This is a genomic window from Corynebacterium sp. 22-2729 (assembly GCF_053479475.1).
Genome location: NZ_JBRBCA010000001.1, coordinates 287,955 through 330,463 on the forward strand (window position 1 = coordinate 287,955; position 42,509 = coordinate 330,463).

At 58.8% G+C, this 42,509-nt stretch carries 39 protein-coding genes and 5 tRNA genes (1 of these 44 only partly in view); 33 read left to right on the forward strand and 11 right to left on the reverse strand.

The features are described 5' to 3' along the window. A protein-coding gene (locus ACUY2T_RS01260) for a sensor histidine kinase (protein ID WP_448307096.1) crosses the window boundary here: on the forward strand, positions 1–492 show its final stretch. 1,137 nt of this gene lie to the left of the window's left edge; only the last 492 of its 1,629 coding nucleotides appear in the window; its start codon lies beyond the left edge, outside the window; it ends in the stop codon at positions 490–492. A 21-nt stretch (positions 493–513) separates the two neighbouring features. Here the strand turns inward: ACUY2T_RS01260 and ACUY2T_RS01265 are convergent, their stop codons facing one another. Both ACUY2T_RS01265 and ACUY2T_RS01270 read right to left on the reverse strand, forming a co-directional pair. Beyond that, entirely contained in the window at positions 514–1,761 is a 1,248-nt protein-coding gene (locus tag ACUY2T_RS01265; protein WP_448307098.1) for an esterase/lipase family protein, read from the reverse strand. A gap of 73 nt (positions 1,762–1,834) precedes the next feature. Further along, a complete protein-coding gene (locus tag ACUY2T_RS01270; protein ID WP_293791107.1) occupies positions 1,835–2,272 on the reverse strand; it encodes an HIT family protein in 438 nt (145 codons plus the stop codon). Positions 2,273–2,336: 64 nt separating this feature from the next. Here ACUY2T_RS01270 and purD point away from each other — a divergent pair, with 64 nt between their 5' ends. The 10 genes from purD to purL all read left to right on the forward strand — a co-directional run bounded on the left by purD (position 2,337) and on the right by purL (position 14,790). Beyond that, positions 2,337–3,593 carry a phosphoribosylamine--glycine ligase gene (purD, locus tag ACUY2T_RS01275; protein WP_448307101.1) on the forward strand — a complete coding sequence of 419 codons (1,257 nt, stop codon included), beginning with the start codon at positions 2,337–2,339 and terminating at the stop codon, positions 3,591–3,593. Positions 3,594–3,706: 113 nt separating this feature from the next. After that, positions 3,707–5,062: a TrkH family potassium uptake protein gene (locus ACUY2T_RS01280; RefSeq protein ID WP_448307103.1), complete on the forward strand. Its 1,356-nt coding sequence runs from the start codon at positions 3,707–3,709 to the stop codon at positions 5,060–5,062. Continuing rightward, a complete protein-coding gene (locus ACUY2T_RS01285) occupies positions 5,055–5,714 on the forward strand; it encodes a potassium channel family protein (protein WP_034973876.1) in 660 nt (219 codons plus the stop codon). The genes ACUY2T_RS01280 and ACUY2T_RS01285 overlap by 8 nt, the downstream gene beginning before the upstream one ends. Before the next feature lie 82 nt (positions 5,715–5,796). Further along, positions 5,797–7,227, forward strand: coding sequence for an adenylosuccinate lyase (gene purB / locus ACUY2T_RS01290; protein ID WP_034973877.1), 1,431 nt, complete (start codon positions 5,797–5,799; stop codon positions 7,225–7,227). Positions 7,228–7,325: 98 nt separating this feature from the next. Further along, the gene (locus ACUY2T_RS01295) at positions 7,326–8,219 is read left to right on the forward strand and encodes a phosphoribosylaminoimidazolesuccinocarboxamide synthase (RefSeq protein ID WP_448307106.1); all 894 of its coding nucleotides are present in this window, start codon (positions 7,326–7,328) and stop codon (positions 8,217–8,219) included. A gap of 57 nt (positions 8,220–8,276) precedes the next feature. Further along, complete coding sequence (locus tag ACUY2T_RS01300; protein WP_448307108.1) at positions 8,277–10,517, forward strand: S9 family peptidase; 2,241 nt, start codon at positions 8,277–8,279, stop codon at positions 10,515–10,517. 75 nt (positions 10,518–10,592) lie between these two features. Next, positions 10,593–11,327, forward strand: coding sequence for a DUF2334 domain-containing protein (locus ACUY2T_RS01305; RefSeq protein WP_448307110.1), 735 nt, complete (start codon positions 10,593–10,595; stop codon positions 11,325–11,327). Between the two features lie 78 nt (positions 11,328–11,405). After that, positions 11,406–11,660, forward strand: coding sequence for a phosphoribosylformylglycinamidine synthase subunit PurS (purS, locus tag ACUY2T_RS01310; protein WP_293791118.1), 255 nt, complete (start codon positions 11,406–11,408; stop codon positions 11,658–11,660). A gap of 1 nt (position 11,661) precedes the next feature. Then, entirely contained in the window at positions 11,662–12,333 is a 672-nt protein-coding gene (purQ, locus tag ACUY2T_RS01315) for a phosphoribosylformylglycinamidine synthase subunit PurQ (protein ID WP_293791119.1), read from the forward strand. A gap of 30 nt (positions 12,334–12,363) precedes the next feature. Then, complete coding sequence (gene purL / locus ACUY2T_RS01320) at positions 12,364–14,790, forward strand: phosphoribosylformylglycinamidine synthase subunit PurL (protein WP_448307113.1); 2,427 nt, start codon at positions 12,364–12,366, stop codon at positions 14,788–14,790. Between the two features lie 81 nt (positions 14,791–14,871). Here purL and ACUY2T_RS01325 read toward each other — a convergent pair whose 3' ends face one another. Continuing rightward, complete coding sequence (locus ACUY2T_RS01325) at positions 14,872–15,939, reverse strand: acyl-CoA thioesterase (protein WP_448307115.1); 1,068 nt, start codon at positions 15,937–15,939, stop codon at positions 14,872–14,874. A gap of 143 nt (positions 15,940–16,082) precedes the next feature. Here ACUY2T_RS01325 and ACUY2T_RS01330 point away from each other — a divergent pair, with 143 nt between their 5' ends. The 3 genes from ACUY2T_RS01330 (at position 16,083) to purM (ending at position 19,190) form a co-directional block, all read left to right on the forward strand. Further along, a complete protein-coding gene (locus ACUY2T_RS01330; RefSeq protein WP_448307117.1) occupies positions 16,083–16,463 on the forward strand; it encodes a sterol carrier family protein in 381 nt (126 codons plus the stop codon). A 111-nt stretch (positions 16,464–16,574) separates the two neighbouring features. Further along, positions 16,575–18,059 (forward strand): amidophosphoribosyltransferase, encoded by a 1,485-nt coding sequence (gene purF / locus ACUY2T_RS01335; protein WP_448307165.1) that lies wholly within the window; start codon positions 16,575–16,577, stop codon positions 18,057–18,059. 36 nt (positions 18,060–18,095) lie between these two features. After that, a complete protein-coding gene (gene purM, locus ACUY2T_RS01340; protein ID WP_448307119.1) occupies positions 18,096–19,190 on the forward strand; it encodes a phosphoribosylformylglycinamidine cyclo-ligase in 1,095 nt (364 codons plus the stop codon). 96 nt (positions 19,191–19,286) lie between these two features. On the opposite strand, the gene ACUY2T_RS01345 is transcribed toward purM, so the two are convergent. Then, on the reverse strand, positions 19,287–19,532 hold the full coding sequence (locus ACUY2T_RS01345; RefSeq protein ID WP_293791124.1) for a DUF3073 domain-containing protein: 246 nt from the start codon (positions 19,530–19,532) through the stop codon (positions 19,287–19,289). A 223-nt stretch (positions 19,533–19,755) separates the two neighbouring features. Then, the gene (ygfZ, locus tag ACUY2T_RS01350) at positions 19,756–21,027 is read right to left on the reverse strand and encodes a CAF17-like 4Fe-4S cluster assembly/insertion protein YgfZ (protein ID WP_448307166.1); all 1,272 of its coding nucleotides are present in this window, start codon (positions 21,025–21,027) and stop codon (positions 19,756–19,758) included. A gap of 78 nt (positions 21,028–21,105) precedes the next feature. Here ygfZ and ACUY2T_RS01355 point away from each other — a divergent pair, with 78 nt between their 5' ends. Next, positions 21,106–22,044 carry an aminodeoxychorismate lyase gene (locus tag ACUY2T_RS01355; RefSeq protein WP_448307121.1) on the forward strand — a complete coding sequence of 313 codons (939 nt, stop codon included), beginning with the start codon at positions 21,106–21,108 and terminating at the stop codon, positions 22,042–22,044. Between the two features lie 6 nt (positions 22,045–22,050). Here the strand turns inward: ACUY2T_RS01355 and ACUY2T_RS01360 are convergent, their stop codons facing one another. Both ACUY2T_RS01360 and ACUY2T_RS01365 read right to left on the reverse strand, forming a co-directional pair. Next, a complete protein-coding gene (locus ACUY2T_RS01360) occupies positions 22,051–22,692 on the reverse strand; it encodes an FABP family protein (protein ID WP_293791127.1) in 642 nt (213 codons plus the stop codon). Positions 22,693–22,702: 10 nt separating this feature from the next. Next, complete coding sequence (locus ACUY2T_RS01365) at positions 22,703–23,521, reverse strand: LmeA family phospholipid-binding protein (RefSeq protein WP_448307123.1); 819 nt, start codon at positions 23,519–23,521, stop codon at positions 22,703–22,705. 205 nt (positions 23,522–23,726) lie between these two features. On the opposite strand from ACUY2T_RS01365, the gene mshD reads away from it, so the two are divergent. From mshD to ACUY2T_RS01395, 6 genes are all read left to right on the forward strand, one after another. Beyond that, the gene (gene mshD / locus ACUY2T_RS01370) at positions 23,727–24,791 is read left to right on the forward strand and encodes a mycothiol synthase (RefSeq protein ID WP_293791129.1); all 1,065 of its coding nucleotides are present in this window, start codon (positions 23,727–23,729) and stop codon (positions 24,789–24,791) included. A gap of 361 nt (positions 24,792–25,152) precedes the next feature. Beyond that, the gene (pstS, locus tag ACUY2T_RS01375) at positions 25,153–26,250 is read left to right on the forward strand and encodes a phosphate ABC transporter substrate-binding protein PstS (RefSeq protein ID WP_448307126.1); all 1,098 of its coding nucleotides are present in this window, start codon (positions 25,153–25,155) and stop codon (positions 26,248–26,250) included. 174 nt (positions 26,251–26,424) lie between these two features. Further along, complete coding sequence (pstC, locus tag ACUY2T_RS01380) at positions 26,425–27,486, forward strand: phosphate ABC transporter permease subunit PstC (RefSeq protein ID WP_448307128.1); 1,062 nt, start codon at positions 26,425–26,427, stop codon at positions 27,484–27,486. Between the two features lie 12 nt (positions 27,487–27,498). Then, entirely contained in the window at positions 27,499–28,419 is a 921-nt protein-coding gene (gene pstA, locus ACUY2T_RS01385; protein WP_448307130.1) for a phosphate ABC transporter permease PstA, read from the forward strand. Between the two features lie 119 nt (positions 28,420–28,538). Beyond that, on the forward strand, positions 28,539–29,315 hold the full coding sequence (pstB, locus tag ACUY2T_RS01390; RefSeq protein ID WP_293791132.1) for a phosphate ABC transporter ATP-binding protein PstB: 777 nt from the start codon (positions 28,539–28,541) through the stop codon (positions 29,313–29,315). 195 nt (positions 29,316–29,510) lie between these two features. After that, positions 29,511–30,074 carry a gluconokinase gene (locus ACUY2T_RS01395; protein WP_293791133.1) on the forward strand — a complete coding sequence of 188 codons (564 nt, stop codon included), beginning with the start codon at positions 29,511–29,513 and terminating at the stop codon, positions 30,072–30,074. A 9-nt stretch (positions 30,075–30,083) separates the two neighbouring features. Here the strand turns inward: ACUY2T_RS01395 and phoU are convergent, their stop codons facing one another. Further along, positions 30,084–30,824 (reverse strand): phosphate signaling complex protein PhoU, encoded by a 741-nt coding sequence (phoU, locus tag ACUY2T_RS01400; RefSeq protein WP_448307133.1) that lies wholly within the window; start codon positions 30,822–30,824, stop codon positions 30,084–30,086. An 80-nt stretch (positions 30,825–30,904) separates the two neighbouring features. Next, positions 30,905–32,029: a tRNA dihydrouridine synthase DusB gene (dusB, locus tag ACUY2T_RS01405; RefSeq protein ID WP_293791150.1), complete on the reverse strand. Its 1,125-nt coding sequence runs from the start codon at positions 32,027–32,029 to the stop codon at positions 30,905–30,907. A gap of 342 nt (positions 32,030–32,371) precedes the next feature. Here dusB and ACUY2T_RS01410 point away from each other — a divergent pair, with 342 nt between their 5' ends. From ACUY2T_RS01410 to ACUY2T_RS01445, 8 genes are all read left to right on the forward strand, one after another. Continuing rightward, entirely contained in the window at positions 32,372–33,877 is a 1,506-nt protein-coding gene (locus tag ACUY2T_RS01410; protein ID WP_448307135.1) for an acetyl-CoA hydrolase/transferase family protein, read from the forward strand. A gap of 97 nt (positions 33,878–33,974) precedes the next feature. Next, a tRNA-Lys gene (locus ACUY2T_RS01415) sits at positions 33,975–34,047 on the forward strand. Between the two features lie 132 nt (positions 34,048–34,179). Beyond that, positions 34,180–35,268 (forward strand): alkene reductase, encoded by a 1,089-nt coding sequence (locus ACUY2T_RS01420; RefSeq protein ID WP_448307137.1) that lies wholly within the window; start codon positions 34,180–34,182, stop codon positions 35,266–35,268. 131 nt (positions 35,269–35,399) lie between these two features. Further along, positions 35,400–35,472 (forward strand) — tRNA-Glu (locus ACUY2T_RS01425). Between the two features lies 1 nt (position 35,473). Further along, a tRNA-Asp gene (locus ACUY2T_RS01430) sits at positions 35,474–35,547 on the forward strand. A 252-nt stretch (positions 35,548–35,799) separates the two neighbouring features. Then, positions 35,800–35,873 (forward strand) — tRNA-Asp (locus ACUY2T_RS01435). Positions 35,874–35,908: 35 nt separating this feature from the next. Continuing rightward, positions 35,909–35,981: transfer RNA gene (locus ACUY2T_RS01440), tRNA-Phe, on the forward strand. A gap of 196 nt (positions 35,982–36,177) precedes the next feature. Beyond that, positions 36,178–36,465, forward strand: coding sequence for a GNAT family N-acetyltransferase (locus ACUY2T_RS01445; RefSeq protein WP_366789375.1), 288 nt, complete (start codon positions 36,178–36,180; stop codon positions 36,463–36,465). 57 nt (positions 36,466–36,522) lie between these two features. On the opposite strand, the gene epsC is transcribed toward ACUY2T_RS01445, so the two are convergent. Continuing rightward, a complete protein-coding gene (gene epsC, locus ACUY2T_RS01450; RefSeq protein ID WP_293791138.1) occupies positions 36,523–37,107 on the reverse strand; it encodes a serine O-acetyltransferase EpsC in 585 nt (194 codons plus the stop codon). A gap of 159 nt (positions 37,108–37,266) precedes the next feature. Further along, positions 37,267–38,202: a cysteine synthase A gene (gene cysK / locus ACUY2T_RS01455; RefSeq protein WP_448307140.1), complete on the reverse strand. Its 936-nt coding sequence runs from the start codon at positions 38,200–38,202 to the stop codon at positions 37,267–37,269. Positions 38,203–38,362: 160 nt separating this feature from the next. Between cysK and ACUY2T_RS01460 the strand changes: the two genes are divergently transcribed. The 4 genes from ACUY2T_RS01460 to murA all read left to right on the forward strand — a co-directional run bounded on the left by ACUY2T_RS01460 (position 38,363) and on the right by murA (position 42,098). Then, on the forward strand, positions 38,363–39,190 hold the full coding sequence (locus tag ACUY2T_RS01460) for an enoyl-CoA hydratase-related protein (protein WP_448307142.1): 828 nt from the start codon (positions 38,363–38,365) through the stop codon (positions 39,188–39,190). Positions 39,191–39,249: 59 nt separating this feature from the next. Continuing rightward, on the forward strand, positions 39,250–39,765 hold the full coding sequence (locus tag ACUY2T_RS01465; protein WP_448307144.1) for a DUF2505 family protein: 516 nt from the start codon (positions 39,250–39,252) through the stop codon (positions 39,763–39,765). A 158-nt stretch (positions 39,766–39,923) separates the two neighbouring features. Continuing rightward, on the forward strand, positions 39,924–40,784 hold the full coding sequence (gene ramA, locus ACUY2T_RS01470; protein WP_293791142.1) for an acetate metabolism transcriptional regulator RamA: 861 nt from the start codon (positions 39,924–39,926) through the stop codon (positions 40,782–40,784). A 57-nt stretch (positions 40,785–40,841) separates the two neighbouring features. Then, positions 40,842–42,098 carry a UDP-N-acetylglucosamine 1-carboxyvinyltransferase gene (murA, locus tag ACUY2T_RS01475; RefSeq protein ID WP_448307146.1) on the forward strand — a complete coding sequence of 419 codons (1,257 nt, stop codon included), beginning with the start codon at positions 40,842–40,844 and terminating at the stop codon, positions 42,096–42,098. Positions 42,099–42,509: the final 411 nt, after the last annotated feature.

Below are 42,509 nucleotides of genomic sequence, written 5' to 3' on the forward strand. Positions count from 1 at the left end.
ATGGACGAGGGACGCCCAATGGACAAAGCGCGGGTGGACATGCTGGAACTGGTACTGGAAACGGCAGAGTCAGCGCGTGCAGGTTTCCCGAACCGCACGGTACATGTGGTCAATGAAACGGGAGAGGTACCTCTGGTTATTGGCGACGTGAACCGGTTGCACCAGGTATTCGGCAATTTGGTTACCAATGCTCTGCGGCATGCCGGAGAGGATGCGGAAGTGACTCTGCGTCTGGATCAACGCGATGGCCATGTGATCGTAGACGTGGAGGATAACGGGCAAGGCATCCCGGAGGAGGATCTGCCGCACCTATTTGAACGGTTCTACCGCCCGGACGTGTCACGCTCCCGTGCTTCGGGTGGTTCGGGTCTGGGGCTGTCGATCGTTAAGGGGCTGGTGGCTGCACATGGTGGAACAGTCTCCGTGGATAGCACAGTAGGCGAGGGCACACGGTTCCGCATCGAACTGCCGGAAGCTCCCGAGGCGGAATAGCGTTCGGGGAGAGTACGGGGGCTAAGCCTCCGTATCGTGTTCTTCTAGGCCGTCGAGTAATGCCAGGTGGACGATGTCCTGCACATCCGGATTAGTCGGTAATTCCTCATGCTTACATTTGGATACGCCGAGATCCTGTAAGAAGTAATTCGTGATGATGGCCTCGCCTGTATCGTTCGAATGGCCGTCTTCGAGGTGAAAATCTTCATGGTCGCTGGGGACCGTGGGCTGGCGGTCACCCAGGAAAGCATTTTCGTGGGGTACGACGGTCGCGTCGTTCCGCGTGGCGTAGCAGGTGTATCGAATGTAATTGCGGGTCTCAGGGGACGCAGCAAGCGTTTCCATCAATGGCGAACCAATGACCTGTTGCATACCCGCTGCGCCGAAAATCCGCCGAATAGTGGCGGCTGCCACGCGCTGGCTCATGTCGGTTGTGAACATATTGCCGAGCATGCCCATGAGTGTGGTGCCCTGGTGTGGGGCGCCGAGAGTGATGAGGTGGTGGACATAGTCCTCACCACCGAGCTCATTGATCCAATAGCGTGCCAGCAATCCGCCTTGGGAATGCCCCACAATGTCCACAGCCTCCGCCCCCGTGGCGGCCAAAACCTGTTCAATATAGGCGCCAATGTCCTGGGCGGAAGTGGGAATGTCCTGGGTGCCATGCACACCGTAGTCCGGACTGAACACCACGAAGTCGTCCTCACGTAGGCGCAGAACCAGGTTCTGCCAGACATTTTTCGAACTGATGGTTCCGTGGATAAGGATCACAGGATAAGGGCGATCAATGGTGGGGCGTGCTTGCCAAAGGTCGTCGGCATAGCCGGGGGAGACCTGGCGGGCGCCAAGCGGCGGATCGGGGATGGCGCCGCGTAGCTGCGGTAGTTGAGGGCGGCTCATCCGTCCGGGAATATCCCAGAGGAAGCGGCCGGTACTGGAGATACCGCTGGCCATCCCGCTACCGAGACGGCTCAACCAGCTGCGATTGTCCGGCCCCTCACCAATGACATCACCGGCGTTGACAGGATCGTAGTCGTCGTCACCGTCACCGTTGTTGTAACCGTCGTAACTGTCGAAACTGCCGGGGCTGGCGGCGGAACCACCATCCGCAGTTTCTTTCATTTCGGCTTCCACGGCTGCGCCCGCTGGGGGATCGACCTCGGCTAATTCCTCAAGGTCGAGTTCCGGGTCAACTTCCGAGCTAAATTCCGGGCCAACCTCCGGGGTCGCGATGTCGTGAGCATCGTCGGCTTTGCTGTCGTTTTCCACTGGTTATCCACCGCGATAAATCGTCGAGGGTGCTGGGGCGTGTAGCTGATGTATAGCTAGAGCTGGATTGGGTCTAAGCGGAAGGAACCTTCGCCTCGTCTACTCCCTGGGCAAGCAGCCCCTTGCGGATCTTGTCGGCGGACTCATCCATCTTTTCCGGATCAGTCTCATCCATCCGCATCACATTTTGCAGGCTATAGCCGGACATGTCAGAGGCCGGGAAAATGTGGATATGGGCATGTGGCACCTCGAAACCGGCAATGAGGTAGCCGGCCCGCGGGGCGTCAAAACCATCCACCACGGCCTTGCCCACCAGCTGGGCAACTTCGTTACAGTGCGCCCAGGTAGCCGCGTCCAAATCGGTCCATCGGTCGACCTCCTTAACCGGTACGACCAGCGTGTGGCCATAGGCCGCGGGCTCGATGGTCAAAAACGCTGCTGCTGTTTCGTCGCGGTAAACGATGCGACCGGGGATCTCACCGTTCAGGATTTTCGTGAATACCGTAGCCATGCTGCCGATGTTAGCGCGTTAAACCTTTCTGGTGGTGGGGGTCAGCTTCGCTAGACTGGGAACCATGCGCATTCTTGTAATCGGCAGCGGTGCCCGCGAGCACGCGCTGGCTTATTCCCTGTCCCAGGATCCATCCGTCGAGCAGGTACACGTGAGCCCGGGTAACGCCGGCATGACAGCAGTAGCCACTGTGCATGCAGAGGGTGATCCGGTAGAGCTGGCTCGGGAGATCGAGGCAGACCTTGTGGTGATCGGCCCTGAGATTCCCCTAGTAGCCGGTGTAGCCGATGAGCTACGCGCCGCGGGATTCGCAGCGTTCGGCCCGTCGGCTGCTGCGGCAAAGATCGAGGGCTCGAAGGCCTTCGCGAAAGACATCATGGCCAAGGCGCAGGTCCGTACGGCTGAGGCCGTCGCCGTCCCCGTCGGGTCTAGCGATTCTTTTATTGACGCCACCCTCGACAAATTCGGCCCCACTTATGTCGTCAAGGACGATGGACTGGCTGGCGGTAAGGGCGTCGTAGTCACGGGCGACCGGGCGGAGGCCTTGGAACACATCCAGGCCGTACATGCTGGTGGCAACCCCGTGCTGTTGGAAAGCTTCTTGGACGGCCCCGAGGTTTCCTTGTTCTGCCTCGTCGATGGCGAGACAGTTGTTCCGTTGCTGCCAGCCCAGGACCACAAACGCGTCGGAGACAACGACGAAGGGCCGAATACCGGCGGCATGGGCGCATACACCCCGCTGCCATGGCTGCCCGAGGACGGCGTGCAACGCATTGTGACGGAGGTAGTCGAACCCGTTGCTAAACAATTGGTTGCTGAGGGCGTGCCCTTCAACGGCCTGCTGTACGCAGGTCTGGCCTGGGGTAGTGAAGGACCCGCTGTGGTGGAATTCAACTGCCGCTTTGGCGACCCGGAGACCCAGGCGGTGCTGCGCCTGTTGAAGACCCCGCTGGGCGAGGTGCTGAACGCAGTGGCTACGGGCACCTTGGATCAACTGCCACCGTTGGAGTGGGAGGAAGGCTACGCCCTGACCGTGGTACTGGCCGCAGAGAACTATCCGGCCAGCCCCGTCACAGGCCAGCCGATCACTGGTGCAGAGCCAGGCAGCGAATCCCACGGAGTATTGGCTGCAGGTGTAGCGGAAAAAGACGGTCAGTTGGTCAGTGCAGGCGGCCGCGTGCTGAACGTCATCGCTACCGGCGCCACGCTCGCAGAAGCGCGTGAGTACGCATATGACACGCTTAAGAGGATCCAATTGGAAGGCTCGCACTACCGCACGGATATCGCCCTTCCGGCAGTTGAGGGGCGCATTTCCGTCTAAGCACGGGTGATTTTCGTACGTTTTTCACTGCGGCAGAAGTGTGAGAGAAAACTCTCGTGTAAAGATTCCGTTAGGGTTTCGCACTTAACGCAATAGGTTTAAAGTAGCGACTTGTGATTACACACCCTGGCGATAATCGTCGGCGAGGTTTTAGCCCCGCACAGCTGGTCTCGGTCAGCTTCCTTCTATTGATCTTTGCCGGCACCCTGCTGCTTCTTCTGCCCATCGCACGCAGCGGACCGGAAAGCCCGGAATTCACCACCGCTCTATTTACCGCAACGTCAGCCACGTGCCTTACGGGGCTCACGGTTGTGGATACCGCCACCTACTGGTCCCATTTCGGACAAGTGGTAATCATGTCGCTGATTCAGGTGGGTGGCCTCGGCATCATGACACTGGCCACAGTAGTGAGTTATGTGCTCGCTGGACGGATGGGCGTCAAAGGGCGGCTACGCGCTGCGGCGGAACAACGCGGAAGGGATCTTGGCGAAATTCGCACCGTCATCCTCGGCACCGTCGGCTTCTCCCTGGCAATTGAGCTGATCATCGCAATCATCCTCACCTTCCGTTTCGCCACTCAGTACGGCTATGACTTTCTGCCTGCAGTGTGGGAGGGCGTTTTCCATGCGATCTCCGCGTTCAACAACGCTGGCTTCGGTCTGCGATCCAATAACCTCGTGCCCTATGTCAATGACGCGGGCATTATTCTGCCCATTGCTGCAGGCATTATCATCGGTGGCTTGGGCTTCCCGGTGCTCCTAGAAATCAGGGCACGTTGGCGCTCAAAGGTGAAGCGCCCACGCTCTCTGACCTTGATCTTTACCCTGATTGGCACGGCTATCCTGCTGGTAATTGGAACAGTTGGATTTGCAGTGATGGAGTGGACGAATAGCCTCCGCGAGCTGTCACCCTGGTCGGCTGTGCAGGCAGCGTTTTTCCACTCCGTGTCTTCCCGCACTGCCGGTTTCAACTCGGTCGATCTTTCGAGCTTGCGTCCTTCCTCGTTGATGCTGACCGATTTCCTCATGTTCATCGGCGGTGGTTCCGGCGGTACCGCAGGTGGCGTGAAGGTGACGACCGCCGCGGTGCTGGTTGCAGTGCTAATCGCGGAGGTGCGCGGCGACGAACAGTTGCTGGTAGCCGGCAGACGTATTCCAGGACGCATTGTCCGCCAAGCCATGGCTGTGTTCATGATGGCCTTCCTGATCGTCGCGGGATCCATCATGGGGCTGCAATTGCTGCTGCCGCAATACCACTCGCACCAAATCACCTTTGAAGTCATTTCGGCGTTCGCTACCGTGGGGCTGACTACCGGAATTACCCCCGACCTGCCCGATTTCGCCCGCATATGGCTCGTCGTTCTGATGTACGTTGGCCGTATCGGACCCATCACTGTGGTCGCGGCGCTGGCTGCTCGTACTAATCAACGCCTCTATTCCTTCCCAGTAGAAAGGCCGTTCATTGGCTAAGTTCCTTTCCCGCCCAAGTAATCCTCCAGTTATCATCATCGGCCTCGGTCGTTTTGGTATGGCTTTAGGGGAAGAGCTAGTCCAATCTGGTGTGGAAGTCCTGGGGATCGACGTTGACGAAGCGGTCGTGGCGAAAGCTGCTCCGCTGCTGACTCACGCTGTGATCGCAGAAACAACTGACCAGGACGCGCTGCGACAGCTCGGTGTGCAAGACGCAGAACGAGTTGTGATCGGTATCGGCTCGGAGATGGGGGCGTCACTACTTACAGCATCAGCCGTGATGGATCTGGGCGTACCGAACGTCTGGGCTAAGGCCGACAATCAGGCGCACGCAAAGATCCTGACACAGATCGGTGTGCACCACGTCGTGCGCCCGGAGCGGGACACCGGACGGCGCGTGGCTCACCTCATTGCAGGGCATATCCAGGAATACATCGAATTCGACAGTGACTTCGCCATGGCGAAGCTCGCGCCACCGTTGTGTATGCACGGGCGCAAGATCGAGGAAACCCCAGAGGGAATTGCGATCGTCGCAGTACGTTGCGCAGACGAAAACTTTTCCACCCCGCCGGCAGGCTATGTGATCCGCTCTGGCGATATTTTGATCGCCGCGGGGCGGGTAAAGGATTTGGACAAGTTCGCGGATAGTTAGCCTGCGGAGCCGAGGCAGGGCCGGGCGGGGCCGGGGCGGGCGCGGATTCCGAAAATTATGCAGTGCGCATAAACTCGGGGGCGTGCCTGCTAAGAAAAAGATTTCCAACGTCCTTGCCAATCGCTACGCCTCTCCGGAGATGACCGCCATCTGGTCGCCAGAGGACAAGATCATCATGGAGCGTAAGCTCTGGATCTCAGTCATGAAGGCCCAAGCATCCCTCGGAGTGGATGTTCCAGCCGAAGCTATCGCGGCCTACGAAAAGGTGATCGACCAGGTCAACCTGGATTCCATCGCCGATCGTGAGAAGGTTACCCGCCACGATGTGAAGGCGCGTATTGAAGAGTTCAATGCGCTGGCCGGCCAGGAGCACATTCACAAGGGCATGACCTCCCGCGACCTGACGGAGAACGTGGAGCAGCTACAGATCTTTAGCTCCCTACAGCTCGCCCGCGACAAGGCTGTTGCCGTGCTGGCGCGCATTGGCCGACGGGCAGCCGAGAACCAGTCTCTGGTGATGGCAGGCCGTTCTCACAACGTTGCCGCCCAGGCAACTACCTTGGGCAAGCGCTTTGCTTCCGCCGCGGATGAGCTACTGGTGGGGCTGGAGCGCATCGAGGATCTGCTGGACCGCTACCCGCTGCGTGGCATCAAGGGCCCAATGGGTACCAGCCAGGACATGCTGGATCTGGTCGGCGGGGACGAATCCAAGTTGGCGGCGCTGGAGAGCACCATCGCCGAAAACCTGGGCTTCTCTCGGGTCTTTGACTCCGTCGGACAGGTTTATCCACGCAGCCTGGATATGGACGCGCTAAGCGCCCTGGTGCAGGTTGGCGCCGCGCTGTCCTCCCTGTCAATGACGATCCGCCTTATGGCGGGGAACGAGACCGTCACGGAAGGCTTCAAGGAAGGCCAGGTTGGCTCTTCCGCGATGCCGCACAAGATGAACGCCCGCTCCTGCGAGCGCGTAGGCGGAATGCAGATTCTGCTGCGCGGCTACCTGACCATGGCAGCGGATCTGGCCGGTGCACAGTGGAATGAAGGCGACGTGTTCTGCTCTGTGGTTCGCCGTGTTGCTCTTCCCGACGCCTTCTTCACCTTCGACGGCATGTGTGAGACCTTCCTGACCGTCCTGGACGAGTTCGGGGTTTTCCCGGCGATGATCGACCGCGAACTGGAGCGCTACTTGCCGTTCCTGGCTACTACACGCATCCTGATGGCCGCGGTGCGCGCCGGAGTAGGCCGCGAGACGGCCCACGAGCTAATTAAGGAGCACGCCGTGGCTGTAGCGCTGAATATGCGCGAAAACGGTGGTGACCAAGACCTGGTGCAGCGTCTTGCCAGCGACGACCGCTTCCCACTGGATGAGCCGCAGCTTGAGGACGCGTTGGCTGACCGCCACGCCTTCATCGGCGCGGCAGAGTCGCAGGTTTCCCGAGTCTTGGCACGCATTGGGGATGTCACTGGGCGCCACCCGGAGGCTGCGGCATATGCGCCGGGGGAGATTCTCTAGCGAATCCTAAGCATTCACTAGCAGCGGAAACGCTGATCGCCCGCAAGGTTCTGGGCATAAATAGTCAAAAGCCTAGTACAGGGCTACACTGTCTACTCATGCGTCCAGAACTGTGCGAGTACGAGCATCATTCCGCAGGTAAAGTGCGAGAGATCTACGAGGTCGATGAGGATAACCTGTTGATGGTTGTCAGCGACCGGATCAGTGCTTATGACTACGTCCTTGAAACGGAAATCCCCGACAAGGGACGAGTGCTCACTGCCGTGAGCGCCTTCTTCTTCGATGAGCTCGATTTCCCCAACCACCTGGCCGGTGCTTTGGATGACGAGCGGATCCCCGAGTACGTTCTTGGCCGGGCCATGCTGTGTAAGAAGCTGGATATGATCCCCTTCGAGTGCGTGGCGCGTGGCTACCTGACTGGTTCCGGCCTGAAGGAATATCAGGAAACCGGCAGTGTGTGTGGTGTGGAACTACCCGAGGGGTTGGTTGAGGCATCGCGCCTGCCGGAGCCGATCTTTACCCCGGCGACGAAAGCAGAGCTGGGCGAGCATGACGAGAACGTGAGCTTCGACGTCGTTGTTGAGGAGTTGGGCGAGGAGCGCGCCAACGAACTGCGCGACGCCACGCTGGCCATCTACAAGAAGGCCGCAGCTATCGCCGAGGAGCACGGCCTGATCCTGGCGGACACCAAGTTCGAGTTCGGCCTGGATGCCGACGGCACACTTGTGTTGGCCGACGAGGTTCTCACCCCGGATTCCTCCCGCTACTGGCCCGCCGAAGGCTACGAAGAGGGCAAGGTACAGCCCAGCTTCGACAAGCAGTACGTGCGCAATTGGCTGACCGGTCCGAAGTCGGGCTGGGATAAGTCGGAGGGCACACCCCCGCCGCCGCTGCCGGGTTCTGTTGTGGAGGCGACCCGTTCCCGCTACATCGAGGCCTACGAGAAGCTTTCGGGCAAGCGCTTCTCCGACTGGATCGGCCAGTGCGTCTAAAGGTCTTCTAGCGGGCTCAAAAGGGGCTTAAAGCCCTGACTACTTAGTCTGAGTAGCATGGCGCGTATGCCTATTAACGACGCGCCTCAAACAAACAGCAACTCAATTACCGCCCCGCCAACTGCAAAGAAGGTGCCACACAACCGCACCTTCCATGGCCGCGAGTTCGTGGATAACTACGAATGGCTGCGCGAGAAAGACAACCCCGAGGTGCGCCAGCACTTGGAGGCGGAAAACGCCTGGACCGTCCAGCAGACAGCCCACCTCAAGCCCCTACAGGAGCGACTCTTCGATGAGGTTAAGGCTCGCGTGCAGGAGACGGACATGTCCTTGCCAGTGCGTTCCGAGGGCTGGTGGTACTTCTCCCGCACCGAAGAAGGCAAGAGCTATGGCACCATGTGCCGGGTTCCCATCGCGGACAAGGACGACTGGACCCCACCGACCATCGAACCCGGCACTCCCGCGCCAGGCGAGGAAACCTTCCTGGACTGCAATGCTCTAGCCGAGGGCAAGGAGTTCTTCAGCCTGGGCGCAGCTAGCGTCACCAAAGACGGCACGCGCCTGGCTTACTCGGTAGACGAGACTGGTTCCGAACGCTTTACCCTGCGCATCCGCGACCTCACGACGGGGGAGGACCTAGAAGACGAGATCGAGGACGTCTTCTACGGTGCCACCTGGGTCGGTAGGGATACCGTGTACTACCAGCGTGTCGATGAAGCGTGGCGACCACACGAGATCTGGCGCCATACAGTCGGTGAGGGCGTCGATAAAGACGAGCTGGTGTACCGCGAAGACGACGAACGATTTTGGACCGGCGTGGCAACCACGCGCTCTGAGCGTTACCTGCTGGTCCATACGGGGTCGAAGGTGACCAGTGACGTGTGGTACCTCGATCTGGAAGATCCGAATGCCGAGCTGACCTGCATTATCCCGCGCGAGTCTGATGTGGAGTACGCGGTGGACCATGCAATCGTGGGTGGTCAGGATCTGTGGCTGGTGCTGCACAACAAGACAGGTGCGAACAGTGAACTCGGGTACCACCCAACTGGCCAGATCGCCTCTTGGAACGACGTGCAAGCGCTAGTGCCGCACCGTGAGGATGCGCGACTGGAGGGCGTAGATGTCTTCAGCGACCACATCGTCCTCGAAGCTCGGGAAAATGCGCTGGAGACCAGCTACATCATGAAGCTTGGTGACGCCGACACCTCGACCGGCGAGTCTTCCACCCCGGCCTTCGGCGAGTTCGAACGGATCGAATTCCCCGGGGAACTCTGTGGGGTCGGCACTGTCGGCAATAGCGAATGGGACAGTCCGGTTTTGCGTGTCGCCTACACTGCCTTCACCACGCCACCCCGGGTCTACGACATTGACTTGGCAACGGGCGAGAGGATCCTGCGCAAGGAGCAGCAGGTGCTGGCCGATCCCGATGGCCGGGAGTTCGACCCCACGCAGTACACCTCCCAGCGGCTGTGGGCGACCGCCGAAGACGGTGCGCGCATTCCCGTCTCCCTGATTCACCGCACGGACGTGGATGTGAACCAGCCGAACCCGGTGCTGCTGTACGGTTACGGCTCCTACGAAAACTGCATTGACCCTGGGTTCTCTCTGTTCCGTCTGTCCATGCTGGACCGTGGCGTGGTATACGCCATTGCGCACGTCCGTGGCGGCGGCGAAATGGGGCGTTTGTGGTACGACCACGGCAAGGGGCTGGAAAAGCGAAACACGTTTACGGACTTTGTGGCCGTCGCAGACCACTTGCTACGCGAGGGAATGACCACCCGTGAGCAGATGGTGGCCGAGGGCGGCTCCGCCGGCGGCATGCTAATGGGTGCAGTGGCGAACATGGCGGGGGATCGCTTTGCGGGCATTGAGGCTGTTGTTCCCTTCGTGGATCCGTTGACGAGCATGCTCATGCCAGAACTGCCGCTGACCGTGACGGAATGGGATGAATGGGGGGACCCGTTCCACGACCCGGAAGTCTATGACTACATGGCCGGCTACGCGCCCTACGAAAATGTTTCCGCCGATCTGACCTACCCACCGATTTTGGCTGTGACCAGCCTCAATGACACCCGTGTGTTGTACGTGGAGCCAGCGAAATGGGTCGCCAAGTTGCGTGAAGTGGGAGCCGACAGGTCGGGTGACGGTGACGATAATCCCCGGGATCGGGTGCTACTGCACATCGACATGGAAGCGGGCCATGGTGGCGTTTCCGGCCGCTATGCCAAGTGGCGCCAAGCGGCCTTCGAGACCGCCTGGGAGCTGGACAAAATGGGAGCCACCGAGCTGCTCGGCTAGCTTTCAACAACTCGACAACCAAATGTAGGGTTGGCGTTACCTGCCGTTCATTTGGGTGGGGAAATCTATGCAGCTATGAACCCCGTACAGTCCAACCTCAGCACCCAGCGCGCCCCTCGTGTGCTGCTGACGATCACGGGATTGCGCCGGGCCACTGTCACCGCGGCCGAGCGGATGCGAGATGCCGCCCGCGCTCTGGAAATCCATGCGGGACTTGTGCTTACGGTGCAGGGGCCGGATTGGAGGCTAAAGGACGACCGGGCGACGTTGGAATTGATTCACGATTCCGCTGCCCGTGGGCACGAATTGCTGCTCGGCGGTTTAGGGCCGCTCGGTGGGACAAGCGATAAGGGGGAGTTCCACCGGCTCGGCCAGCACGAGGCGACCCTGCGGCTCTCCGCAGCTACCCGCCAGCTGGACGCGCTCGGGCTAGCCCCGAAGGTGTTTGCGCCGACCCGTTGGCTGGCGTCGGAGGACGCACTGCAGGCCGCCGCTAAGGTCGGGTTCGACGTGGCGGCGGATGCGTACACCATCCGGGATCTTTCCCATGACGATCGTTACCCGGTGCGCGTACTCGCGTTTGGCGACGGGTTCGGATCGGTGAAGTGGTGGCGTCGAAACGTCCTTAACAGCGTGCGCCGCGGTGTGGCACGAGGGCGGGATATCCGCCTTTCCATCAGCGCAGCGAAAGCCGACAAAGACGACGTAGCGGGCGATATGCTGCGCATTCTCGAGCTGCTGCGGGAAAGCGGCTACCAGTCGGCGAACTACCGCGATTACGCAGATCGCCAGCAGGCATCTGTGGCTTAAAAGCTGTCGCGCGGCAGTGTTACGATGGGGCGGTAACCTACCGGGAAAATACCGCAAAGCTGGGAGAATGTAGAAGCCATGGCTCGTGTTGTCGTCAACGTTATGCCCAAGAAGGAAATCCTCGATCCGCAAGGGCAGGCCGTTGTCCGCGCCCTCGGACGTATCGGCATCAGCGGAGTAGCTGATGTACGTCAGGGAAAGCGTTTTGAGCTGGAGGTCGACGAGGGAGTGTCCCGTGAAGATCTGGAAAAGATCGCCTCCGACCTGCTGGCAAACACCGTGATTGAGGACTACGACGTTGTCGTCGAAGGCGCAGATGCGGAGGCCAAGTAAATTGACCAGCCGCATTGGAGTAATCACCTTCCCCGGCACTCTCGACGATGTCGATGCCGTGCGCGCAGTGCGCCTGGCAGGAGCAGAACCGGTGGAGCTGTGGCACGCGGACGAGGATCTGAAGAATGTTGACGCTGTGGTTGTCCCCGGCGGATTCTCCTACGGTGACTACCTGCGCGCCGGTGCCATTGCCTCTATCGCCCCGGCAATGAAGTCCGTCGTGGCTGCCGCCGAACATGGCACCCCGGTTCTGGGGATCTGCAATGGCTTCCAGATCTTGCAGGAGGCCGGCTTACTGCCAGGTGCTTTGACCCGCAACGAAGGGCTGCACTTTGTGTGCCGCGATGTGTACCTAGACGTGGAAAACACTTCCACTGCCTGGACCAACCAGTTCGCCGAGGGAACCAAGATTCTGGTGCCTTCCAAGCACGGCGAGGGACGTTTCCAGGCCAGCGACGAGACGCTGGAGCGCCTGGAAGGCGAAGGCCGCGTGGTGTTCCGCTATGTCGAGAACCACAATGGATCCCGCAATTCGATCGCGGGTGTGTGCAGTGAAAATGGCCGTGTAGTTGGCCTGATGCCGCACCCGGAGCACGCCGTTGAAACGCTGACGGGTCCCTCCCTGGACGGCCTGGGGCTGTTCAAGTCGGTTCTGTCCACGCTCGTTTCCTAAATTTCTTGATACAAGGAGCACCCGATCCCCATGATTCACAACGACACGGTCGCCGACGCTAAGGCCAACCCGGACCTGGAGCAGCCGTATCACGAGCTGGGCCTGAAGGACGACGAGTACGCACGCATCAAGGAAATCCTGGGCCGCCGCCCGACCGATGCGGAGCTAGCCATGTACTCCGTAATGTGGTCCGAGCACTGCTCGTACAAGTCCTCCAAGACGCACCTGCGTTACTTCGGTGAGACTACGACAGACGAAATGAAGTCCAAGATGCTTGCCGGCATCGGTGAGAACGCCGGCGTGATCGACATCGGCGATGGCCATGCCGTCACCTTCAAGGTCGAGTCCCACAACCACCCCTCTTACGTGGAGCCCTACCAGGGTGCAGCCACGGGCGTAGGCGGTATTGTCCGCGACATCATGGCAATGGGCGCACGCCCAGTGGCCGTGATGGATCAGCTGCGCTTTGGCCCAGCCGACCTGCCAGATACCCAGCGCGTACTGCCTGGCGTAGTTGCGGGTGTGGGCGGTTATGGCAACTCTTTGGGGTTGCCGAACATTGGCGGTGAGACGGTTTTTGACGCCTCCTACGCGGGTAACCCCCTGGTCAATGCTTTGTGTGTGGGCACTTTGAAGACTGAGGATCTGAAGCTGGCCTTTGCCTCTGGCAAGGGTAACCGAGTGATCCTTTTCGGCTCTCGCACGGGCTTGGACGGAATCGGCGGCGTGTCCGTCCTGGCATCGGACACCTTTGAGGAAGGCGCAGAGCGCAAGCTGCCTGCCGTGCAGGTAGGCGACCCCTTCGCAGAGAAGGTACTGATCGAGTGCTGCCTGGATCTATACCGCGCCGGCGTGGTCGTCGGCATTCAAGACCTCGGTGGCGCTGGCCTTTCTTGTGCCACCTCTGAGCTCGCATCCGCAGGCGATGGCGGTATGCACATCAACCTGGACAACGTCCACCTGCGCGCCGAGGGAATGACGGCAGCGGAGATTCTGTCTTCCGAATCGCAGGAGCGCATGTGCGCCGTCGTGGCTCCGGAGCACGTCGACGCTTTCATGGAGATCTGCCGCAAGTGGGATGTCTTGGCATCCGATATCGGTTGCGTCACCGACGGCGAGAACCTTGTGATTGAGCACTGCGGCGAGATCGTGGTGGATGCCTCGGCACACACCATGGCCGAGGAAGGCCCGGTGTACGAGCGCCCCTACGAGCGCCCGGCTGAGCAGGATCAGCTGAACGAGGCCCGTGGCGTCGAACTGCCGGAGACCGCCCAGGAAGTCCGCGGCCAGATTCTCGACCTCGCGGCTTCCCCGGCGCTGTGCTCCCGCGAGTACATTACCGAGCAGTACGACCGCTACGTGCGAGGCAACACCGTTTCCGCCAAGGACGCCGACGCGGGCGTACTGCGTATCGACGAGGAGACCGGTCGTGGCATTGCGGTGTCTACTGACGCCTCTGGCCGTTACACCCGCCTGGATCCGCGAACTGGTGCCCAGTTGGCGCTGGCTGAGGCTTATCGCAATGTCTCGGTTACAGGTGCCACTCCGGTCGCTGTCTCCAACTGCCTGAACTTCGGCTCCCCGGAGGATCCTGCCGTCATGTGGCAGTTCCGCGAGGCCGTGCATGGCCTGGCCGATGGTTGTAAGGAAATGAGCATTCCGGTTACCGGTGGCAACGTTTCCTTCTACAACCAAACCGGCGATACCGCCATCCTGCCGACCCCGGTCATCGCTGTGCTGGGCACCATTGATGACTGCGCCCGCCGTATTCCGCAGCAGCTGCCTAAGCAGTCCGCTGACGAGAAGCAAGAACAGTACCACCTGGTGCTGGTTGGCGCGGAGACCCGGGAGGAACTCGGAGGCTCTATCTGGCAGCAAGTCGTCCACGATGAGCTGGCAGGCCTGCCTCCACAGGTTGACCTGTCCGTGGAACAGCGCCTGGGTGCATTCATCACCGACCAACGCGACAGGATCGTCACTGCCCATGACCTCTCTGAAGGCGGCCTATCCCAGGCCGTAGTTGAACTGGCAATCCAGTCTGGTCGGGGAGTGGCCGTGAACCCGCTGCTGAGCCAGCATGAGTCCGCTACTGCAGAAGGCCGCACGCTGGCACAGCAGGCTGCGGTGGGGCTGTTCTCTGAGACGGCCTCCCGCGTTTTGCTGGCAGTCCGCAGCGAGGACTACGGCGACCTGATGCGCGACCTGGCCGAGACCGGACTGACCGGCGGCTGGATTGGCCTGACTGGCGTAAGTGACGCTGCGGACCAGCCGATCATCCGCTTCGGATCTGGTATTTACCCGGCACTGCCGTTCGGCGGGGAGGTCGAGCTCGACCCGGCCAAGCAGCATGATGATGACTTCGACGTTGTGATCTCTCTTGACGAGGCGACCACGGCATGGAAGTCCACCCTGCCTGCACTGTTTAGCCACGCCGCTGGCAATAACTCGGTGATCTAAAAGGGTTTCCGTAAACCTCAAAGGGCGCGCGACCAATTGGTCGCGCGCCCTTCAGCTCTGTTGGGCTCCTAGGGGATAGTGCTACTCCACGAAGCGGAAGTCGCGGTCGCTGGGGCTCACCAGCGGACGCGGCAGGAAATCCTTGCGCAGATTACGCAGCGTAGCGGCGTGCTCTTCCAGGCGCTTGTCTTCGTTGGTCACTGGCGTGTACTGGCGTGCCTGCAGGGGGTTACCGTCCAGATCCACGGCAATGTAGGTCATCGACGCGTGGATGGCCACTGGCAGGTTTCCCTTGCCTTCACGCGGATCGCCGGCGCGCAGGTGCACCATCACCGTCATCGAACGTTCGTCGGTACGCACAAGGCGTGCGTCGACCTCCACCAGGTCGCCGATGTGTACCGGGCGGTAAAAACGAATTCCGCCGGCGTACACCGCCGTGGTGCGCTCGCCGGTCCACTGCATCGTGCAGGCCGTGGCGGCTTCATCGATCCATTCCATGGCCGTGCCACCGTGCACATTGCCACCCCAGTTAACGTCCGTCGGCTTGGCGAGGAAGCGGTTCACCATCTCCGGTGCGGTCGACTTGTCGGTGTAGGTCTGTCGCAGCATCTCTTCTTCGATTGCCTTGCGCAACTGGATGCGCGACAGTGCCGCCTCTTCCACACGCTTTTCCTCGTCGGTCGTCGGAACGTACGAGGGGATCTGCTTGGACTTTCCGTTTTCGTCCAAAGCCACGAAGATCACGAGGCAGTCGCAGGCGCGGGTGAATACGCCTTCGCGTGGGTCAGCAGACAGCACTTCGTTGACGATATGCATGGAGCTGCGACCGGTATATGCGATGCGACTGCGAACCTCCACCATGTGACCCGAAGGGATCGGACGGGTGAAGTGAATGTGGCCAACGTATGCGGTCACGCAATAAGACTGTGCCCAGCCGACCGCACAGGCATAGGCAGCCTTATCGATCCACTCCAATACGCGGCCGCCGTGCACGCCCATGGCGCCAGCCATCAGCACGTCTGTCGGGGCAGCTAGGAAGCGCAACGTGACCTTCGGGCTGCGCTCATGTGCAGACTCTTGTTGAGCCTTAGCCGCGGTGTCAGGTGCGTTCTGCTCGTTCTGAGTGGTGCTTTCGGTGGTTTCTGCCACGTGGCTGCCTTCCTCTTTTGGGCTTGCTTCAATTCTGTTATTTTTGCAGCTATTTTGCGATTCTTCTGCGCTTTCGCGTTCAACTTCCCAATACTATCGTGACGCACAACTCGGTGTTCTACCGAGCACTACAATTTCTTTGTATGAGGCATTTACACGGTCCGGAACTGTCCGCTGAGGCTCGTCGTGCCGTCGAAAAAGTGGCGGTGTGGGTTCGACAGCCAGAGGATCAGCCCCGTCCACCGCGTGCTGACGTTGCGGCGGCCGTTCGTCTCTCCCTGGCTGTACTCGAGGAGATCGCCCCCGGCCATTCCGTCGAAGTCCGGGTGCCGCCCTTCGCTGCCGTTCAATGCATCGCCGGGCTAGAGCATCGCCGCGGTACCCCGCCCAATGTTGTGCAGTGCTCGCCGTTAACGTGGTTGCGCCTGGTTGTGGGGCAGGAAGATCTTATTGGTTCTGACGCCGATACCTCCGGAACTCGCGCTTCCGCCATCGCGGAGCATCTTCCGCTGTTTCGATTTTGATGTGTGGCTGGGAGATCCTTCCCCATCCCTTTGGGTTAGCGCGAGTCGGCTAGTAAAGTCGGGATAGTGGCAAACATTGAAGGCCAAGTGAACCAAACAGAGGCAGAACAGTTGCTGAGCCCATTCGATGACCGAGGCGAAACCGAGCCCCGGGAAGAATGTGGCGTATTCGGTGTATGGGCGCCGGGGGAGGACGTCTCTAAGCTGACGTACTACGGCCTCTATGCGTTGCAGCACCGTGGTCAGGAAGCTGCCGGTATCGCCGTCGGCGATGGCGACCAAATTGTCGTATTTAAGGACCTGGGTCTGGTGAGCCAGGTCTTCGACGAGCAATCCCTGGAGGCCCTCAAGGGGCACATCGGTATGGGGCATAATCGCTATACCACCGCTGGTGGCAATAGCTGGGAGAATGCACAGCCGATGTTCCGCATGGCGCCTGACGGCACCGACGTGGCACTGGGACACAACGGCAACCTGGTGAATCACCGTGAGCTCACCCAGGAGGCAGCGCGCTTAGGGCTGGTGGATCCGAAGGAAAACCCTTCCGACTCCCTGGTGATGTGCGCGCTACTGGCCGCCGAGACGCGGGAGGGCCACGGTGTTGAAGAAGCTGCCATGGAGCTATTCCCCAGGGTCAAGGGGGCTTTCTGCGTGCTGTTCACCGACGGCGATGCACTATACGCAGTCCGCGATCCACAGGGTGTGCGTCCGCTTTCCCTCGGCCAGCTGGCGGGTGGCGGTTGGGTGGTCGCCTCCGAGACCGCAGCGTTGGACATTGTGGGCGCCCGCTTTATCCGCGATGTAGAGCCAGGGGAGCTGGTGATCATCGACGGTGATGGTGTACGTTCCCGTCGCTTCGCGGAGACCCAGCACAAGGGATGCGTGTTTGAGTACGTTTACTTGGCTCGCCCCGATTCGGTCATCCGCGGCCGTTCCGTCAACGGTACGCGCCTGGAAATCGGCCGGAAGCTCGCTGAGGAGGCGCCAGCAGACGGCGATTTGGTAATCCCCGTTCCCGAATCCGGTACTCCAGCGGCGGTTGGTTACGCCCAGGGTTCGCACATTCCATTCGGCCAAGGGCTGATGAAGAATGCTTATGTGGGGCGCACCTTCATCCAACCCTCACAGACAATTCGTCAGCTGGGCATTCGTCTTAAGCTCAATCCATTGCGCGAGGTTATTGAAGGCAAGCGCCTGGTAGTGGTGGATGACTCTATCGTTCGCGGCAACACTCAGCGCGCGCTGATCAAGATGTTGCGTGAAGCAGGAGCGAAGGAAGTTCACGTTCGCATTGCTTCGCCGCCGGTGAAGTGGCCGTGTTTCTATGGCATCGACTTTGCCTCGCCCACCGAGCTGATCGCGAATAACGTGAACCCCGAGGACCCAGTGGAAGGGATCCGTAAGGAAATCGATGCGGATTCCCTAGCATTCGTTTCGACCGAGGCGATGATCGAAGCGTCACGACAAAGTAGGGATGAGCTCTGCGCTGCGTGCTTTGACGGTGTGTTCCCGCTGGGAATGCCAAGTGATAACCCGAATACAGCACTGGTAGAGACAATGCAGAAGCAGCAAGCCCAGAAGCAGCAAGCCCAGTAGTAAAGAGCTAGAAAGCCAGAAAGCTAAGGACAAGCCATGAGTGAGCACCCTGAGAACACCCCGAAGCAGGCAGAGGGCGCATCGTACGCCGCTGCCGGTGTCGACATTGAAGCCGGCGATCGCGCGGTAGAGCTTTTCGCCCCGCTAGCTAAGAAGGCCACCCGTCCCGAGGTACGCGGTGGACTCGGCGGGTTCGCCGGTCTGTTTGCCTTGGGCAAGTACGAAAAGCCACTTCTAGCCGCCTCCTCTGATGGTGTGGGTACAAAGCTGGCAGTCGCGCAGGCGATGAACAAGCACGACACGATCGGTCGCGACCTGGTGGCAATGTGCGTGGATGACCTGGTTGTCTGTGGCGCCGAGCCGCTGTTCCTCCAGGATTACATCGCCATTGGCAAGGTAGTACCCGAGCACGTTGCCAGTATCGTAGCGGGCATTGTGGCAGGCTGTGAGGATGCAGGCTGTGCACTGTTGGGTGGCGAAACCGCTGAACATCCCGGCGTGATGGAGCCGGAGGAGTACGACGTTTCTGCCACTTCCGTCGGTGTGGTCGAAGAAGCGAATGTGCTGGGGCCGGATCGCGTGCGTCCGGGCGACGTGGTGATCGCCATGGCCTCCTCTGGACTGCACTCCAATGGCTACTCCCTGGCGCGCCACGTCCTGCTGGATACCAAGCGGCTGCCATTGGACGGACACATCGAATCCCTCGGTCGCACACTGGGAGAAGAACTGCTCGAGCCCACCCGCATCTACGCCCTCGACTGCCTGAAGCTGGCAAGCGAGTGCGATGTGCATACCTTCGCGCACATCACCGGTGGTGGTTTGGCAGCTAATCTAGCCCGCGTTATCCCGGATGGTTTGGTCGCCGCGCTGGAGCGCTCCTCTTGGACGCCTGGCCCAATCTTCCGTCTGATCCAGGAGGAAGGGCAGGTCTCCCAAGAAGAGATGGAGAAGACCTTCAACATGGGCGTGGGCATGGTTGCCGTCGTCGCCGAAGATGATGCCGAGCGTGCCATGGCTATGCTGACCGCCCGCCACATCGACGCCTGGCGCTTGGGCGAAGTACGCCCGGCACAGGATGGCCAATCCGGTGCGGTTCTGGATGGCGAGTACCGCAATCCGGTCAACGACTAAGACCGGCGGCTATCTAGTCGGGAATAGAAAACTCCCGCCCCTTGCGCTTTGAGGAGCGCTGTGGATAGGGGCGGGAGTTTTGCTGTGGAAGGTTAGCTATTTCCGGGAGTTGCCGGAGTAGTCGTCCTCATAATCGTCGCCGTAGTCGTCGTATTCCGCAGCGTACTCGCTGTAGTCATCTTCGTACTCGTCGTAGCTATCGTTGTGTCGGGAGCTGGAGCCCCGGTTTTGCGACTGCCCGGAGAGTTCCCTCTGCAGGCTCTCCAGATCCATTTCCGGAGCGTTGTACTTCAACTGACGAGCAACCTTGGCTTGCTTTGCCTTGGCACGGCCGCGACCCATGGCCTGACCCCCTTGCGGTGTCCTCGAGTGGCGCGGGAGTTCGGCCACCCTTTTCGTTTACATGTTTAGTTTCTTCCTGCCCTACACCATAGCGGTTAGCGATCATTTTTTCCCAAAAGCCCCTCCGCTTCGTTCGGTAAGCGCGGGGGATGCGCAACGAAATAAACCCCGCGACCTGCATGATCGTCGCGGAGTTAAGGGGGCAACGAAGTGTCAGGTTTTTCTAATTCTTCCCGCGCAGGCGGTTGATCGCCGCGCGCCCGGGTCGGATCGAGTTGTCGCCAGTTGCCTTCTCTAGGTCGGCTGAGTCGATCGCGGCATCGATCCCGTCCACCAGGATCGGTGGTACATCGCTGTTGTGTGACGCCACCTTCTCCACCACATTCCGCTTCATCAAAGCAAGGGCAACAGGTCCGTAATCACAGTCATGCACACTAGATCCCACTCGGCCGATCGCCCGTCCGCCAGCGGTGACATCGGCCCCCACTACCGGTAGTCGGTTGGCGGATCCGTCGAGCTGCAGCAGCACCAAGACTCGGGGTGATTTGCCCAGGTTATGAACGCGGGAAACTGTCTCCTGTCCCCGATAGCAGCCCTTGTTGAGGTGGACAGCGGATTCAGTGGGGCCGGCGGTTGCATTATCTAGTTGTGTTGCGCCGCTGATGCCTTTGCCGATGAAGGCGGGAATTTCATGGGGGATGGTGCGTTCGTCGGTATCTACGCCCAAGATCGGCAGGCGTGCCTGCATGCGGAACGCATCAAAAGCCATGCGTCCGGTGGGGTGGAATGCGCCAGCTGTGAGCTGATCCCATGTATCGACGAATTGCTCTCGGGAAACCCAGAGGTCCAAGGCCTGAATTTCACCGATAGTTTCGGTGCGCCACAGTTGTACCTTCATATCTTCTGGAATGTCGATGTTCAACTGAGTACGCAGGACAGCGGACGACGTGGCGTCGTGAGCAAAGAGCAAGGAATCAGCGGCTAGGTGCGTGCCAAGTACCGTGAGTCGTGCCCACGGAAGTCGCTCTACGGTGACCTGCGACCAAAAGACCATCTTGCGGAGGTAGTCCTCTAGGGCATCGGCGTGGGTGGCTGGGGTATCGAGGATCAGGGCATCGTCGGTGGCGAGGATGCCGAAAAAGTGCTCGACGTGTCCTTTGACATCGAGGATCAGGCCGAAGGTGGCTTGGCCTGGTTCGATGGCATTGACCTTCTGGGAGATTAGATTGTTCAGCCAATCGCGGCGCTCTGCTCCTGAGATGCGGATGGCCACTCGATCCCAGAAGTCCACGAGGCCAGGCTTTCCATTTCCGACCTGTGACTGCTCGGTCAGGGGATTGCCGTAGTGCCACGCAGTGGCGCCATCCGGGGCTGGAGCTTCGGCTCGAGCTTCCTGCGCCTCCGATCCGAGGGTGTCCTCCCTGCCTGATAATGCGCTGGCAGTGGGGACATGGTCGAGGATCGGGCTGTGAGTCAGATCAAACACGCCACCTATCGTAGGACGGGGTGGGGCGAGCTGGCCAGTAGCAGGTACTGCAAGGGCCGTTAAACAGCTGGGATTAGGATTAAAGACATGAGCAATCGGGAAGCAGAGTTCGTGGTCGTTGACGTTCTGGGAACCAATGGTGGCGTAGACACGGAGGCGGAAGCTGAAGCCGCAGATCCGCAGGTTCGAGACGTAACCGTGCCGATGATCTACGCCGACGATCTAGCAGCTGTGCGCGGAGACGGAGTGTTTGAGACCTTCATGCTTCGCGATAGCCACGTGCGCAACCGGGAGCGCCATGCTATTCGCTTCCAACACAGCGCAGCGATGCTCGATTTGCCCGAACCGGAACTCGATCGCTGGTTCCGCGCTACTGACTTAGCCGTGGCGAGCTTTGAAGAGAAAAACGGCCCCGGACAAGAGGCCGCGCTGCGCTGGGTTTATTCGCGGGGGCGGGAGTCCACGGGCCGACCGACCGGATGGGTAACCGTCGCGCCTGTCAGTGAACAGGTACTGCACGACCGGAAGCGTGGCGTGCGAGTAATGACCGCTGAGAGGGGCTTTAGAATCGATCTTTCCGAGCGTTCGCCGTGGGCGCTTATCGGCGCTAAGACGCTTTCCTATGCGGCGAACATGGCGGCATTGCGCAGTGCAAAGACCCGTGGAGTGGATGACGTAATTTTTCTCTCCGACGAAGGACTGGTGCTGGAGGGGCCAACGTCCACTGTCGTTGTCGCAGAAGTAGATTCGGCGACGGGGGAGAGGCGACTCGTCACTCCTCCGACCCATGTCGGAATTCTCAAAGGCACGTCGCAGGCCGCGCTGTTTAAGCTGGCCGAGCAGCGGGGATGGAAAACCGAGGAACGAGTCCTGCGGGTTGAGGATCTGCTGAATGCTGCCGGAGTGTGGCTTGTCTCTTCCGTGCGTGTCCAGGCCCGAGTAATCCAATTGGATGGGGTGAGCCTGCCACGGCCGGAAGTTGCCGATGAAGTAGAGGCGATGGCCTGGGAGGCTGTAACTAGCTAGTACCGGCTAGCCCACCACACGGGAAAGCTGAGCGGACTGCCAGGGAACCATCTCGCCGTCGATAAGGCGCTCGTCGACCCAGCCGAGATCGTTGTTCGGCATCAGACCATAAAGGCGCTTGCCGGGACCAAGATTGGTCGGGCCGGTCGCCGTCGCCATCGTCGACGCACTTTCCAGCTGCCAGGCGCGCTCATTCAGCGGACTGCCATAAAGGATCTCCACCATTCCGTCGGAGTGGGTGATGATCATCTCGATTTCATCATCATCGTTGATGCGCAGGAAGCCTGACTCGCGACGGCCCGGGGTCTCGGTCGGCTTTCCGTCGTCATCCATCCGCCAGGAACGGGAATCATAGCTGATGCGGTTTTCACCGTCGTGGGCGAAGACGACCTGCTGGCCGAAAGTGAATTCGTCCTCGCCGGGAGGTGCAGCCTGACCCTGACCACGCCACACACCGATAAGTGGCAGCAGTGCCAGTAGGCCGTCGTGTAGGTTTGGCCCCTTGCGCAGGTTGGCTGTGTCATCGGGGATGGGCAGATCGCCGAACTCCGGCAAGTTCTTGTCACTGGTGGACTTGGATTGTTCGGCGGCCAGGTTAACCGCGTCGTTCGCGTTGACCTTAAACTTCTTGTTTTCTTCTTCAGCCATACCTGTAAGCCTATAGGCTGGGACGCTCCTCTTCACTGAGGGGTCGGGATCGCGGAGCCAGATCGGAGAGGCTGATTTTCGTGTAGACCTTTGAGGTCTCTACAAACAGGGATCCGCCGGAGACATAAATACGTTCAGGGTCGCCCCGCATAGGGAGGTTTTTGCCGGGGATGCTCAGGCTAAAAGCGTTGTTGATTCGATCCGCAATGCTGTCATCGAGTTTGTCTTCGTCGTTGACGTCTTTGGCTTTGATATCGAGCCCGTCGGGTGCAGAGAGAATCCTGATAGGCGTGATTTTCATGGTGCCTGCGACGATGCGCAGTTTCACTTCCACCTTGGCGGGCTTGGCAAACCCTTTGGGCTTGCCCTCGAAAATGGCCTCGGTCTCCCAACCGCCGCGCGGTGAAATATCGTCCAGGTTCTGGATCTGCAGGGCATCAATATTCATGCGATTGCCCAGCAATACGCCGTCAAGTTGTAGTCGGGTAAGCACCTTGCGCGCTGGGGCGTTTTCAATCGTGCCGTTAAATACGTCTTCGGCGGAGACCGTGACGTATTGCGCCGAGGTATGCACGCTCATTAACCCGAATCCCGGCACGTCGACGTCATTGGCTGCTACCGTCACGGCCTGCAGTTCGTGGCTCAGTGCCGAGGCGGTATAGGGGAAGCCGGCTACCTGCACCTTTGGGGGATTTGCCAAATTGGAATCGGCGTAGAGTGCTTCGGAGATTTTGTGCTCCGCCCGGGCTGCGATCACGTTGTCTACGACTGCTGCCACTAAAAGCAGCAGTACGAGGGCGACTGCACCGCGGAATGCGATTTTCTTCACTTTGCCGGTCACCCCGTTCTGGGCTCCATCCAAATACTTATCTAATAGCGTGGCGATCAATTGCGCTTTTGGTTCTCTCCAAGGTTACAAGGTGCCCCGGTGGCTTTTTATTGACGCCACGCTTCAGCCATCTCAATCTCAACCTAGGTGTAAGAATGCTGTCAATCAGCCCCATACATGCCGAATTTGGGGGACAATTGGCCACATGGCTATTACCTACAACACATTTGAAGACCTGTGGGAGCACTCCGAGGTGCTGGAGGGGGTCCACGAGGTGTTGCGTGAAGTCGCTGAGGCTGATGGCGTCGCCGCGATCAGCGAGGCTTTCGTCCGCGGTATGAACGAGGATTTTGGCCACAAGCACGTCATCGCCGTGAGCGATGAGTACGGCGCAGAAGACGCTGCTAAGGAACGTGTGGTCGGCGTGCTGGCGATGGACCCGGATTTGGTGATTGAGCTGGCAGTTGCTCCAGAAGTGCGACATCGAGGGGTGGGTATCGCCTTGTTTGAAGCGCTGCGCGATCAGCTGGGAGTGAGCGGCGCGATCGATGTATGGGCGCATGGAGATTCCGCTGGTGCACAGCGTTTCGTTGAGTCGTTAAACGCCCGTCGTACTCGTGAACTACTGAAGATGTCTTTGGAATGCCTGCCGGCGACCAAGGCTGCCAAAACGCTTGAAGCTGAGAGCGCGAAGGCGGAGGAACTCTGTGAAGAACACGGCATTGAAGTGTTGTCCTACAACGAATCGGTTGCTCGGTTTGACGCAGACGCAGTGGATGCTGAGTGGGTTCGGGTAAATAATGAGGCGTTTGCATGGCATCCAGAGCAGGGCGGATGGGACGTCGAACGTCTGCGGGCTGCTCGCGACACTAACTGGTTCGATCCGGATGGCGTGATTTTGCTCTGGGTTCGGAATCAGAAGTCGGCTGTCGAACGAGTGGGAATTCCCTGTCCCGCAGAAAGCGCAGTGGAGGACGCTAATGTCTACCGGCTGGTGGGTTTCCATTGGACGAAGATCCCGATGGAGGAAAAGGAAAAAGAGTCCGGTCAACGAGTAGGCGAGGTTTATGTTGTATGTCTTGCGGATGATGCACGGGGTAAGGGGCTGGGACAAGCCGTTACCCTATTGGGAATGAAGCTGCTCGTGGAAAACGGTTGTGGCCACATCGAGTTGTACGTGGAAGGAGACAATGCTCCTGCTGTTTCCACCTACAAATGCCTCGGATTTGAGGTGGTACACACCGACGTAGTCTACCGCGGATGTTTGTAATAGCGACTAGATAATAGGTAAATAAAACCTTAACAAAACATATGGGTGGCGTAGTTTTGGCGTGGGCGGGGAGGCTTGCCTAGTCGTAAATTTGGTTAAATCTAAGTTAATTTGTGTCACTTTCTGTCACAAGGGGGTAGCTTTTAGGTGTGATTTCCAAGGGGTGCTGGCGCCAAAATGTCACCCAAGAACACGCGCTATCCTGCGCCGATAGTAGAGTTCACTGTTTGTTAACCTACAGCACTCTTTAATTCAATAAGCGCCGATTAGATTTTCTGGTGACGCATGAACGGCCTCTGCATCTGCGGGCTGTTCTTGTATGACACTTTCTCTAGTTCTGACATTTTCGGAGGAAAACCTCGTGAAGTTCACCATGAAGCGCACCAGCGCTGCAGCTGCAACCATTATTGCTGGCTCCCTGATCCTGACCGGCTGCTCCAACGCTGACAACAACGAAAAGAGCAAAAGCGAAAGCACCCGCGAGATGGAGGAGGCCTCCGGCGAACTTCGCGGTGAGGGCGCTTCTTCTCAGGACAACGCTGTCCAGAACATCTTCGGCCCGGCTTTCTCTGAGACCGGCGCTACCCTGGCTTACACCGCTTCCGGTTCCGGTGACGGTCAGAAGAAGTTCATCGCTGGCCAGGTCGACTTCGCTGGCTCCGACTCCGCTCTGAAGGACGACCAGATTGCAGACGCTAAGAAGCGCTGCAAGGGTAACGACGCTTGGCACCTGCCGATGGTTATCGGCCCGGTTGCCATCGCCTACCACCTGGAGGGCGTAGACACCCTGAACCTGTCCACCAAGACCATCGCCAAGATCTTCAAGGGCGAGATCAAGAAGTGGGACGACGAGGCCATCAAGGCTGAGAACGAGGGCGTTGAGCTGCCTTCCGATCCGATCCAGGTTGTTTACCGCTCCGACGAGTCCGGTACCTCTGACAACTTCCAGAAGTTCCTCTCCGCTTCCTCTGGCGAGTGGGATTCCGAGGGCAAGCAGTTCCCGACCAAGGTTGGTACCGGTGCTCCGAAGTCCAAGGGTGTCGCTGACCAGGTTGCTCAAACCAACGGTGCAATCACCTACGTTGAGGCAGGCTACGCTGAGGAGAACGACAAGATTGGCGTCGCCAACGTTGACTTCGGTGCTGGCCCGGTTGAGCTGAACAAGGAGAACGTCAACAAGGCGCTGTCCGAGGCTAAGTTCAAGGGCGAGGGCAACGACCTGGTTGTTGACTCCAAGGCTCTGTACTCCATGAAGAATGAGGGCGAGTACCCGCTGGTTCTGACCACCTACGAGATCGTCTGCTCCGCTGGCTACGACGAAAACACCGCCAAGCTGGTCAAGAACTTCATGTACACCATTCTGGACAACCAGAATGATGACCTGGCTGACCAGGGTTACATCCCGCTGGACGGCGAGTTCAAGTCCAAGCTGGAAAAGGCTGTTGAGGCTCTGAAGTAGTCGCTTGTTCCTCAGCTAGCTTTTCTTTGAAGAGCTATCGCTGCAAGCCACGTTGCACTGTAACCCCCGCTCGTTTTGCGACCGGGGGTTACGGTCTGAATGCGGTGGCTGTAGTGACGAGAAACACTTCTTGCATTCATTCTTGTTTTAAATAACGACCTTTAAGGATCCCTCATGGCAAACGCCAATAAGGTTGAGGTCGCCAAGTCCCCTGAGGCGAAGGGCGACACCGCTCAGCCGCAGAAAGACACCCAGCTGGTGGACAATAGTCAGCGCTCCGGCGGTGGCCACGTCAAGCGCCCTGGTGATGTCATCTTCGAAACTCTGGCAAAGACCTCTTCTATCCTGATCACCGTAATTATCGGACTGATCGGCCTGTTCCTGATCATGCAGGCAGTTCCCGCGTTGAATCGCTTGCGCGACGGTATCCTCAGCTTCTTTACCTACGGTGAACGTTGGAATACCGACTACGTCAACAACGACGGTGGCTGGATGCAGTTCGGTATTCCGAACCTGTTCTTCACCACGGTTCTAGTTTCCCTCGTCGCCCTGATCCTGGCTATGCCGGTTGCTCTGGGTATTGCTGTCTTCCTTTCCAACTACTGCCCGAAGAAGCTGGTCAAGCCCTTGGGCTTCATGATCGACTTGCTGGCCGCAGTGCCGTCCATCGTGTTCGGTATCTGGGGTGCCTACGTGCTCGGACCGGTGCTGGGCGACTTCTTCGAGTGGCTGTCCGGTTGGGCAGGCGGGTTCTTCCTCTTCAACTACCAGCAGGGAAGCTCCCCGCCATTCTCCACCTCCCGAAACATCTTCACTGGTGGCATCGTTCTGGCAATCATGATTCTGCCTGTGATCGCTGCTACTACCCGTGAGGTTTTCGTCCAGACCCCGAAGGGACAGATTGAGTCTGCCCTGGCTCTGGGTGCAACGCGGTGGGAAGTTGTTCGCATGACCGTGCTTCCCTTTGGTTTGTCCGGCTACATCTCCGGTGCAATGCTGGGTCTGGGTCGCGCGCTGGGTGAAACCATGGCGCTGTACATGGTTATCGCTAGTGCTCCGGACTTCCGCGGCTCGCTGATGGACGGTGGTACTACCTTTGCGACCGCCATCGCCGCTGCCGCACCGGAGTTCGACGACGAACTGAAGGCGGGCGCCTACATTTCTGCCGGCCTCGTGCTATTCCTGTTGACCTTCCTGGTTAACGCCGCCGCCCGCGCCGTTGTGGCGAAGAAGTAGGAGACGAGAACAATGACTGATGCAGTAGCTGTAGAAAAGAAGAAGTCCTCTTCGTCCTCCGACCTGTTCACTCAGATCTCTGGTAAGCGCAAGGCTGCCGACAAGGCCGCCACCATCATCATCTACTTTGCAATGGCCCTGGCCCTGCTGCCTCTGGTGTGGGTGCTGTTCAAGGTTGTCAGCGAAGGCCTGCCAGCAATTTTGAATCCTGACTGGTGGATGTACGACATGGTCGGCCAACCCCGTAACAAGGCCGGCGGCGGTGCTGTCCACGCAATCATCGGTACCCTGACCCAGGTTCTGGTTACTTCCGCATTGTCCATCCCGATCGGTGTGTTCACCGCCATCTACTTGGTGGAGTACTCCCGCGGTAATTTCCTCGGCAGGATCACAACCTTCATGGTCGACATCCTGACCGGTGTCCCGTCCATCGTTGCTGCCCTGTTCGTGTACGCAATGTGGATCACCATGTTTGGCTTCGAGCGCTCCGGTTTCGCCGTTTCCCTTGCTTTGGTGCTGTTGATGGTTCCGATCATCGTGCGCAACGCAGAAGAGATGCTGCGCGTTGTTCCAATGGACCTGCGTGAAGCCTCTTATGCACTGGGCGTGCCGAAGTGGAAGACCATCGTCAAAATCGTGCTCCCGACGGCTCTATCCGGCATTGTCACCGGCATCATGCTGGCTGTTGCCCGTGTGATGGGCGAGTCCGCACCGGTGCTGATCCTGGTTGGTTCCACCACCAAGATCAACTGGAACCCGTTCGAAGGTGGCCAGCAGTCCCTGCCGCTGTACATGGTTGACCTCTATGGCGCCGGAAGTAACGAGGTCGTGTTGGAGCGCCTGTGGGGCTGCGCACTGACCCTGGTACTCCTGGTCGCCGTTCTGATGATTGGCGCCCGTCTGATTTCGAAGCGCTACTCGGTCAAGGTCTAAGGCGACCAAGAGCCTTAGTCCTGCCGGGACTACAACAAAACAAAGCCTTTCCAATTGCACAAACCGACCACTCCATACATAGAGGGTGGCCAACCCTAGGACCCTAGGAGAACAACACAATGGCTAAGCGCCTAGACCTCAATGACGTCAACATTTACTACGGCGATTTCCACGCCGTTCAGAACGTCAACCTGCACATCCCGCCGAAGGCAGTTACCGCCTTCATCGGCCCGTCCGGCTGTGGCAAGTCCACAGTGCTGCGCACCCTGAACCGTATGCACGAGGTAATCCCCGGTGCTTATGTCAAGGGTGAGATCCTGCTCGACGGTGAGGACATCTACGGCTCCAAGATCGACCCAGTGGCCGTCCGCAACACCATCGGCATGGTTTTCCAGAAGGCTAACCCGTTCCCGACGATGTCCATCGAAGAGAATGTCGTTGCCGGTCTGAAGCTGTCTGGTGAGAAGAACAAGAAGAAGCTCCGCGAGGTTGCAGAGCGTGCGCTGCGTGGCTCCAACCTGTGGGACGAGGTTAAGGATCGTCTGGACAAGCCGGGCGGTGGCCTCTCGGGTGGTCAGCAGCAGCGTCTGTGCATCGCCCGCGCTATCGCTGTCGAGCCGGAAGTTCTGCTGATGGACGAGCCTTGCTCCGCACTTGACCCGATCTCCACCCTGGCAGTCGAGGATCTGATCCACGAGCTGAAGGAAGACTTCACCATTGTTATCGTGACGCACAACATGCAGCAGGCAGCCCGTGTGTCCGACCAGACCGCTTTCTACTCCTTGGAAGCTACCGGCAAGCCCGGCAAGCTGGTCGAGGTGGGCCCGACTAAGCAGATTTTCGAGAACCCGCAGCAGAAGGAGACCGAGGACTACATCTCCGGTCGCTTCGGATAAAACTCAATCTTCGCCTGGCCTACAGGTAGAAGAGGAAATAGAGAATCCACAAAGTGTCATATTGGCCGGTTCATGCTGAGCCTGCCACCCACTAGCGGGGTTCCGGGTACACCGGAACCCCGCTTTTGGCGTCAATAGCAAAAAGAAACGGCATACTGGAGGCAGTGAAGGCCCCGCAACCAGAAAGGAAGCACCATGTCTGGCACAGAGCCTAGCCCGAAGGCACCGGCAACCCTCCACATCGTAGTGATGGGAGTAAGCGGCAGCGGCAAGACAACGTTGGCACGCGCCATCGCCGAGAAGACCGGCTGGCAGCTCCAAGAAGCAGATGACCTGCACCCGGAGGGCGCATTGGAGATCCTGCAAGACGGCCGACTACCCGCTGAGCACCATCGCAAGAAGTGGTTGGGCACCGTGCGGGACTGGATCGCGGGAGAGGCCGCTAAAGGGAACAACACGGTGACAGCCTGCACCGCACTGCGCATTGACCACCGGGAGATCTTAAGCGACATCGGGGAGGGTGCGACGGTGTTCTACGTGCACCTATACGGCACCGAAGATGTACTTGCAGAGCGGATGGAAAATCGGGTTGGCGATGTTGACATGCCACGCGAACTATTGGTTGCGCAATTGGAGGATCTACAGCGCCTCACGCCAGGGGAGAAGGGTATACAGCTCGATGTACGCCGTACCCCGGAACAGTTGCTCGATGATTCCCTCAACGCTGCCATGTTTGCCCAAAAGGCCTACAGCAGCTAGCGGATTCTACTAGTAGTCGAAGTTCGTGTCGTAGCGATAGCGCAGCTCGTCGAACTTCTTACGGAAGCGCTCTTCGAGTTCATCGTCCTCTTGCTTTCGCTGGTACTCCTCCGGAGTGAGACCCGTGGCAATGAAGACGATGCGATTGCCGATTTCCACCGCATGGTCCGAGTAGCGCTCCAAGTAACGGGAAAGCAACGTGAGATCCACAGCCTCACGCACGGAATGGGGCCAGTCTCGCTGAGTAGTGAGCTGAAAGAGGTGGCGGTGGATGTCGTCGATCGCGTCGTCATCATTGATGAGATCGAGCGCAGTCTCAACATTATGATCGCGTAGCAGCTCTTGGATCTTCTCCGCGGATTGGTCGCACTGGCGCGCCATTTCTTCGATATAGGGGCGAATGGGCGCCGGTACTGCATTTTCTGGATGACGCCGCCGCGCCACCTTCGCCACATGCACCGCAAGCGCGCCCATACGAGTGAAATCCTCGACAATATGCTGGCCTGCGACGACGAATCGCAAGTCGCGCGCAACAGGTGCCTCGAGGGCCAAAAGTTGGAAGGCTGCCGCAACCGAATTGACGCGTAGATCCTCCAGCGTATCTACGCTACTGAGAACCTTCTCCGCGAGCTCGAGATCAGTTTCCAGGAGAGAACGAGTGGCGGAATTGAGGGTAGTGCGAACGAAATCCGCCATGAGTGAAATGTTGTGGTTAAAGTCCCGGAGCTGGTTTCGGTACTCTTTGCGCATGCCCAGCACTATAGTCTTTGATTTTTGGTTGTGCTGACGTTCAACCCCCGATGTTTAGCCCCTACAAATGACCTTAGAGTTTAGCCACCGCTATTTTCGATGTCGGCACCATCGGGCACCGTCTCATCCTCCGGGTCGTCCAGCCAACCATCGGGCAGTGCAACCTTAGCTGGGGAGCCTTGGCGACCGCGAGCACCATCGGCGTCCTCGGCCAAGGCGGGCGAGTCCCAAACCTCACTCAAAGCAGTCTTCAATTCATCCAGGCTGCTGACTCGCGACAGACTGCGGCGCAGATCGCCGCCAGCTGGGAAGCCGCGGAGGTACCAGGTCATGTGCTTGCGTAGATCTCGGCAGGCTTTCTGCTCACCGTCGTGGGCTGCCAGAAGTTCGGCATGTCGCAGGATGATGCGAGCGACTTCTCCCAAGGTGGGCTGAGAGGGGATTGGCAGCCCGCGCAGCTCTGCCGACAGTTCTGCGAATAGCCACGGCCGCCCCAGGCATCCGCGTCCAACGACGACGCCATCACAGCCGGTCTGTTCCATCATTGCCCGGGCATCTGTCGCCTTGAAGATATCGCCATTTCCCAGAACGGGAATGCCAGTGTGAGCAAGGTGTTGCTTCAGGCGCGCGATCTCATTCCAATCCGCGCGGCCGGAGTATCGCTGCGCAGCCGTGCGACCGTGGAGCGCTACGGCAGCCGCGCCTTCTTCCACTGCGATGCGACCTGCATCCAGATGTGTGTGGTGTTCATCGTCGATGCCGACGCGCATCTTTACGGTGACCGGGATGTCCGTACCTTCAGTCGCTTTGACCGCTGCAGCGACGATGTTGCCAAAGAGCTTGCGCTTATAGGGCAAGGCGGAACCGCCACCGCGACGGGTGACTTTCGGCACGGGACAGCCGAAGTTCATATCGATATGGTCGGCGAGGTTCTCGTCGACAATCATCTTTGCTGCCTTGTAGGTGTACTCCGGGTCAGTCGTGTACAGCTGCAGGCTTCGCGGATTCTCGTCCGGAGCAAAGGTCGTCATATGCAGAGTTTTCGGATTGCGCTCGACCAGCGCTCGCGCAGTTACCATCTCGCATACATAGAGGCCGGCGACAGAGCCCATGCGCTCGCGTTCTTGTTCGCGGCACAGGCTGCGAAAAGCGACGTTCGTCACGCCGGCCATGGGAGCCAGAACCACAGGGGAGTCGAGCTGCATCCTGCCGATCTGCAGCCCCCGGAAGCCGGTGGTGTTTTGCGGGCGATCGGAACTGTGTTGGCCTCGAACGGCAGTATTAGCAGGGGTGGCACTGCTGGTTGCGCGGTTCGCGGTGGTGGAGGTGGGGGTTGCGGTCGATGTAGTCACGGGCACCATTCTCACACTGGGGAGGGAAGAATACCAAAGGGCGTCAAGAGCTGCCGTAAAACATAGGCCGAAGTAGCAACATTGATTGTTCAACAATAGGCTGGACGGTGAAGGCGAGCTAAGTCACATTTATGTAGGCTGAGAAAACAAAGCGGAGAAACCGCTACTCGCTACACCGCAATCGAGGAGGAACCGATGTCTGAGCGCATTGCCAACGAGTTTTATAAGTCCAAGGTCGTTTCTGCGGAGGAGGCGGCGCAGTTCGTCAACCATGGAGACAAGGTTGGCATGTCTGGCTTCACCGGCGCGGGTTATCCCAAGGCTTTGCCTAGCGCCATCGCGAAGAAAGCTAAGGAGCTGCATGAGCGAGGCGAAGATTTCCAAATCGACGTGTTTACCGGAGCTTCCACCGCTCCCGATTGCGACGGTGTACTGGCGGAAGCGGACGCAGTGCGTTACCGCACCCCTTACGCCTCTGACCCGACGATGCGCAAGAAGATCAACGCGGGCGAGATCCTGTACCAGGACATCCACCTTTCCCACCTGGGTCAGCAGGTAGAGGAGGGCTTCTTCGGCAATCTCGACGTTGCCGTGGTGGAGGCTGTGCGTATTGACGAAGCTGGCAACATCATTCCTTCCTCGGCTGTGGGTAACAACGTGGAGTACCTAAACTCTGCACGCAAGATCATTATCGAGGTGAATGAGTGGCAGTCTCTCGACCTGGAGGGCATGCACGACATTTACAAGATCCAGGATCTGCCTAACCGCACCCCAATTCCGATCAACCGCCCCGGCGACCGCATTGGCACCACCTTCATTCCAGTCGACCAAAACAAGGTCGTAGCTGTTGTAAAGACCAACGCGGAGGATCGCAACGCACCGTTCAAGCCGACCGACGAGATCTCCGAAAAGATCGCCGGCCACTTCCTAGATCTGCTGGAGGGAGAGGTTGAGGCAGGGCGCCTCACGTACGACGGCTACATTATGCAGTCCGGCGTCGGAAACGTCCCGAACGCTGTGATGGCAGGCCTGCTGGATTCTAAGTTCGAAAACATTCAGGCCTACACCGAGGTGATCCAGGACGGCATGCTGGATCTTATCGACAATGGCAAGATGACCGTCGCCTCCGCTACTTCTTTCGCGCTGTCTCCGGACTATGCAAAGAAAATGAATGAAGAGGCTAAGCGCTACCGCGAGCACATTGTCCTGCGTCCGCAGCAGATCTCTAACCACCCTGAGGTAATTCGCCGTACTGGTCTGATCGCGTCTAATGGCATGATCGGTTGCGACATCTACGGCAATGTGAACTCCACCAACGTGGCGGGCTCTCGGGTTATGAATGGTATCGGCGGCTCCGGCGACTTCACGCGTAACGCGTTCCTGTCCACCTTTATCTCGCCGTCCACAGCGAAGGATGGTGCGATCTCCGCGGTCGTTCCTTTCGCTTCCCACATTGACCACACGGAGCACGACACGATGGTCGTAATCACTGAGTATGGTTATGCCGATCTGCGTGGTCTCGCGCCGCGTCAGCGCGTCCCGAAGATCATCTCCATCGCTCACCCGGATTATCGTCCGCTGCTGGAGGAGTACTACGAGCGTGCGTGCTCTGAGGGGCACTATCTGCAGACTCCGCACGATCTGAAGACCGCTTTCGATTTCCACATCAACCTGGCGGAGAAGGGCACTATGAAGGGCTAAAGCCGGGTTCATGGCTGGGCGCATGTCTGTTGCGCGTAGCTATGTGGTGGGGGCAATTTTCTGCTTCGCATAGGCGTTAGATAGAATGCTCCCCGTTGGGCCTTTAGCTCAGTTGGTAGAGCTACGGACTTTTAATCCGCAGGTCGTGGGTTCGAGCCCCACAGGGCCCACATTCGCAATTACCCCGTCGCGGCGCTTCCATGGAGATCATGGGTGCGCTGTGGCGGGGTTTTGGTGTTGTCGGCTGGGAATTAGTGCGCGGAAGTTGGAACAATCTTGCGCGAAATTCCGTTGAGAATGACATGCCAACATTGTTTTCTTCCTTGAACCTTGGCCGTTATAACTTGAGCAACCGTGTGACCATGGCAGCGCTGACACGTCAGCGTGCAGGCCACAGCGGCCTGCCGAGCGAACTGCATGCGAAGTACTATTCCCAGCGCGCCAGCGCCGGGCTGGTCGTTACCGAAGGCACCTTCCCCGCGTGGACGAATCGTGCGTTTCCGGGCCAGGCGGGCATTGCAAGCGATGAGCACGCGGCTGGATGGCGCGACGTGGCTAATGAGGTGCACAACGCCAACGGAGTTATTTTCATGCAGATCATGCACGGTGGACGCACCAGCCACCCGGATCTCATTGATGGAGCTCAAGCAGAAGCGCCCAGCGCGCTGAATTGGGATGGACAGGTTCGTGGATTCGCTGGAAAAATGTCGGCTCCAGTGCCGCGCGCACTGGAAACAGAGGAAATTCCGCGAATCGTAGAGGAATTCCGCAGCGCTGCACGGCGGGCTATCGACGCGGGAATTGACGGCGTGGAAATCCACAACGCAAACGGCTATTTGCTTCACGAGTTCTTGGCACCTTCGTCCAATCAACGCGAGGATGAGTTCGGCGGCAGTTCGGAAAACCGTTGGCGTCTGTCGGAGATGGTAATCCGCGCGCTAGTAGAAGAAATCGGCGCCGACCGCGTAGGAGTGCGCTTCTCGCCAGGGCACAATGTGCAAGGGGTCATTGAGGAAGACGAGGCGGACATGGTGGCCACATATGGAGGCCTACTGGATGCCATCGCCCCGTTGAACCTTGCCTATGTGTCTTTCCTGCACGCGCACCCGGAAAGCGAGCTGATCTCGACTCTGGCAAACAAGGCTCGCGCTAACGGTGTGACAAAGGTACTCATGAACGACGGTTTCGGCACCGTGACTACTCAGGAGGATGCGCAGCGTGAGCTAGAGCTGGACTACGTGGATGCTGTCGTAGTCGGCCGTCAGTTGATTGCCAACCCGGACTTGGTGCGCCGCTGGCGCGAGGATTTGCCCCTCAATGAGCCAGATCAGTCCACGTTCTACGTGGGTGGTGAGCGTGGCTACACGGATTACCCGTCTGTCTCTGACTAGTGCGTAGTCGTAGCGGGGTAGGGGGCTGCTTTGCCCACCTCAACGGGCGATTTGTTCTGTCGCTGGCCCCTGGTTTAAACTGATCAAGCTGCTAAGCAAGCCTGCGGTGATTCGTTGGCTTACTTTGTAGAGCTCCCATCGTCTAGAGGCCTAGGACCCCGCCCTTTCACGGCGGTAACACGGGTTCGAATCCCGTTGGGAGTACGGCCCTGTGGCGCAGTTGGTTAGCGCGCCGCCCTGTCACGGCGGAGGTCGCGGGTTCAAGTCCCGTCAGGGTCGCAAGTTAAGAGCTTTTTGGAGTCTTTCCGGTGTTTGTGCGCCGGGAGGGCTCTTTTCTTTTTGCTTTCTTTTTGACGCCCACATTCTCCAAGCGATTCATACTTCGACAGTGAAGCGAAGTTATTCCAGAAACTGTCGTTGAACAGCTGATTTGCCTTAGAAGTTTGTCACTGTGTAGAGTCTATTCTCGTGCAACAGACGGCTTAGACAAGTTGTTGTCTGGTCGTTTTATTTAGTTGTGCAGGCAATGTTGGCCCTGTGGCGCAGTTGGTTAGCGCGCCGCCCTGTCACGGCGGAGGTCGCGGGTTCAAGTCCCGTCAGGGTCGCTTCGATGTTCGGATCGGAAGCGGTCGAGCACGAAGGCCAGATAGCTCAGTTGGTAGAGCGTTCGCCTGAAAAGTGAAAGGTCGCCGGTTCGATCCCGGCTCTGGCCACATTCCAACCCCGGTAGCAATGACGCTACCGGGGTTTTGCCGTGTTTCTGCCTCTGTGCGTCAACGTACACTGGCGGTGTACGACATGGACGCTATAAACGTTGTTTCGGTACTGAGTAGTCGAGTGCCGAGTAGTCGAATGCAGCGTAGTCGAGTACAGAGCAAACGGCAGAGAATCGAAAGGAAAGACACCGCAATGTCAGGCACGAAGAGCATTGTTCACGATGAAGACCAGGGTCGTTTTGTCATCTACGTCGATGACCAGGAGGCTGGCTTTGCAGAGTACTCCCAGGCTGATGGGGTACGAGACTTCAACCACACTGTGGTGGATCCGAAGTACCGCGGTCAGGGCTTGTCCAAGCCTCTTATTAGTGAGGCTCTGCTGGGTACAAAGGAGGCGAACCTAAAGATTAAGGCCAGCTGCTCGGCTGTCGCGGCGTTCGTGGAGAAGAACCCGGAATTCAAAGAGCTGCTGGCCTCGTAGCGTCCCACTGAGAAAGGTCTCGAAGGGAAAGCTCCGCAGGGGCGCTGTGGTGAACGCTTAGATGTTGTTCTGCATGTCGTCGACCCACTTCACGGCGTCCACCAGCGGAGTGTTCTGCTCCGGCTTGCGGGGACGAATCTTTGCCGGAATGCCGGTGAGGATTGAGTGTGGGGGAGCATCCTTGGTAACCACGGCGTTGGCGCCAATCGCGGAGCCCTCGCCGATGGTGATGGGACCCAGAACCTTTGCACCAGCACCGATCATCACCCCATTGCCGATGGTTGGGTGACGCTTGCATTGAACAAGCTCGGACCCTCCCAGGGTTACCCCGTGATACAGCATCACGTCATCGCCGATTTCCGCTGTTTCACCGATGACCACTCCCATGCCGTGGTCGATAAAGAACCTCCGGCCGATGGTGGCGCCCGGGTGGATCTCAATGCCGGTTAGAGCGCGAGTGGCCTGGCTAATGATGCGGGCGATGCTGCGGTGGCCGCGCGTCCACAGTGCGTGGGAGACACGGTGCGCCCAGATGGCGTGAAGGCCGGAGTACACGATGGCGTTTTCCACGTCGCCACGGGCCGCTGGGTCGTGCTCGCGGGCATTGTTAAGATCCTCGCGGATGCGTCCAAGAATGCTCAAGGGTGTGGTCTTTCGGTCGGAGGTTATAGAGGGGCGGGAGATAGGTGCCCTAAAGAACTTTCGCAGCCACTATAACGAGAAGGCGCTGCCTCCTATTTCACCGCAAGGTGGAAAAAGGGGGTAGCGCCTACTTCTGTGGCTGGGATGCTGGGCGGAGAACTAGTCGCGCAGGTCGTCGAACAGCAGGGTGGAGACGTAGCGCTCGCCGAAGTCCGGAACGATAACGACGATGGTCTTGCCCTCGTTCTCGTCCTTCTTGGCCTCTTCCAGTGCTGCCCAGACGGCGGCACCGGAGGAGATGCCGGAGAGAATGCCCTCGGCCTTGGCTAGCTCGCGTGCGGTCGTGGTGGCGTTCTCCAGCCGAACATCGATGACGCGATCCAGGATGTCCTTGTTGAGGTTCTCCGGGAAGAAGTTGGTGCCCAGGCCTTGGATCTTGTGCGGTCCGAAGCGGCCTTCGGTCAGCAACGGGGAATCTGCTGGCTCTACGCCAACGATCTCGATCTTCTCGTTCTTTTCCTTCAGGTACTTCGCTGCGCCGGAGACGGTGCCGCCGGTGCCCACACCTGCAACAAAAATGTCTACCTCACCGTCGGTGTCTTCCCAGATCTCTGGACCAGTGGTGTTGTAGTGGATCTCTGGGTTGGCCGGGTTAGCGAACTGGCGTGCCAGGATGGCGTTGTCGGTGCTCTCAACGATCTCGTTGGCCTTATCTACCGCGCCCTGCATGCCGCCGGGGCCGGGGGTTAGTACGAGCTCTGCGCCCAGGGCACGCAGCATAATACGACGCTCGTTCGACATGGTCTCCGGCATGGTTAGGACAACCTTGTAGCCCTTCGCGGCGCCGACCATTGCTAGTGCGATACCGGTATTGCCGGAGGTTGCCTCGACAATGGTGCCGCCCGGCTTCAACGTGCCGTCCTTCTCAGCTGCCTCGATGATGGCCTTACCGATGCGATCCTTCACGGAGTTAGCCGGGTTAAAAGCTTCTAGCTTCAACAGGATGTTAGCCTTCAGGCCTTCGCCGAAGGCGCCCAGCTTAACTAGGGGAGTGCCGCCGATGAGCTCGGTGATGTTGTTGTAAATCTTCGCCATGGGGGCGATCCTTTCATTCTAGACTGATCGGTCTATATCGGGTAGTTTACACCTCTTTGTCGGCCTACACCACTGTTGAGTTTGGCCGCTCTCTCGTGACGCCCTTTCGCACCCAAAGCTTTGCCAGAATCTCAGACGCAGATTCAGGGGATTTGGTTCAATGGCAACCATGACTTCCGAAAACCAAACTTCAGTAAACCCCGTGAACCCCGACCAGCCTTATGAAACCATTCAGGTAGCCGTCAATGGTGCCGTCGCAACGATCACCCTGGACCGACCAAAGGCACTTAACGCGCTGAACAGTGCTGTGCTTTCCGAAATCGTTCCGGCTGCTCAGGCGTTGGATGCCGACCCGGCGATTGGCGCAATCGTCATCACCGGCAGCGAAAAGAGTTTTGCTGCCGGTGCTGATATCAAGGAAATGAAGGACGAGGTCTACCCAGAGGTAGCCGAAAAGCGCCTCTTTGGAGATTGGGAAAAGTTGGCCCAGCTGAAGACCCCGCTGATCACCGCGGTCTCCGGATTTGCTCTCGGCGGAGGCTGCGAACTAGCTATGCTGGGCGATATTCTGCTGGCTAGCGAGTCCGCCAAGTTCGGACAGCCGGAGATCACATTGGGCATTATTCCGGGTATGGGTGGCACCCAGCGACTAACTCGTGCTGTGGGGAAGTACAAGGCCATGGATCTGATCCTTACTGGGCGCATGATGGATGCCGAGGAGGCTGAACGCTGTGGCTTGGTTTCCCGGATTCTGCCGGCAGAGGGCTTCGCCGACGAGGTTCAAAAGGTAGCGGCGAAGGTTGCAAGCATGTCCCACGTTGCACTGGCCGCCGCCACTGAGATGGTGGACGAGGCATACCGCTCCACTCTGGATGAGGGCGTGGAGGCCGAACGCCAGCAGTTCTGGCGCCTGTTCGACACTGCGGATCAGAAGGAAGGCATGGCCGCCTTCGTGGAGAAGCGTAAGCCGGAGTGGAAGCACCGCTAGGCGCTAGCCCCCCAAACATTGCCAACCCCTCCTTGGTTAAACCTGGCACAATTGCGGCTATGGCACATTCCAAGCAAGTCAACCGCACCATTGAACTGTCCATTCACGAGGTCTACGAGGTTGTCTCGGGCGAACGGTTCCTTCTGACCGATGAGGGAATGGTTGAGAAGTCGGACTCTCAAATTGTTGAGGCGAAGCGGAAAGAGCTCCCCGATGGTCGAGTGTGGGCGCGGGTTGGCGTGAGGGCGTCCCAAAAAGAGCTAGAAGAGCTTTCCGAGGACAGGACGAAACCCCTAGCTTTCCAAGAAACCTATGTGTCGCAACCAGACGAAGAAGGTGCGTTCGAGGCGACGTCGACGATGGAGCTGCCGATGGGGATGGGGACAATGGAAACCCGTTTTATCTATGCGGCGGCGGACTCAGACCTGACAACGGTCGAGGCGATCCTCACGGCAAAAGCATCAATCCCATTGATCTCAGGCAAGCTGGAAAAGCACCTGCTCAAAACTTCGGACAAGGTTGTCGACGATAGCCTGGCGCGCATTCGGAATCTAAGTGTCACGGAGGCTCAATAAGACCCCAAAAAGGTTAGGAGTGGATGTGCACCTTTTTGCTGATGAAAGCATGGGGGCAGTTTTGGGGGTAGCTAGGGGGTGAACTATACTCCCTACTCACACGGCGTCTATGCCCGCGAAAGGCTAGGCGCCACAGGTCAAGTTTGAGGAGTGAACAGGTGGACCAGCAGCGGCAACGCGATGACGAAGATGTCATCATTTCTGCGCTGAATTCTCTAAAAAACGCGACTGGCATCCCGGTGACGATGTACGCGGCGAGCTCCGCCGAAGGAAAGCTGCGGATCTCCAAGTGGGTAGGGCTGCGCACGCCGGCGCTGCACAACCTTGAGATTGCACCAGGCGCAGGCGTCGGTGGCCGCGTCGTAACCACCCGCCGTCCCGTAGGAGTCTCCGACTACACCCGAGCTAAGTCCATTAGCCACGACTTTGACCGTCACATTCGAGATGAAGGACTGCACTCCGTAGTTGCCGTGCCCGTGATCGTGAAGCGCGAGGTGCGGGGCGTGCTGTATGCGGGCGTGCACTCTCGTGCTCGCATGGGAGACAAGGTGCTCGAAGAGGTCACCATGACCGCGCGTTGCCTGGAGCAGGACATTGCAGTCAATGAGGCGCTGCGTACGAATGAGGCCGGTCGTGGTGCAAACGCGGCGGCGTCCTCCACAAATAAGCAGGTGCGATCGATGTCCGGCGCCGAATGGGAACAGGTGCGCGCCACTCACAGCAAGCTTCGCATGCTCGCAAACCGTGTGGGTGACGATGAACTGCGGCGAGATCTTGAAGTCCTATGCGACCAAATGGTCTCCCCAGTGCGCGTGAAGCAGACCACCAAGCTTTCTGCGCGTGAGCTGGATGTTTTGGCCTGCGTGGCTCTCGGTCACACCAATGTGGAAGCCGCAGCCGAGATGGGGATTGGTGCAGAGACGGTGAAGAGCTACCTACGCTCTGTCATGCGCAAGCTCGGAGCGCACACTCGCTACGAGGCTGTTAACGCAGCACGGCGTATCGGCGCACTGCCCTGATCTAGCCCTGTTTCTCGCCCCGCCATGAGTGGGGCGATTTTTTGTAGGCTAGGGGGCGTGAAAGACAGCTTCGTAGTAACCGGTGGAACCAGGCTGCAGGGCGCCATCAAGGTGTCCGGCGCAAAGAACAGCGTGCTTAAGCTCATGTCAGCTGCACTTTTGGCGCCTGGAACCACCACGTTGACCAACTGCCCAGAAATTGCCGATGTGCCCTACATGGCCGAGGTTCTGCGTGGCCTGGGCTGCGAGGTGGAGCTCGACGGTTCTGTCGTTCGCATCACCACTCCTGAGGAAATCGAGTACAACGCGGACTTCGAGGCCGTACGTCAGTTCCGTGCATCCGTCGCGGTCTTGGGGCCGCTAACTTCTCGTCGCCTCAAGGCGCGGGTCGCCCTTCCCGGTGGTGACGCCATCGGTTCCCGTCCTCTTGATATGCACCAATCTGGACTGGAATTACTTGGAGCAACCACCAAGATTGAGCATGGTTGCTTGGTCGCCGAAGCCGAAGAGCTCCATGGGGCTCAGATCAAATTGGACTTCCCCTCGGTGGGGGCAACGGAGAATATTCTGACTGCCGCCGTTTTGGCAGAGGGAACCACCACCTTGGATAACGCAGCACGTGAGCCAGAGATCGTGGATCTGTGCAACATGCTTGTGGAAATGGGTGCCAAGATCAGTGGAGCCGGATCTAACACGATCACCGTGGAGGGGGTGGAGCGACTAACCCCAGTGAATCACGAGGTTGTGGGCGATCGTATCGTCGCCGGCACCTGGGCTTATGCGGCGGCGATGACACAGGGCGACATCACGGTCGGTGGTATTGATCCGCAGCATCTGCATTTGGTGTTGGAGAAGCTAAAACTGGCGGGCGCCCAGGTGGAGACGTATCCGACTGGGTTCCGAGTGGTGCAGGTAGAGCGCCCTAAGGCGGTGGATTATCAGACGTTGCCGTTCCCAGGGTTCCCGACCGACCTGCAGCCGATGGCGATTGCGCTGTGCACCGTGAGTGAGGGGATGAGCGTGATTACGGAGAACATCTTCGAGTCTCGCTTCCGCTTTGTCGATGAGATGATGCGCCTCGGTGCGGATGCAAGTATCGATGGCCACCACGTAGTGATCCGCGGAACGGAGCGGCTCTCTTCGGCTCCGGTATGGAGTTCTGACATTCGAGCCGGTGCCGGTTTGGTGCTGGCTGGCTTGGTTGCAGACGGGCAGACCGAAGTGCACGACGTGTACCACATCGACCGTGGCTACCCGGAGTTCCCGGAGCAGTTGCGCTCCTTGGGGGCAGAGATCGAGCGAGTCCAGCGTTAGAAGCGTTTGATATTGCTCAGGAACCGGTGTTGACCTGGTTGTTTGTGTTTGTGTTTGGGTGTGTGTACATTTATTCGAGTCAGCGCGACACGGCGCTGTGAGTGAGTAGCTTGCAGCAAGCCTTTGATGAGCGTGTCTGGCTAATCACTTTAGCTGTAAAAACAGTCTTTGTTGTGTGCGAGTGCAACGGGTTGTTTACCGGGAATTTGCTTTTGATTCACGGTTGCTTTACACTCGTAATCCGTCGCAACGTGGCTGCCACTGTTGATGTGGTGTTGTTTGTTGTGTGCGTAGGTTGTTTGAGAACTCAATAGCGTGATGAACCAAGTTTAGATACTTTGTTGACCAACCTTTGTGTTGATTCTGATGCATTGTATGTCTTTTGCTTTGTGACTTGTTTCAGCTTCTCGT

Coding starts and splice junctions, on each gene's coding strand:
- ACUY2T_RS01300 (WP_448307108.1), top strand. CDS start 8,277: ATGGCGCGTATGCCTATTAACGACGCGCCTCAAACAAACAGCAACTCA.
- dusB (WP_293791150.1), bottom strand. CDS start 32,029: ATGCAGCTCGACTCCCCTGTGGTTCTGGCTCCCATGGCCGGCGTGACG.
- pstC (WP_448307128.1), top strand. CDS start 26,425: ATGGCAAACGCCAATAAGGTTGAGGTCGCCAAGTCCCCTGAGGCGAAG.
- pstB (WP_293791132.1), top strand. CDS start 28,539: ATGGCTAAGCGCCTAGACCTCAATGACGTCAACATTTACTACGGCGAT.
- purS (WP_293791118.1), top strand. CDS start 11,406: ATGGCTCGTGTTGTCGTCAACGTTATGCCCAAGAAGGAAATCCTCGAT.
- ACUY2T_RS01270 (WP_293791107.1), bottom strand. CDS start 2,272: ATGGCTACGGTATTCACGAAAATCCTGAACGGTGAGATCCCCGGTCGC.
- ACUY2T_RS01460 (WP_448307142.1), top strand. CDS start 38,363: ATGGCAACCATGACTTCCGAAAACCAAACTTCAGTAAACCCCGTGAAC.
- ACUY2T_RS01330 (WP_448307117.1), top strand. CDS start 16,083: ATGAGGCATTTACACGGTCCGGAACTGTCCGCTGAGGCTCGTCGTGCC.
- pstA (WP_448307130.1), top strand. CDS start 27,499: ATGACTGATGCAGTAGCTGTAGAAAAGAAGAAGTCCTCTTCGTCCTCC.
- ACUY2T_RS01420 (WP_448307137.1), top strand. CDS start 34,180: ATGCCAACATTGTTTTCTTCCTTGAACCTTGGCCGTTATAACTTGAGC.
- ACUY2T_RS01355 (WP_448307121.1), top strand. CDS start 21,106: ATGAGCAATCGGGAAGCAGAGTTCGTGGTCGTTGACGTTCTGGGAACC.
- ACUY2T_RS01295 (WP_448307106.1), top strand. CDS start 7,326: ATGCGTCCAGAACTGTGCGAGTACGAGCATCATTCCGCAGGTAAAGTG.
- purL (WP_448307113.1), top strand. CDS start 12,364: ATGATTCACAACGACACGGTCGCCGACGCTAAGGCCAACCCGGACCTG.
- mshD (WP_293791129.1), top strand. CDS start 23,727: ATGGCTATTACCTACAACACATTTGAAGACCTGTGGGAGCACTCCGAG.
- ACUY2T_RS01345 (WP_293791124.1), bottom strand. CDS start 19,532: ATGGGTCGCGGCCGTGCCAAGGCAAAGCAAGCCAAGGTTGCTCGTCAG.
- purD (WP_448307101.1), top strand. CDS start 2,337: ATGCGCATTCTTGTAATCGGCAGCGGTGCCCGCGAGCACGCGCTGGCT.
- ACUY2T_RS01410 (WP_448307135.1), top strand. CDS start 32,372: ATGTCTGAGCGCATTGCCAACGAGTTTTATAAGTCCAAGGTCGTTTCT.
- cysK (WP_448307140.1), bottom strand. CDS start 38,202: ATGGCGAAGATTTACAACAACATCACCGAGCTCATCGGCGGCACTCCC.
- ACUY2T_RS01305 (WP_448307110.1), top strand. CDS start 10,593: ATGAACCCCGTACAGTCCAACCTCAGCACCCAGCGCGCCCCTCGTGTG.
- ACUY2T_RS01395 (WP_293791133.1), top strand. CDS start 29,511: ATGTCTGGCACAGAGCCTAGCCCGAAGGCACCGGCAACCCTCCACATC.
- ACUY2T_RS01445 (WP_366789375.1), top strand. CDS start 36,178: ATGTCAGGCACGAAGAGCATTGTTCACGATGAAGACCAGGGTCGTTTT.
- purM (WP_448307119.1), top strand. CDS start 18,096: ATGAGTGAGCACCCTGAGAACACCCCGAAGCAGGCAGAGGGCGCATCG.
- phoU (WP_448307133.1), bottom strand. CDS start 30,824: ATGCGCAAAGAGTACCGAAACCAGCTCCGGGACTTTAACCACAACATT.
- ACUY2T_RS01465 (WP_448307144.1), top strand. CDS start 39,250: ATGGCACATTCCAAGCAAGTCAACCGCACCATTGAACTGTCCATTCAC.
- ACUY2T_RS01360 (WP_293791127.1), bottom strand. CDS start 22,692: ATGGCTGAAGAAGAAAACAAGAAGTTTAAGGTCAACGCGAACGACGCG.